At 55.4% G+C, this 52,406-nt stretch carries 48 protein-coding genes, 1 rRNA gene, 1 pseudogene and 2 riboswitches; of the genes and pseudogenes, 4 read left to right on the forward strand and 46 right to left on the reverse strand.

Features of this window, described 5'->3' with window-relative positions; translation table 11 throughout:
* The 5 genes from GT003_RS30455 to GT003_RS30475 form a co-directional block, all read right to left on the reverse strand.
* Positions 1 to 1,875: polysaccharide biosynthesis protein (locus GT003_RS30455; RefSeq protein WP_161705156.1), on the reverse strand; the 1,875-nt coding region annotated here is incomplete at its 3' end.
* A gap of 151 nt (positions 1,876 to 2,026) precedes the next feature.
* Positions 2,027 to 2,569 (reverse strand): stage V sporulation protein T, encoded by a 543-nt coding sequence (gene spoVT / locus GT003_RS30460; RefSeq protein ID WP_161705158.1) that lies wholly within the window; start codon positions 2,567 to 2,569, stop codon positions 2,027 to 2,029.
* Positions 2,570 to 2,860: 291 nt separating this feature from the next.
* Complete coding sequence (locus GT003_RS30465; protein ID WP_161705160.1) at positions 2,861 to 3,901, reverse strand: glycoside hydrolase family 18 protein; 1,041 nt, start codon at positions 3,899 to 3,901, stop codon at positions 2,861 to 2,863.
* A 26-nt stretch (positions 3,902 to 3,927) separates the two neighbouring features.
* Positions 3,928 to 6,555, reverse strand: coding sequence for a transglutaminase domain-containing protein (locus GT003_RS30470; RefSeq protein ID WP_161705162.1), 2,628 nt, complete (start codon positions 6,553 to 6,555; stop codon positions 3,928 to 3,930).
* Entirely contained in the window at positions 6,552 to 7,586 is a 1,035-nt protein-coding gene (locus tag GT003_RS30475; protein WP_161705164.1) for a carbohydrate-binding family 9-like protein, read from the reverse strand. Before GT003_RS30475 ends, GT003_RS30470 begins: the two co-directional genes overlap by 4 nt.
* A 70-nt stretch (positions 7,587 to 7,656) precedes the next feature.
* Between GT003_RS30475 and GT003_RS30480 the strand changes: the two genes are divergently transcribed.
* Entirely contained in the window at positions 7,657 to 9,990 is a 2,334-nt protein-coding gene (locus GT003_RS30480; RefSeq protein ID WP_239566169.1) for a helix-turn-helix domain-containing protein, read from the forward strand.
* 208 nt (positions 9,991 to 10,198) lie between these two features.
* Here the strand turns inward: GT003_RS30480 and GT003_RS30485 are convergent, their stop codons facing one another.
* The 16 genes from GT003_RS30485 to pth all read right to left on the reverse strand — a co-directional run bounded on the left by GT003_RS30485 (position 10,199) and on the right by pth (position 30,193).
* Positions 10,199 to 11,833, reverse strand: coding sequence for a type 2 periplasmic-binding domain-containing protein (locus tag GT003_RS30485; RefSeq protein WP_161705166.1), 1,635 nt, complete (start codon positions 11,831 to 11,833; stop codon positions 10,199 to 10,201).
* 48 nt (positions 11,834 to 11,881) lie between these two features.
* On the reverse strand, positions 11,882 to 12,790 hold the full coding sequence (locus GT003_RS30490) for a carbohydrate ABC transporter permease (protein ID WP_161705167.1): 909 nt from the start codon (positions 12,788 to 12,790) through the stop codon (positions 11,882 to 11,884).
* A 16-nt stretch (positions 12,791 to 12,806) separates the two neighbouring features.
* Positions 12,807 to 13,778, reverse strand: coding sequence for an ABC transporter permease (locus tag GT003_RS30495; protein ID WP_161705169.1), 972 nt, complete (start codon positions 13,776 to 13,778; stop codon positions 12,807 to 12,809).
* Between the two features lie 706 nt (positions 13,779 to 14,484).
* A complete protein-coding gene (locus GT003_RS30500; protein ID WP_161705171.1) occupies positions 14,485 to 15,318 on the reverse strand; it encodes an ABC transporter ATP-binding protein in 834 nt (277 codons plus the stop codon).
* Positions 15,319 to 15,394: 76 nt separating this feature from the next.
* Complete coding sequence (locus tag GT003_RS30505; RefSeq protein WP_161705173.1) at positions 15,395 to 16,195, reverse strand: ABC transporter permease; 801 nt, start codon at positions 16,193 to 16,195, stop codon at positions 15,395 to 15,397.
* Positions 16,196 to 16,201: 6 nt separating this feature from the next.
* Entirely contained in the window at positions 16,202 to 17,203 is a 1,002-nt protein-coding gene (locus GT003_RS30510) for an ABC transporter substrate-binding protein (RefSeq protein ID WP_239566170.1), read from the reverse strand.
* A gap of 111 nt (positions 17,204 to 17,314) precedes the next feature.
* Positions 17,315 to 17,440: riboswitch (guanidine-I (ykkC/yxkD leader) on the reverse strand.
* Positions 17,441 to 17,573: 133 nt separating this feature from the next.
* Entirely contained in the window at positions 17,574 to 18,269 is a 696-nt protein-coding gene (urtE, locus tag GT003_RS30515) for an urea ABC transporter ATP-binding subunit UrtE (RefSeq protein WP_161705177.1), read from the reverse strand.
* The gene (gene urtD / locus GT003_RS30520) at positions 18,247 to 19,038 is read right to left on the reverse strand and encodes an urea ABC transporter ATP-binding protein UrtD (protein ID WP_239566171.1); all 792 of its coding nucleotides are present in this window, start codon (positions 19,036 to 19,038) and stop codon (positions 18,247 to 18,249) included. Before urtD ends, urtE begins: the two co-directional genes overlap by 23 nt.
* Positions 19,001 to 20,089 carry an urea ABC transporter permease subunit UrtC gene (urtC, locus tag GT003_RS30525; RefSeq protein WP_161705179.1) on the reverse strand — a complete coding sequence of 363 codons (1,089 nt, stop codon included), beginning with the start codon at positions 20,087 to 20,089 and terminating at the stop codon, positions 19,001 to 19,003. Before urtC ends, urtD begins: the two co-directional genes overlap by 38 nt.
* Positions 20,090 to 20,128: 39 nt before the next feature.
* Complete coding sequence (gene urtB / locus GT003_RS30530) at positions 20,129 to 21,034, reverse strand: urea ABC transporter permease subunit UrtB (RefSeq protein ID WP_161705181.1); 906 nt, start codon at positions 21,032 to 21,034, stop codon at positions 20,129 to 20,131.
* A gap of 415 nt (positions 21,035 to 21,449) precedes the next feature.
* A complete protein-coding gene (gene urtA, locus GT003_RS30535; RefSeq protein WP_161705183.1) occupies positions 21,450 to 22,730 on the reverse strand; it encodes an urea ABC transporter substrate-binding protein in 1,281 nt (426 codons plus the stop codon).
* A gap of 363 nt (positions 22,731 to 23,093) precedes the next feature.
* Positions 23,094 to 24,134, reverse strand: coding sequence for a lactonase family protein (locus tag GT003_RS30540; RefSeq protein WP_161705185.1), 1,041 nt, complete (start codon positions 24,132 to 24,134; stop codon positions 23,094 to 23,096).
* Between the two features lie 99 nt (positions 24,135 to 24,233).
* Complete coding sequence (locus GT003_RS30545) at positions 24,234 to 25,361, reverse strand: peptidylprolyl isomerase (RefSeq protein ID WP_161705187.1); 1,128 nt, start codon at positions 25,359 to 25,361, stop codon at positions 24,234 to 24,236.
* The gene (gene mfd, locus GT003_RS30550; RefSeq protein WP_161705189.1) at positions 25,348 to 28,875 is read right to left on the reverse strand and encodes a transcription-repair coupling factor; all 3,528 of its coding nucleotides are present in this window, start codon (positions 28,873 to 28,875) and stop codon (positions 25,348 to 25,350) included. Before mfd ends, GT003_RS30545 begins: the two co-directional genes overlap by 14 nt.
* Positions 28,876 to 29,088: 213 nt before the next feature.
* Positions 29,089 to 29,319, reverse strand: coding sequence for an anti-sigma-F factor Fin (fin, locus tag GT003_RS30555; RefSeq protein WP_161705191.1), 231 nt, complete (start codon positions 29,317 to 29,319; stop codon positions 29,089 to 29,091).
* 313 nt (positions 29,320 to 29,632) lie between these two features.
* A complete protein-coding gene (gene pth / locus GT003_RS30560) occupies positions 29,633 to 30,193 on the reverse strand; it encodes an aminoacyl-tRNA hydrolase (protein WP_161705193.1) in 561 nt (186 codons plus the stop codon).
* A gap of 131 nt (positions 30,194 to 30,324) precedes the next feature.
* On the opposite strand from pth, the gene GT003_RS30565 reads away from it, so the two are divergent.
* Positions 30,325 to 30,525, forward strand: a complete 201-nt coding sequence (locus GT003_RS30565) for a hypothetical protein (protein WP_161705195.1) — start codon at positions 30,325 to 30,327, stop codon at positions 30,523 to 30,525.
* A 44-nt stretch (positions 30,526 to 30,569) separates the two neighbouring features.
* Here the strand turns inward: GT003_RS30565 and GT003_RS30570 are convergent, their stop codons facing one another.
* From GT003_RS30570 to GT003_RS30635, 14 genes and pseudogenes are all read right to left on the reverse strand, one after another.
* On the reverse strand, positions 30,570 to 31,220 hold the full coding sequence (locus GT003_RS30570; RefSeq protein WP_161705197.1) for a 50S ribosomal protein L25: 651 nt from the start codon (positions 31,218 to 31,220) through the stop codon (positions 30,570 to 30,572).
* Between the two features lie 211 nt (positions 31,221 to 31,431).
* Complete coding sequence (gene glmU / locus GT003_RS30575) at positions 31,432 to 32,835, reverse strand: bifunctional UDP-N-acetylglucosamine diphosphorylase/glucosamine-1-phosphate N-acetyltransferase GlmU (RefSeq protein ID WP_161705199.1); 1,404 nt, start codon at positions 32,833 to 32,835, stop codon at positions 31,432 to 31,434.
* Positions 32,836 to 33,067: 232 nt separating this feature from the next.
* Positions 33,068 to 33,352, reverse strand: coding sequence for a septation regulator SpoVG (gene spoVG, locus GT003_RS30580; protein ID WP_018759486.1), 285 nt, complete (start codon positions 33,350 to 33,352; stop codon positions 33,068 to 33,070).
* 138 nt (positions 33,353 to 33,490) lie between these two features.
* Positions 33,491 to 33,874: a RidA family protein gene (locus GT003_RS30585; protein WP_161705201.1), complete on the reverse strand. Its 384-nt coding sequence runs from the start codon at positions 33,872 to 33,874 to the stop codon at positions 33,491 to 33,493.
* A gap of 48 nt (positions 33,875 to 33,922) precedes the next feature.
* Positions 33,923 to 34,750 (reverse strand): pur operon repressor, encoded by an 828-nt coding sequence (purR, locus tag GT003_RS30590; protein ID WP_161705203.1) that lies wholly within the window; start codon positions 34,748 to 34,750, stop codon positions 33,923 to 33,925.
* An 83-nt stretch (positions 34,751 to 34,833) separates the two neighbouring features.
* Positions 34,834 to 35,688, reverse strand: a complete 855-nt coding sequence (ispE, locus tag GT003_RS30595; protein WP_161705205.1) for a 4-(cytidine 5'-diphospho)-2-C-methyl-D-erythritol kinase — start codon at positions 35,686 to 35,688, stop codon at positions 34,834 to 34,836.
* Between the two features lie 358 nt (positions 35,689 to 36,046).
* A pseudogene (locus GT003_RS30600) lies at positions 36,047 to 36,223 on the reverse strand (small, acid-soluble spore protein, alpha/beta type); the annotation flags it as partial.
* A 183-nt stretch (positions 36,224 to 36,406) separates the two neighbouring features.
* A complete protein-coding gene (veg, locus tag GT003_RS30605) occupies positions 36,407 to 36,679 on the reverse strand; it encodes a biofilm formation stimulator Veg (protein ID WP_090648920.1) in 273 nt (90 codons plus the stop codon).
* A gap of 152 nt (positions 36,680 to 36,831) precedes the next feature.
* Complete coding sequence (yabG, locus tag GT003_RS30610; RefSeq protein WP_161705207.1) at positions 36,832 to 37,707, reverse strand: sporulation peptidase YabG; 876 nt, start codon at positions 37,705 to 37,707, stop codon at positions 36,832 to 36,834.
* Between the two features lie 81 nt (positions 37,708 to 37,788).
* The gene (gene rsmA / locus GT003_RS30615) at positions 37,789 to 38,685 is read right to left on the reverse strand and encodes a 16S rRNA (adenine(1518)-N(6)/adenine(1519)-N(6))-dimethyltransferase RsmA (protein ID WP_161705209.1); all 897 of its coding nucleotides are present in this window, start codon (positions 38,683 to 38,685) and stop codon (positions 37,789 to 37,791) included.
* 5 nt (positions 38,686 to 38,690) lie between these two features.
* A complete protein-coding gene (gene rnmV, locus GT003_RS30620) occupies positions 38,691 to 39,245 on the reverse strand; it encodes a ribonuclease M5 (RefSeq protein ID WP_161705212.1) in 555 nt (184 codons plus the stop codon).
* Positions 39,246 to 39,450: 205 nt separating this feature from the next.
* A complete protein-coding gene (locus tag GT003_RS30625) occupies positions 39,451 to 40,473 on the reverse strand; it encodes a resuscitation-promoting factor (protein WP_420831491.1) in 1,023 nt (340 codons plus the stop codon).
* Positions 40,474 to 40,828: 355 nt separating this feature from the next.
* Positions 40,829 to 41,037: riboswitch (cyclic di-AMP (ydaO/yuaA leader) on the reverse strand.
* Positions 41,038 to 41,222: 185 nt separating this feature from the next.
* Complete coding sequence (locus GT003_RS30630; RefSeq protein ID WP_161705214.1) at positions 41,223 to 41,993, reverse strand: TatD family hydrolase; 771 nt, start codon at positions 41,991 to 41,993, stop codon at positions 41,223 to 41,225.
* A gap of 18 nt (positions 41,994 to 42,011) precedes the next feature.
* Positions 42,012 to 43,328 (reverse strand): HD domain-containing protein, encoded by a 1,317-nt coding sequence (locus GT003_RS30635; RefSeq protein WP_161705216.1) that lies wholly within the window; start codon positions 43,326 to 43,328, stop codon positions 42,012 to 42,014.
* Positions 43,329 to 43,600: 272 nt separating this feature from the next.
* Here GT003_RS30635 and GT003_RS30640 point away from each other — a divergent pair, with 272 nt between their 5' ends.
* Positions 43,601 to 43,855: an AbrB/MazE/SpoVT family DNA-binding domain-containing protein gene (locus tag GT003_RS30640; RefSeq protein ID WP_161705218.1), complete on the forward strand. Its 255-nt coding sequence runs from the start codon at positions 43,601 to 43,603 to the stop codon at positions 43,853 to 43,855.
* Between the two features lie 110 nt (positions 43,856 to 43,965).
* Here GT003_RS30640 and rsmI read toward each other — a convergent pair whose 3' ends face one another.
* The 10 genes from rsmI to GT003_RS30690 form a co-directional block, all read right to left on the reverse strand.
* Positions 43,966 to 44,856 carry a 16S rRNA (cytidine(1402)-2'-O)-methyltransferase gene (rsmI, locus tag GT003_RS30645; protein ID WP_161705221.1) on the reverse strand — a complete coding sequence of 297 codons (891 nt, stop codon included), beginning with the start codon at positions 44,854 to 44,856 and terminating at the stop codon, positions 43,966 to 43,968.
* Complete coding sequence (locus tag GT003_RS30650) at positions 44,853 to 45,635, reverse strand: tRNA1(Val) (adenine(37)-N6)-methyltransferase (RefSeq protein WP_338046042.1); 783 nt, start codon at positions 45,633 to 45,635, stop codon at positions 44,853 to 44,855. Before GT003_RS30650 ends, rsmI begins: the two co-directional genes overlap by 4 nt.
* Before the next feature lie 107 nt (positions 45,636 to 45,742).
* Positions 45,743 to 46,093 (reverse strand): initiation-control protein YabA, encoded by a 351-nt coding sequence (locus tag GT003_RS30655; RefSeq protein WP_161705246.1) that lies wholly within the window; start codon positions 46,091 to 46,093, stop codon positions 45,743 to 45,745.
* Between the two features lie 95 nt (positions 46,094 to 46,188).
* Positions 46,189 to 46,992 carry a PSP1 domain-containing protein gene (locus GT003_RS30660; protein WP_161705223.1) on the reverse strand — a complete coding sequence of 268 codons (804 nt, stop codon included), beginning with the start codon at positions 46,990 to 46,992 and terminating at the stop codon, positions 46,189 to 46,191.
* A 4-nt stretch (positions 46,993 to 46,996) separates the two neighbouring features.
* Entirely contained in the window at positions 46,997 to 47,974 is a 978-nt protein-coding gene (holB, locus tag GT003_RS30665) for a DNA polymerase III subunit delta' (RefSeq protein WP_161705225.1), read from the reverse strand.
* Between the two features lie 21 nt (positions 47,975 to 47,995).
* Positions 47,996 to 48,439, reverse strand: a complete 444-nt coding sequence (locus tag GT003_RS30670; protein WP_161705226.1) for a YaaR family protein — start codon at positions 48,437 to 48,439, stop codon at positions 47,996 to 47,998.
* Positions 48,440 to 48,456: 17 nt separating this feature from the next.
* Entirely contained in the window at positions 48,457 to 48,786 is a 330-nt protein-coding gene (locus GT003_RS30675; protein ID WP_161705228.1) for a cyclic-di-AMP receptor, read from the reverse strand.
* A gap of 98 nt (positions 48,787 to 48,884) precedes the next feature.
* Positions 48,885 to 49,511: a dTMP kinase gene (gene tmk / locus GT003_RS30680; RefSeq protein ID WP_161705230.1), complete on the reverse strand. Its 627-nt coding sequence runs from the start codon at positions 49,509 to 49,511 to the stop codon at positions 48,885 to 48,887.
* 68 nt (positions 49,512 to 49,579) lie between these two features.
* Positions 49,580 to 51,082 carry an aminotransferase class I/II-fold pyridoxal phosphate-dependent enzyme gene (locus tag GT003_RS30685; protein WP_161705232.1) on the reverse strand — a complete coding sequence of 501 codons (1,503 nt, stop codon included), beginning with the start codon at positions 51,080 to 51,082 and terminating at the stop codon, positions 49,580 to 49,582.
* 165 nt (positions 51,083 to 51,247) lie between these two features.
* Positions 51,248 to 51,436 (reverse strand): sigma factor G inhibitor Gin, encoded by a 189-nt coding sequence (locus GT003_RS30690; protein WP_161705234.1) that lies wholly within the window; start codon positions 51,434 to 51,436, stop codon positions 51,248 to 51,250.
* Between the two features lie 203 nt (positions 51,437 to 51,639).
* On the opposite strand from GT003_RS30690, the gene GT003_RS30695 reads away from it, so the two are divergent.
* The gene (locus tag GT003_RS30695; protein ID WP_161705236.1) at positions 51,640 to 52,191 is read left to right on the forward strand and encodes a transposase; all 552 of its coding nucleotides are present in this window, start codon (positions 51,640 to 51,642) and stop codon (positions 52,189 to 52,191) included.
* Between the two features lie 106 nt (positions 52,192 to 52,297).
* Here the strand turns inward: GT003_RS30695 and rrf are convergent.
* Positions 52,298 to 52,406 (reverse strand): 5S ribosomal RNA (gene rrf, locus GT003_RS30700); the annotation flags it as partial.

A 52,406-nucleotide genomic window follows, 5' to 3' on the forward strand; every position in this document is an offset into this window, starting at 1 on the left:
GGCCGCCGAGCCCAGCAGGGCGGCCGCCGTGAGCGCAGCGATGCCGGCGCAGGCGGCGCCGGCCGTGCCGAACGCCGGCACGAGGGCGGCATTGAGCGCCGCCTTCAACCCCGCCGCGGCCAGCATGAGCAGGGCGGGGGTGCGGACCGCCCCCAGCCCCTGGAGCACGGCCGCCGCGAGCGCGCTGACGGTGCCCGCAAGCGCCGTGCACCCGACAAGGGCGAACGTGCGCGTGCCGGCGGCGTCCGCGTACAGCATGATATCGATGGGCTCGGCCAGCAGCACGAGCCCCAAGACCGCGGCTGCGCCGACGCCCCACGCGGCGCGCAGGATGAGGCCCCCCTGCTGCCGGACGGCGGCCGCGTCCCCGCTCGCGCGGGAGCGTGCCAGCGCGGGGACGAACGCCCCGCCTACGGCGCCGGCAATCATGACGACCAGCTGAACGAGCGGCTGGCCCCGGCTGTACAGGCCGAAGAGCGTCATCGCCTCGTCCTGGCCAAGGCCGGTTCCATGCAGCAGCCGCGGAACGGTGAACGCATCCACGACATTCAGCGCCGGTACCGCAAGAGCGCCCAGCGTTACGGGCACGGCCAGCCGCGCCAGCCGACGCATCAACGCGAGCAGGCTTGGTCGTTCGACATCCGGCTGCACGGAATAGCGTTCTGTCGTTTCAAGAACGCGGTTATCCCGTATCGCCTTCGACTGTCCCGAGGTGCCTTCGCCAGCTTCATGCTTACCCGCCGCTTCAACTCGAACGAGGCTCCCCTTTATCGGCGCCTGCCGCTCCTGATTCCGTCTATGCTCACCAGCCGGCACGCCGTTAATCCGTATCGCCGGGTCATGCGCCCAAGCCGGTCTTTCCTCTTCCGCGATCGCCCCTGCTTGGTCCCCAGCATGTCCGGGCCCGTCCGCAGCCATTCGACCTTGCCCCGAAGCCTGTCCACGTTCTGGTGAAAGGACGCGTCCGGTTCCGCCTGCTGCTCCCGAGGTCCTCCTCTCTTCCCGCAGCCAATAGCCAGCAATGACGGCTAGGCCCGCCGTCCCGCCGATGGCCGAGCCCGCCGTCGCACCGGCGGCGAGCCGATCATCCGCCCAGCCGTAATACCAGCCGAGCAGGAGGAGCGCCAGCATCCCGGCGACCCGTACCGTCTGCTCGGAGAGCTGCGATACGGCCGACGGCAGCATGCGGCCGCGCCCTTGGTAATACCCGCGGAACGCCGCCATGGCGGGGGCGACCCAGAACGCAAGCGCCGATGCCCGCACCGCGGGCGCCGCCGCGCTGTCGCCCAGCCAGCCGGCCACTTGGCTCGATCCGGTCCACAGCAGCAGAAATCCGGCAATGCCGCCCGCTGTCAGGAGCCAGACGCTTGCCCGCAGCACGCGCGCCGAGCCTTCTTGATCGCCGGCGGTGTCCCGCTCCGCGACAAGCAGCGACACGGCAACCGGAAAGCCTGCCGTCACCATGACGAGCAGCAGCTGGTAGATCGGATAGACGGCGTTATAAATCCCGAAGACGCGATCGCCGGCGATATTCTGAAGCGGTATCTTCTGCAGCGTGCCGAGCGTCTTGCTGACCGCCATGGCAGCCCCCATCAATGCGGCGCCTTTCATAAACCGCGGCCCATCGCCGCTCTGTCCCCCGCCTCGCCGCTTCGCGAACGGCCGTCCCGCAGCGGCCTCGCCGTCCGGCACCGTATAGCCGCGGTCCGGCTGTGCTTCACCGGCTTCCGACCCATGGGCTTCCGCCAATTCCGCCCGTGCACCGCTCATAGCCGCGTACGATTCGCCCGTTGCCAGCGCATCCGCCTCCCCGCGGAATGTCGTACGCCCGGCACCCTTGCCGGCAACGGCGCGCTCCTGTTGCTTTTGCTTCAACTTCTGCACCTGCCCGTCTCTTCTCCTGCCCCCATTATACCCTAAACGCAGGCGGGATGAGTCCGAACGAAGGCCCAAGTCGACCGAAGACGGCAAAAAAGCTCCCCTGAAGGCTTGTCCTTCAAGGAAGCTTAGCTGGGGCCGCAGCGGATTACTGCTCCATTTGTTTGGCTAGAAAACCCGCTGCGGTCTCCGCCATCTTCGTTTCCATCTGCGCCATCTTGACCGCTTCGTCCTTGCTCAGCAGGACAACCGTGCCGATCGGATCGCCGCCCGCCACGATCGGCGCCGCCACGAAGGAGCTGAACGTCTCCCCGATATCCTTCACGACTTCGAACGACCCGCCTCCGGCTTCCACGAGCGTCTTCCGGTTCTCCATGCAGCTCTCCAGCATGGCCCCGATCTGTTTCTCCAGATATTCTTTCTTCGGCGCGCCCGCTACGGCGATGATATTATCGCGATCCGTAATAAGCGTAATATGACTCGTGCTCTCCGATAAGGATTCCGCATACTCCTTCGCAAAATCGCCGAGCTCGCCGATGGGGGAATACTTCTTAAGAATGACTTCGCCGTCGCGATCAACGAATATTTCCAGCGGGTCGCCCTCGCGTATACGCAGTGTACGACGGATCTCCTTAGGGATGACGACCCGTCCGAGATCATCGATGCGGCGGACAATTCCAGTTGCTTTCATGTTCTAGTTGCCCCACTTTCCTTGGAAGGTTTTGAATTTGACTGGACACGTTTGGAAGCTGGTGCTGCTTTATTATTCAAGAGGAGAGAATCCTTGAAAGAGGTGTTTAGCGAACTGACCATAGTATTCATCCCCTCCCATTTTCTTATGCATTGCGCGGGACGCCGGAATCCATCATCTGGCGCCTCGGCAAGCCTCGCCTGCAAAAGGCGAAGGCGGTAGATGTTGCCATTCGGAAAATCACGTAAAAAAGCCATCCCTTCAGTTAGGAATGGCCGATGCAGACGATGTTTATGATTCGCCCGAGAGACCTTGATCGATGGCCTCCAGCAGCCGGTGCGTCTTATCGCAGCCGTACTCCCAGAACATGATGCCCGCGAGGCCTTGATCCTTCACGTACGCGCACTTGCGCGCGATGGACTGCTCGTCTTCATAAGAGATGAAGCTCGATCCGTTAAACAGGTACGGCGCGCAAGCCTCTTCATCCCAATAGCGGACATAGCCCGACTGACCGATATAATGAGCGGCCAGCTCCGTAAAAGAAGGTCCGTATCCCCCCGTAGTGCCTGCCATCTGGTGGAGGCCTTGATTATGGTCCGGAACCTGGTTCCATTGTCTGGAGTAGAAAGCCGCGCCAATGACGATCTTCTCCTTGGGCACGCCGGCGCCGACGAAGATGCGGACGGAAGCGTCCGTGCTGATCCGGAACAAGTCCCCGGCAGGCGTATATAAATTCGTATGATGACCGGTAAGCACCTGGAATCCGCCGCGCATGTCGTACGTCATCAGCTGCACGTAATCCAGATAGCGCTGCGCTTGGTCCATCTCCGTGCCGTCGACGTAATACTGGTCCGCGCCCGCCGCAATGGTGAGCAAATAGTGGCGCTTATCGCGCGAGCCGAGCGCGTCCAGTTCTTCGCGAATCGTTCGGAGCAGCAGCGTGAAGTTCTCTTTGTCCGCAGGATTCGACGCGATCCCTGCCTCGGCGTAGCACGGATATTCCCAATCCAGATCGATTCCGTCAAAAGGCCGCGTCGTCAGCACGCGAACGGCCGAGTCCGCCATCTTCCTCCTGCCCGACTCGGTCGAGGCCGCTTCCGAGAACCCCCCGGCGCTCCAGCCGCCAACGGACAAGAGCACCTTCAATTCCGGATGCGCTTGCTTCCATTCATGGATCACCTCCGCATGCTTCAGATGGTCCGTTACGATCTCGTCCTCGCGAACGTGGCCGAACGCAACGTTGATGTGGGTAAGCTTCAGCAGATCCTCCCGCGTCATCTCCGGCATCGCCTCGTCGACGACATAGCCCACCTTGATATGCTTGTTGGACATTCGCAGTTCACTCCACTCTCGATTGATCAGGCTAGGCCCGTTATGATTTGCATCGCTTCTCGTCCCATGCCGATCTTGTACCCGGAGGCGGCGTACCGAATCCGGTCTTGGCTGTCCGCGACGAATAGATGCGGGAATCCCGCTTCTCTCGCCGCTGATTGAATAAGCCTGTCCGGCAGGGGAACGCCGCTGGTTTCCAGCATGAACACCGTCCGGAGCGGCAGCTTCGGATAATGGGCGGGATCGAAGGAAGCCGTCCGCTCCGAATCGCCGATCAGCAAAACGATCGGAATCCCCAGCCCGTCAAACGGTTCGGACAGCTCGCTCAATTCCCGGAGCAGATGTTTGCTCGGCTCCCGCTCCGGTTCGATCCAAGCCACGATAGCGCCTCGTCTATCCGCTTCAAGAAGGTCCTCCCATGCGGCGCCCTCACCGTCCAGCCGCGCGATCGGCCTGCTGCGGTCGAAAGCGCCAAGATCCGGAATGTCGACCGCCGTCTCGCGGAAGGTCAGGGTTACGTCCGTCGTCTCCCCCGCTTGAACGGTAAAGTACGCAAGCCGCACCTTGACCGTGCCGTCCTTCATACGGATACCGGACGTTAACCGGTATGGCCCGGGTTCGACTTCGAACGGCTCTTCGTAAACCTCTTTCATCCCGTGCGGATATACCAGCGTCTTGTAGCTGCCTCGTTCCAAGCGGGCAAAGGTGAAATTCTCGGCATAGGAAGCGGCCGGCGCATCCGGTGAAGCCGCATCTCTATGCAGCCGAAGCCTGCCGACTGTCCGACGCTCCCGATCGCCGGAAGAAGTATCGTTCAATACGGCGTCCAGCCAGCTACCTTGCTCCATATACTGCGGCTTCTGCTCGCTCGGGTGCAGGCGCGCCGGGATGCCAAGGCTCCGGCAGACGGCCACGAACAGGATATCCAGCGACAACGGGTCGCCTTTCTTCAACTTGTACGTTCCCGCCGGGTTCCCTCTCCCCGATAAGTTCGGTATGTCCTGCCATATGCCGAAGTTATCCTGCAGATTCCGAACCAACTCGGATGGATCGGACCGGAATGCCGCGATTGCCTCCGTAGTGAACGCCTCCCGAAAGAGCCGCCGATAAGGAACGAGCATCTCGTGCAGCACCCGCGGGCAAAGCACGTAGCGGACGAATTCTTCCTCGCCGATCCCAGCGCGCATCTCGGCGCGCATCGCCAGCGCGCCGATTAGATGATCCTCCAGTACCGGACGGAACGTGTCCGTCAGATCCTTGTCATGCAGCGATTCCAGCAGACGCAGCGGCCACTCCCCGTATTCGCCCGAGCGTTCCCGCAGGAACGCGGCGATCTCCGCGCCGTTGCCGCGGGCCGTACGAAGCACGTTCCATACGCGGTCCGGCGGCAGTCCAACGGCCGCTGCGAGACGAAATGCTGCCTCTTTCCCTTGGAAGGTGCACTCATAGTCGGTCCGAATCTTCGTGCCTTCCTCCAGACGGCCGTTATGCCGCTCGATCTGCGCCGCGGTTAGCGGCTCCGCGGCTTCTCCTTCGCGTTCGGGAGGCGGCACCATATCGAATTCCGCGATGCCGGACGGCTGCTCGGACGCATCCAATACCATATCGACCGAGGCGCAGTCCTTCACCGAAATTTTGACTTCGCCCCACTTGCCGTCCTTCACGGCGCGAATGACCAGGTCGCCGAGCCCGGTCTTGAATGCGGCCATGCCCTGATCGTTCGTCGGCACGGAGGCGATCGGGAACAATTCAGCCATGTTGTACAGTTCGAAATGAACTTCAGCCCCGGCGACAGGCTCGCCGCGCCCGTTCGTCACGACCACCTGAATGTCGCGCGTCGGCGCGTATAGATCCAACAGATTGATCTCCGTAAACCATTCGTCGGCCAGGGTAATCGCCTCGGGGCCCGGATAATCCGCGTACACTCGCGTATTCACCAGCATGGCCCGCCGTGCCGGAGGCGTGAACCAGCCCTGGTTGAGCCTCGCTTCCGGCTCGCACGCTCCGATGTAATGCCACTGCCCGTCCGCCCAGGCTTCCACCCAGGCATGATTATCGTCGCAATGGGCCCAGCGGGGCGTGTACACCTGGCGGGCGGGAATGCCGATGCTACGGAGCGCGGCCACGGCCAGCGTCGATTCTTCGCCGCAGCGTCCGCGCGCGTTCCGGATCATGGAGCGCGGCGACAGCGTTCTCAGATCGCTGCCCACGTAAGTTGCTTTCTCATGGCACCAATAGTTGGTCTCCAAGATGGCATCCTTCATCGACAAATGCGCCGTGCGGCCCGCCAGTTGATCATGCAGCTCCCCGCGGGAATCTTCGATATTCTCCGTATTCACCCGATAAGGCAGCACGAAATGCAAGAACAGATGATCCGGCACCCGATCGCCCCAAGGCGCCGTTCTGCGGATATCCAGCGTACATCGGACATGGCTTAAGAACAGCGAGCCATCATAATCCGCCATGTCGTTCACGGGCATATACGCGAATAAGTACTTTAATGCCCAAATTTCCTCTTCGGTCAGCGCTTCTTGGAAGACAGCGAAGAGCTCCTGCCTGCGGGCCTCCGCGAGCACTTCCTTCTCGCGGAATTTCCGCTCGATTCGCGCCATCTCGCATTGATCCAGCGAGAATACGGATGTCTGTTCGTTCACTCGGCTTGCTCCTTCCACAGCTTCCCGTCCTCCCGGATGCATATCACGGATTGTCCGTCCGCGGACGGTGCGTTAATTTGGAACAGACTGCGCGTCGTCTCGATGGCGGGTTCGATCGTCCAAGAATCTCCGTCCATAAGCAGCTTCGCGTCTTGGGTGAACTCCCCGTGCGCCTCGAAATAATTGCGTTCGCGGTAATACAGCCTGCGCAGCTCCCACTTGATCCGCTCGTCCGCCGGCAGCACGAACGACGAAGGTTTTCCGTCTCCATCGGCGAAGACGACGTAGCCCCACAGCTCCGGATAATGCATGTTCACGATGCCCATCGGGGACCACACCCAATTGTCTTCGGGAAACGGCTTGCCCGTCTCCGGGTTGATCGCTTTGCGGTATTCGCTGCCTCGCGCCTCGGCCTGCCATTCGACGCGCGAGAAATTAACGCGCCAGAATTCGCCGGCGCTCGGCGGCCGGCCACCAGTCGCGCATTCCCGCAGGCTCGTCCAAGGCATCGCGACCTCGACGCTCCACTTTCGATTAACCGCGGAAGGGTCGTTAAGCTTGCCGTCGATGTGCACGGCGGTCCTCAAGCCGTTAATATCCCAGCCGTTCACCGGCGGGCCTCCGTCCCGGTAAGGCTTCACCAGCAGCAAATCCCAAACCGTGTTCAAGGCGTTGATCTCGAATTCGTAATACTGATGGGAATCTCCGTCGGGATCGATAAAGATTTCAAAATCATTGTCATAGAAAATGACCGCGTCGCGCTCCGTCAACGTCGCCCAGATCTGGTCCTCGACCAACTCGGCCGCGAAGTAAAAGAACTCGTCGTCCCACAGCATTTTCGCCCGGGTTCGCTTCGCGGGCATAGGCTTGAGATCGCCCTCGATATCGACGAAATCCTCGGTCCATTCCGCCGCCGCCCAGAACGGCTTGTCGATACGGCCGTCCAGCTCCAGCGGCCCTTGCGCGCGCCGGCATACGTATCGTTCGGGAGCGTATGCGATCTTCGGCTCCGGCACTCCGCTTCGGTTCATGTCCATTCCCCCGTTTCGATTCGTTCTATGTGCAAAAAAATAAATTGTTGGTATGATGGGATGCATAGTAATGACGGCAGTACGGGGGGCAGCTTGTTTGAAGAAGAATTACTTTAAATCCAGGCTTTTTTTGAAATACATCTGGTCGTACTTGTTCATCCTGCTTATTCCGCTGGTACTCATGACGATTTTCATTTATCAAAACGCCGTCTCCAATCTGCGAACCGAAATCGAACAGTCCCGGCTGAATCAGCTGACGCAGGCCAAGGTAGTCGTCGACGGCCGGGTCAAGGAGCTGAGCGAGATCGCCTCGCGCGTCTCCTACGACAAGCGGTTGACGCCCTACCGGGTCCATGACCCGATCTTCAGCGGCGAAGCGATTCAGGCGTTGGATCAATACAAGTCGACGAGCTCGATCATCGACGAGATCTACCTCTTCTTCCACAAGGACGGGAAGATCTACTCGAGCAAAGGCCTGTACAATCTGGACGTCTTCGGCAACACCTTCAGCTTCAAGAGCTGGCCGACGGACAAGCTGTTCGAGGATTTGAACGCGGTCAAATACCCGACGATGCGGCCGGCCGATACGGTGACGAAGTCTTCGAACATGGCGGAACGCTTGCTGGCCTATCTCATTCCCATTACGCCGAACAATCCGGTTCCGCACGGAACGGTGATGTACCTGATCCGGGAATCCGAGCTTTCCAGCCTGATCGATACCGTGCTCGGCAGCTATCGGGGACTGACCTACATCTTGGATAACGAAGGACGCGTTCTTGTCGACAACCGGCAGGACGAGGCCTTATCCGCCTCTGCCGCGGCTTCCCTGATCGACCTTGCGCCGGGGATTCACGACCGCACGATCAACGGCCAGCCGCATTCGATCGTCTCCGTCAAATCGGAAACGAACGGCTGGACTTACGTGACGGCGATGCCGAGCTCGCAGTTCTTCAGCACCGTGCTGCACGTGCGCAGCTTCATCATCCTGCTGTTCTCGATCATCGTCCTGGCTGGAGCGGCGATCGCGCTCTTGCTGGCCCGCATGCAGTATCAGCCGATATCGATGCTGGTGGAATTCGCGGCCTCGAAGTCGAACGCGAAGCGTCCGCATGGCAGCCCCGACGCCGCCGCGCCCGTCAACGAGCTCGACCGGATACGTTCCGCGCTGCAGGAATACAGCTCGCGCGTCGACCTTCAGGAGCCCTTCGCGCGCAATCATTTTCTATCGATGCTGCTGAAGTACGGCAATGCGCAGAGCCTGTCTCCCGAGCTGCAGCAGTCCTTCGGCCTTCGCTTCGATCGTTCGCATCACTTCGTTGCCGTCATCGGATCCGGCGAGCCCGGCGATTCTCCGAACGACAGGCAGGAGCGTCAGGCAATCATCCAGCTGCTGAACCAGATCGAGCTCCCTGAACTGCAGGCGTCCGGATACGGCGTCGAACTGCCGCAGCTCGACCAGCTGGGATTGATTATCAGCTTCGATCTGGACGCCGGGGCAGAGACATTCGGCCGCGTCCGCCGGATCGTCGAGGCGGTCCAGGGCCGATTGGCCGACATTGCCGGCACCGTGCCGATCATCGGCGTCGGCAACTGCTACGAAAGCCCGGATCAGCTGAACCAATCCTTCATCGAGGCCTGTTCGGCATTCGAGCTGCGGTCCTCGGCCGGCTTCGGAACCGTGACCTATTTCGAGCTGTTGTCGGATGCGCCGGATCGGGCGGACTGGATTCCGAACCATACGCTGATGAAGCTCTCGCAAAGCTTGAAGCAGGGCAGCTACGATGTCGCCGCCCAAATCATCGGCTCGGCGATCCAGAGCCTGCACGCCACTTCCGCTTCCGCCCTGCTCACGCGCTGCGTCTGCTTCGATCTGCTCAATACGATGCTCAAGACCGCCTCCGAGCTCGGCATTCACAGCGTCGTTCAGGATATGTCGCCGGCGGCGATCTTCGGCAATTCGCTCGACGAGCTGGAACGCAGCTTCCTAAGCCTCGCCTCCGGAATCTGCAGCCATGTGGAGCAGAACGCGTTGAAAGAAGAACAGTCGCTCATGGACCGTATCGCGGCCTACATCGATGAGCGCTATGCCGATCATTCGCTCAGCCTCGAGAGCGTCGCCTTCACGTTCGGCGTCTCGCCGTCGCATGTCAGCCGCTCCTTCAAGGAGAAGATCGGGGTTAATTTCCTCCAGTATGTATGGCAGAAGCGGCTTGAAGAGGTCCGCCTCCAGCTGCGTACGACGGGCAATCCGCTCAAGGACATCATTCAGCGCGTGGGCTACCAGGATACGCCCAACTTCACGCGGAAATTCAAGAAGGAAACCGGCTATACGCCGGGGCAGTACCGCAAGCTGTTTGCCGAGAACGGCGAAGCCCGGCAGCTGCCGGAGGGCGATGATGAATAGGAGCCGAACACGCCCGGAACAGCAATAAAATAAGAGAATAGCCAACCCCCGTCTACCGGGCAAGGTTGGCTATTTGCTTTTTCCAGGCTTGCTATAGCTTGCTTTCGGCTCGCGTCGGCTTGCTTCGGCATGCTTTCTGCCCTGCTTTGGCTTGCTTTGGCATGCCTGTTCGCTAGCTTTTCGCTATAGGCTTGCTGCTCGCTCGCATCTAGCGATCGTACGCGCTTTGGTACAGCTCGACGATCCGGTCGCTGCCCATCTTCTTCAGCTGCGCCGCATACTTGTCCCAGTTGGACAGAGGCTCTTGCCCGGTTACGAATTTGGCTTCCATCTGCTGCACGTACGTGCTCAGATCGGCCAGCAGCGTCGTCGCTTCCGTCTGTTCTTCATTCGTCAGATAGACGTTCGGGAACGGCGATTTCGCGATCGGCGTCAGCTTGTCCGCGTTTTCCTTGTCCAGCCAGCGGTCGAAATCGCTCTTCAGCCCTTTCGTCAGCTCTGCCGAGCTCATGCCCGGATTCACGATGCCGAAGTTCGGCGTAAGCGTCCCGCGTACCTCTTCGCGGTCTTTGCCTCCCTCGACCGGAAGCCATTCTTTCTCGTGCGTCTCTTTATTCTTATATTTCCACAGCAAGTTCTCCGGCCCCTGCGAGAACAGCGTCGCGCCCTCGTAGCCGTATTGGTAGTCGATCCAGCGCATCGACGCTTCCGGCGACGGGTTCGAGCTGGAGATGGCAAAGGTGCCGTTGGTCGAAATGCCCGGATGCTTGCCGTAAACCGGGGATCCCGCCACTTCGCTCTTCACCGGCGTCATCAGGGGATTGTCGCCGCTAGGCTCGCCGCCCAGCGTGAAGTACGGGAACCAGTCGTTGAACAGGGCGACTTGGTTGTTCGTCCCTTTGGCTTTCTTCTGCTCCGGCGTCTGCGAGAAGGTTTCGTGGTCCAGCAGATCGTCCTTCCATAGACGGTTCAAGAACGTCAGATAGCCTTTATAGCCCTCTTCCTGCGGCGTGTAATGGACTTTTCCGTCCTTGTCGGCGTAATACACCTCGTTATAAATGCCCCAGAAGCCGAGGAAGTACATCCGCAGATCGTCCAGCTTGACGGAAGTGAGCGGCACCTCGTCCTGCTTGCCGTTGCCGTTCGGATCCTCGTTCTTCACGCGCTTCAGGAACGCATACAGCTCGTCGGTCGTCTTCGGCAGCTCCGTCACGTTCAGCGCTTTGAGCATCTTGCCGTTGTACCACATCGGGCCGCGGTACCAGACGGCGGACAGATCGATGTTCGGCAGGGAATAGATATGACCATCCGGCGTCGTGAACGACTTGCGGATTTCGGGGTACTGGTCGAAGATGCTCTTGATATTCGGCGCGTAGCCGCCATCGATATACTTCTCCAGCGGCACCAGCACGCCCTGCGTACCGTACGTGACTTGCTCCGCGGGGGTCAGATCGGCCGCATAGAAGATGTCCGGCAAATCGCCGCTCGCGAAGATGAGGTTCTTCTTCGTCGCGAAGCTGTCGATCGGCGAAAGCTGATAGTCCATATGGATGCCCGAGAGCTTCTCCATCTCTTGCATGACCGGCATTTTGTTCCAATCGGCGACGCCCGCGTCCTGCGACATCAGCTTGAGCGTAAGCGGCTCGCCCACGATCGGGAAGCCTTCTTTCTTTACGCCTCCCTCAGCGGCATTCGCATTGGATCCGGCGTTGGATCCGGCATTGGTTCCGGCGTTCGCTTCGCCGTTATTGCCGCCGTTCGAGTTCGAACCGCAGGCTTGAAGCAGCAGTGCGGATGCCGTGAGGCTGAGGAGGATCAATGATGCCTTGCGAACCTTTTTCATGACAACAACTCCCTATATGTTCTTGGTGCACGCTATCGCAAGATCAGGTCAGCCCTTCACTGAACCGATCATAACACCCTGTACGAAATACCGCTGCAAAAACGGATAAATGGCAATGACGGGTACCGTCGCTACGATGATGACGGCATATTTGACGAGCGCGGCGATCTCCGCCTTGCTGTTGAGCGCGGATGCCGTGGATGCATCCATCGCGCCCCCGCCCTGCGCCGCCATCTCCTGCAGGACGAGAATTTGGCGCAGCACCAGCTGCAGCGGATATTTGGACTGCTCGTTTAAATAAATCATCGCCGAGAAGTAGCTGTTCCAATTGCCGACGCCGTAGAAGAGCGCCATGACCGCAATGATCGGCATCGACAGCGGCAGGATGATCTTCAAGAACAAACGCATGTTGGTGCAGCCGTCGATCTGGGCCGCTTCCTGCAGCTCTCTGGGCAGCGTGCTCTGGAAGAAGGTGCGGGCGACGATGATATTCCAGATCGAAGCGGCCGAAGGAAGCACGATCGCTCCGATCGTGTTAATGAGGTGCAGCTTCTTGATAAGCAGATAGGTCGGTACCAGCCCGCCGCCGAAGAACATCGTGACCATGAACAAGCCCATGAACAGATTGCGGCCGACAAAGTCCTTTCGGCTTAAGGCATACGCCGCGGGCAGCGTGACCGCCAGGTTAATCAGCGTCCCGATGACGGTATAGACGATCGTATTCTTGTACCCGACCCAAATGTTCGTATTCTCGAACACCCGCCTGTATCCGTCGAACGTAATGCCGCGCGGCCACAGCCACATCTCGCCCGAGCCGACCAGCTTCGGATCGCTGATGGAGGCGCTGACCATGTAGACCAGCGGATAAAACACGATCAGGAAGGCCAGAAACACATAGATATAATTGCAAATGAGAAATATTTTGTCCCGTCCGCTTTCTTTCACGCCTGTTAGCATGCAAACGGCCTCCTCTCTACCACAAACTGTTCTCGCTCGTACGGCGGACGACCTGATTGACGACGATGAGCAGCACCGCATTAATGACGGAGTTGAATAAGCCGATCGCCGTCGAGAAGCTGTACTGGGCGCTCACCAGACCCGAGCGGTAGACGAAGGTCGAGATGACGTCCGACGAAGTCATGTTAAGCGGGTTCTGGAGCAGCAAGATTTTCTCGAAGCCGACGCCCAGCAAGCTGCCCATGCTTAGAATGAGGAGGATGGTCATCGTCGGCATCAGGGTCGGGATATTGATATGACGGACGCGCTGCATCCGCGTCGCGCCGTCGATGATGGCGGCTTCATGAAGCCCGGGATCGACGCCGGAGAGCGCCGCCAAATAGATGATCGTGCCCCAGCCGGCGCTCTGCCACACGTCCGAGAGGACGTACATCGTCTTGAACCAGCGCGGATCGGTGAGGAAAGCCGGCGATTGAAAGCCGAGTCCTTCGATGATATGCGTGATGACGCCGGTCGACGGAGAGATGAAGGTAATGATCATCCCGGCCATGACGACCATCGAGATAAAGTGAGGCGCGTACGTGACCGTCTGGGCCATTTTCTTGAAGAAGCCGTTCCGCACCTCGTTGAAGGCGAGCGCCAGTATGATCGGAATCGGAAAGCCGACGGCGAGCGAGTACAAGCTGATGCTTAAGGTGTTCCACAGCAAATCCCAGAAGTAATAGGAATGAAAGAAGCGCACGAAATGGTCGAAGCCGACCCACGGGCTCCCCGTAATCCCTTTTGTCGGAATGAAGTTCTTGAATGCGATTTGAATGCCGTACATCGGTCCGTAACAGAAGATAAGGAAGTAGATGAGCGCCGGCGCAACGAAGACATACAACTCCCAATTCTGAAGGATTCGCTTCCATGTGCGCCTCGAGCGTCCCGTCGACCGTCCCGTTCTCAATGCCGAACCGCCCGCAATAGCCGTTCTTGTATCCTGCATAGGATCACCCCTTCCTGATTTCATGGTCATGATGTCGTTTTGATGATTTCGTTTTCATGATGTCGTTTTGATGATTTCGTTTTCAAGCTCTGCCATTCGCTGCGGCGAACCCTATGTGTCAGCGTTTGCATCCTTACGGTAGCCGATCGTCCGATTCTTCGTAAATATGTCGTTTTCCGCTTCCTATGAAAGCGCATAACGCTAGGCTTTACGATACTTTTACAAACGCTGCTGACAAGTGGGCGATGTGTCGTTTTTGTCCGGCCGCACCGTGTTGACTGACCAAGGTCAAATTCGGCCAAGCGGTGTCGGAAGGTCAAACGCAGGGTGACGGAAGGGCGGTAGAGAGGGCCTATTGATGCAGTGGAAATGCAGTGGAAATACAGTAGAAACACAGTAGAGATAAAGCAGAGATATAGTAGAAAAAAGATAACCGCTGCCCTCTCCAAGCTGAATCCATTCCGTCTGCAGCCGAAAGATCCCCATCAACTCCATATGGAGCTGACGGGGATCCTGTCGGATCTTATTCAGTCTCGCCGAGCATAAAAAAAAACCGCTCATGAACGAGCGGCAGGGTGACGAAAGAACATCAGCGTAACCACGAAACCAAGCACGGCCAATACGCGGGCCTGCCATTGCCTTGCATTGCCTTCTCGTCTCATACGATCACGCCTCCATGTATCGAATTCGAAATCAACTCGTGCAATCAGTGCTTCAGCAGCTGTCCCAGCTCGCGCCGCAATGCAAGGAATGCGGGCATTTCCCGTACTTCCGGCGTTCGCTGCGCGGGCAGCTTGACGTCGAACGTCTTCAGGATCCGTCCCGGATTCGCGCCCATCACGACGATCCGCTGCGAGAGGAAGATCGCTTCTTCGATATCATGGGTGATGAAGAGCACCGTCGTCTTCTCTTTCTCCCATACTTCGAGCAGCATTTCCTGCATATCCAGCTTCGTCTGCGCGTCGAGCGCGCCGAACGGCTCATCCATGAGCAGCACCTTCGGGCGGTTGGCAAGCGCCCGGGCGATCGCAACCCGCTGCTTCATGCCCCCGGAGAGCTGCTTCGGATACGCGGCCGCGAACGACTCCAGCTTGATGACCTTCAGAAAATAATTGCTGATCGCCCGGCGCTCCAGCGTCGAGATGCCCTGCAGCTTCGGTCCGTACTCGATATTCTCGCGCACCGTCAGCCAGGGGAATAACGTATAGCCTTGGAACACCATGCCGCGTTCCGCTCCGGGACCGATAACCTCGTTACCGTCCAACGTGACGGAGCCATCCGTCTGCTCATCCAATCCCGCCACGATTCGCAGCAGGGTCGATTTGCCGCAGCCCGACGGGCCGACGACCGTCACGAACTCATTGGATCCGATGCTCAGGTCGATATCGGACAAGGCCGCGAAGCGGCTTTTCTTCGATTCGTACACTTTCCCGAGGCCCGCGATGACAATCTCGCCGCGCTGCCCTGCGGCACGCGTGCTGCCGGATGTCGGGACAACGGGCTCTTCGCGCGCTTGGATCTGCTGCTTGACTGCTTCCATGACATTCACTCCCGTTTCTTCTCCCTTGGCGGGAGTTGCTTGCGACGCCTGTTCCTTGAGCAGCCTAAGCCTGGACCTAGGCCCATGGGAACAATCTGCGGTTCAAGAAGGCGAAGATCCGATCGCTGATCAAGCCGAGCAGGCCGATGACGATGATGCCGACGAAGATTTGATCCGTATTCAGGAAACGCTGCGCCTTCATGATGGCATAGCCGAGACCGCTGTTGGCGGCGACGAGTTCGGCCACGACAAGGTAGGTCCACGCCCAGCCGAGAATCAGGCGGAGCGTATTCATCAGCTGCGGTTGGATGGCGGGAATGAGAACCGTCTCGATCGCCTTCCAACGCCCGGCGCCGAGCGTGAACGAAGCTTGCAGCAGGTCCGCGGAGACGCGGCGCGTATTATCGGCGACCATCAGCACGAGTTGGAAGAAACAGCCGATGAAGATCAGCAGGATTTTGGCCCACTCGCCGATCCCTGCCCATACCATAATGAGCGGAATGAAGGCGACCGCCGGCATGTAACGAATAAATTCCATGGGCGGCTCGACGAGCGCTTCCGCGTATTTGAACGTGCCGGCGAAGATGCCGAGCGGGATGCCGACGATGCAGGCCAGGACGAAACCGGCCGATACCCGGAAGACGCTGATTCCGATAAAATTCCAATACTCGCCTGAACTAAGCTGCTTCGTCATCTCTGCCATAACCTGACTCGGCGTTGGCAGAAAGACGGGATTGACCGCCTTCGTGTAGCTCAGCACGGCCCACAAGGCCAGCATCAGCACGAAGGACAGTCCTGCGGTGAAGGCGAACGGCCTCCCGCCGATCTCCTTGAAGATTTGAAAACGATGGGGCTTGCGGCGTCTAGGCGCGTTCATGGCTCATCACTCCTTAGCGGCTTTTTCTACGAATCTGGCGTCGAACAAGGCGTCGTAGTCTTTGATTTCATCCACCATATCGAGCTTCTTCAGAAATTCGTTCGTCGTTTTGGCGGTATAAGCCAGCGAGGTGTAGTCGTCGCGTTTGCCGAAGGCGTTCACGTTGTCCTGCGGCGTGAAGAGCTTGATGCTCGCAAGGCCGAGCTTGAAGTCTTCGGGCGTCGTCTCCGCATGCTTCGCCATCAGTTCGATCGCTTCGTCCTCATGGTCCTTGAAATAATTCAGGGCATCGAACCAGGCATCGACGATATGCTGGATATCGTCCGGACGCTTCTCCACGACGCTGTCGCGGAAGACGAGCAGATCCGGGATGAGGCCCGGCGTATCTTTGGAAGAGAAAAGCACCTTGCCTTTGCCTTCTTTGACCGCCGTCGTCTGGAACGGCTCCCATAGGACGGAAGCGTCCGTTTTGCCCGATATAAAGGCAGGGCCCGCATCGTTCACGGTCATGTTGACATACTTGACATCCTTCTCGTCCATGCCGTTCTGAGCCAGCGCCGTCAGGAGCAGCAGATGATCGACCGTTCCGAGCTCCGTCGCGACGGTTTTGCCCTTGAGATCCTTGATGGAGTCGATACCCGTCTTGCTGACGATCGCATCGCCGCCGAAGGAGTTGTCGTTGACGAGGACGGCCTTCAGGCCAATCCCCTTGGATGCCGGCGCGAGCGTATCGCTGAGCGTTTGGCTGTTCGCGTCCACCTTGCCGGTCGAGAGCGCCTGCAGGGAGTCGCTGTACACGGGGAACCATTTCAGCTCGACGTTTACGCCATGCTTCTCGAAGAACCCTTTCTCGTCGACCAGGTACCAGAAGAACCAGCCCGGCCAAGCGCTGAGCGCAATCGTGATCGGATCATCCGAAGAACCGGAGGACGTTTCCTTGGAATCTCCGCAGCCGGCAAGCACCGTGAGCATGGCAACCAACATAAGCAGCACAACCGATCGTTTCATCACTTTCATGTTCTCCCTACTCCCATCTCTTTGTAGAAGACGAAACGGACTCCGCGCATCGGCGAACAGCCGTTTCAGATCTTGCCGAAAAAAGAAAAAGCCTAAGGAGAGATCTCCCAGGCTTTTGTCCTTCCGTGTTATATGGCCGCATCCGCAGCTACGCGGAACGTCGGACCATACGCCGCCTCTTGGACCAGTCTGACCGAAATCGGTCACGGAACCCTAGACAGCATGGCGTTCCCAAGTGATGCAGCAAGCCGGGAACCAATATGCGATTGTTAGATAACCTTACATTTGTCTCTATTGTAAGAGCGAGGCACATGATGTGTCAACATGCATGTTAGGTTTTATTACATTACGACCGATTTATTTAAACCGTGAGGTAGTGCCGGATCACTTCGTCATTCAAATCGCCTAAGCTGCCTTCCCAAGCAACGGCGCCCTTCTCCAGAATATAAAAGTAGTCGCCGACGCTCTTCACGAATTCCAAACTCTGTTCGACGAGCAGGATCGCCGTCTTCCCGTCTGCCTTAATGGAACGGATGACATCCCGGATATCGTCGACGATGGACGGCTGGATGCCTTCGCAAGGCTCGTCGAGCAGCAGCAGATCGGGTTCGGACGCCAGCGCCCGCGCAAATGCAAGCTGCTGTTGCTGTCCTCCGCTGAGGTCTCCGCCCCTGCGGCCGTACATCGCCTGGAGCACCGGGAATTTCGCGATGGCCGATTCCGGAATCGTCTTGCGTTTTGCCGTCGATGCTTCGAGACCGAGCAGCACGTTCTCGAACACGGTCAGCTGCGCGAATACCTCCCGCCCTTGCGGCACGTAGCCGATCCCTTTTTTCGCCCGCTGTCCCGGTGCGCGCTTGGTGAGATCGCTGCCCTTGTACGCCACCGTCCCCTTGCGCGCCTTGATTACGCCCATGATGCTCTTCATCAGCGTCGTCTTGCCGACGCCGTTGCGCCCGAGCAGGCAGACGACCTGCCCCGGTCTTACCTGCAGCGTGACCCCGCGCAGGATCACGCTTTCTCCATAACCGGCTTCAAGCTGTTGAACGGCTAGCATCGACATCCCGCCTTTTCCCCAAGTACACTTCCGCCACCCGATCATCGCGCTGGACGTCCTCCATCGATCCTTCCTTCAGGAGCTTGCCCTCGTGCATCACGGTGACGAAGCTCGCGAAATTCCGAACGAACTCCATGTCATGCTCCACCACGATGACCGACTGCGTCTTGCGAATCTCCTCCAGGAGCTCGCCGGTCTTCTCGGTCTCGTTATCGGTCATCCCCGCCACGGGCTCATCGAGCAATAGAATCTCCGGCTCCTGCAGCAGCATCATGCCGATCTCGAGCCACTGCTTCTCGCCGTGCGACAGCCCGCCCGCGCGCCACTGCGACTTCTCCGCGAGTCCAACCATTTCCAGCTGGGCCGCGATGCGCTCGCCGTCTTCCTTGCGAAGCTTCGCGCGCATGGCCGCGAACACGCCCCGGTTCTGCTTCATGGCGATTTCGAAGTTCTCGTGCACGGTGAGCGATGCGAAGATGGACGGCGTTTGGAATTTACGTCCGATGCCGAGCTCCGCGATCTGGTGCTCTTTCCTCCGCGTAATATCGATGCCGCCGCTTTTCCCGAAGAGCACCTTGCCTGCCGCCGGCTTCGTCTTGCCGCAGATGACGTCGAGCATCGTCGTCTTGCCCGCGCCGTTCGGCCCGATCAGGAATCGAAGCTCCCCTTTCACCAGCGTCAGATTCATGCCCTGTACCGCTTTAAACCCGTCAAAATCGACAGTCACGTCGTCACACTGCAGGATAACGGACTCCATCTGCTCCTTCATTGGACGCCCTCCTCCTTCTAAGTCGTTTCAATTGGCCAAACAGACCTGCCGCTCCCTTCGGAAGGAAAACGACGACGACGACGAACAGCGCGCCCATGAAGACGATCCAAATATTCGGGTACGATTCACTAAAGGTACTCTTGGCGTAATTGAGCAGGACCGCTCCGAGCACGGCTCCGACCAGCGTGCCTCTGCCGCCGATTGCGACCCATAGCACCATTTCAATCGAAGGGACGATGCCCATCATGGACGGAGAGATGATGCCGACATGCAGGACGAACAGCATGCCCGCCAGACCGGCGAGCGCAGCCGAGAAAGCGAAGGCGACCATTTGATAAATGGCCGGATTGTAGCCGATAAAGCGAACGCGGTTTTCCCCGTCGCGGATCGCCCGCAGCACTTTGCCGAAGCGGCTCTTCACGAGGACCCGGCAGAGCAGGTAGGCGCCAATCAACGCGGCCACCGTTACCCAGTACAGCCAGCGCTTCGTCTCCGGCGATCCGAGGGAGTAGCCGAACAGCTTGCTGTAGCCCGTAAGCCCGTTGGTACCGCCCGTATACGCCTGCTGCCCGATGAATAGCGTGGTCGTAATGATGACGAGCGCCTGCGTCAGAATCGTGAAGTAGACGCCCCGAATGCGATTGCGGAACGTAAAATAACCGAGAATAAGCGCAAGAATCGCGGGCAATAGGATGCCCGCCGCGATGGCGAACGGCAGGAATTCAAACGGCTTCCAGAACCACGGCAGCTTCGTCAGCCCGCTCCAATCCATGAAGTCCGGCAGCTTGCCGCCGCTGGCCTGCATCTTCAGGTACATCGCCATCGCATAGCCGCCGAGTCCGAAGAACACGCCGTGCCCCAAGCTGAGAATGCCGGTATAGCCCCATATCAGATCAAGCCCGAGCGCCACGATGGCGTAAGCCAGAAATTTCGCAAGCAGGTTAAGGCGAAAATCGCTCAACACGAGCGGCGCGCAGAACAGCACGGCCGCCGCGGCTACATACGCGGCGAGCAGCCATAGGCGCTGAGCCGATAATTTTCGGATTGGCATGATGTCCTCCACCTTTCCAGGGCGCTGTTGCCCCGGATCTCAATTGTCCAAGGATCGCGAGCGCATGGCCACGAACCCGCTGGGCTTCCACTGCAGAAATGCGACGATGCACAGAAACACCAGTACCTTGCCCAGCGAAGCCGTCGTCCAATATTCGAACAGCGTGTTGGAGATACCGATCCCGAGAGCGCCGAACACGGTACCGACCAGCTTGCCGACGCCGCCGAGCACGACGACCATGAACGCATCGACGATGTAGTACGTCCCGATGGCAGGTCCGATCGGCCCGATGAGCGTGAGCGCGCAGCCCGCAATGCCGGCAATGCCGGAACCGATCGCGAACGTTACGGCGTCCACCCTGCGTGTCGATATGCCGAGGCAGGCGGCCATTTCGCGGTTTTGCATGACCGCCCGCATGCGGCGGCCGGGATGGCTGCGGTAAATATACAGATACATCACGAACAGGCAGACGAGCACGAGCCCGATAATGAACAGCCTCTTATAAGGGAAAACATTGTCGCCAACCGTCAATCCCCCATCGAGCCACGCCGGACTCTTAACCCCGACGTTCGGCGCGCCGAATACGCTCCTCGCCAGCTGTTGAAGCATGAGGCCGACGCCCCATGTCGCGAGCAGACTGTCGAGCGGGCGGCCGTAGAGAAACCGAATCAACCCCATCTCGAGCACGAGCCCGAAGATGAACGCCACGATAAAGCTGACCGGAATGGCAATCGCGAAGTACCAGCCGAACATGGAGGCCGGCATATAGTCGGCAAATAGATTCTGTACGACGTAGGCCGTGTAAGCCCCGATCATGATGAGCTCGCCATGCGCCATATTGATGACTTTCATCAGACCGAACGTGATCGACAACCCAAGCGCGATCAGCAGCAGGATCGAGCTCACGCTAATGCCGTTGAACAGCTGCAGGATAATAACGTCCATGATTTCACCCCTAAAGGAGACCTGTGTGACTAAGCAAGCATTCTGCCTGTAATGAATGGTTGGAATGGAACGTCCAATGTAACATAGGACTCGACGCCGCTTCGGCCGACGCCAATAGGGGAAGCACTCGAAGCCATCTGCCTGCGAATGCTTCCCCTGCCGAATGCCAGCTTCCACGATATGATTAAGAGGTTTGAAGAACGTTGAAGATAGTTAAAAAAGTTGAAGAGGGTATTTAAGCTACGTGCTCATGAGTCCGCGCTGTGCATGGTTTCTCTCGCTTCTCTCCCTATAGTCTCCGATACTATAGTTTCCCCTGTCGTCTCTATTCTATTTCTCTCTCTGTTCTCTCTATTCTCTCTATTATATTTCTTGCTTTGTTGCTTCTTTTAGTAAGGTCTTATGCGCTTACCGCTTATTTGCCTTCGCTCAGGCTCTTCGCCCAATCGTAGCCTTTCAGGAACGGATCCGGCTTAACCGGCGACCCGGAATTCCAAACTTCCTTGAACTGGCCGTCTGTCTGCACTTCGCCGATCCGCACGGTCTTATAGAGATGCTGCGTTTCGCCGTCGATCTTGACCTTGCCTTCCGGCGCGTCCCACTCCAGCTCCTTGGCCGCATCCTTGACTTTGTCGACTTCCGTGGAACCGGCCTTCTCGACCGCAGCCGCCCAGAGATACACGGCGTCGTAGCCCGCTTCGATCGGATCCGCCGTTACGCGGTCTTCGCCGTATTTCTTCTTGTAGTTCTCGACGAAGGTCTTGTTCGCCGGCGTATCCGTCGTCTCATAGTAGTTCCAGGCCGCGAACGTCCCAGCCAGCACGTCTGCGCCAATGCCGCGGATTTCTTCTTCGGCTACGGATACGGACAGCGTCGTCAGATCCTTGGACGAGATGCCGGCATCCTTCAGCTGTTTGAAGAAGGCTACGTTGCTGTCGCCGTTCAGCGTGTTGAACACGACATCCGGCTTGGCTTCCTTGATCTTGGAAATAATCGTCGTGTAGTCGGTGTGGCCAAGCGGCGTGTACTCTTCACCGGTCAACTGGCCGCCCTCTACCTTCAATTGCTCCTTGATGATCTTGTTCGCCGTGCGCGGGAACACGTAATCGGAGCCGAGCAGGAAGAACTTCTTTCCCTTATTCTCCAGCAGCCACGATACCGCAGGCACGATCTGCTGATTGGTCGTTGCGCCCGTGTACATGATGTTCGGGGATTGTTCAAGACCCTCGTATTGAACCGGGTACCAGAGGAGACCGTTCAATTCCTCGAATACCGGCAGCATCGCTTTCCGGCTGGAGGACGTCCATCCGCCGAATACCGTCGCGACTTTATCTTCGGAGATCAGCTTCCGTGCTTTCTCCGCGAACGTCGGCCAATCCGAGGCGCCATCCTCGACGACCGGCACGATCTTCTTGCCCATGACCCCGCCCTTTGCATTGATCTCGTCAATGGCCATCATTTCCGAATCCTTCACCGATACTTCGGAGATCGCCATCGTACCGCTTAGAGAATGAAGAATGCCGACTTTAATTTCCCCGCCGCTGCTGGTTCCGCTGCTGCTTCCACTGTCGTCCGTTTTGGCGCTATCCGCATTTGTCGTTGTTGAAGCCGCGTTATCATTCTTACCGCAGCCGGCCAGCACCATCATCAGTGCCAATAATACAAATACCCCGCTTTTCCAAAACTTTCTCTTCATTCTCCCACTCCCCATCCATTTTCTTGTCTCTTTTCCGAACATTCAATTGGATATGATTTCCATTGTTCGTGGGTTTATTATAAAATCATGTTAGGTTGTATGTCAACAAAGTTTACACAAGTTTTTAGAATGAATCATAAAATGAATATTTACGTCAAATATCTCATAAAAAATGATCAATATATTCAAATATATATCGGGGAATTTGGTTGTATGTTACTTTATGTAACATAACCAAAGAAAACCGATTCCCCATTAATGGAGAATCGGTTTTCATCTTAATAGATAAGCTTCATGTTACCTGTAGAACCAAATAAAAAATATTGAACGATAAGTCAATTAAAAGATCAATCTAAAAATCCCCTATTGAAACACAACACAAACCGGCTTCACCGACTCAAACGCCTCTCCTGTATCCGTCAAACGCCCCGTTTCCCGATCAATGCGGAATACGACGATCCGGTCGCTCTCCTGATTCGCCGCGAGCAAATAGCCGCCGTCCGGCGAGATCGCGAAATTTCGGGGCGTCCTTCCGCCGCTCGGGACGATGTCGATCAGCTCAAGCTGTCCGTCCGGCATAACACGATATGCGGCAAGGCTGTCATGACCCCGATTGGAAGCATACAGAAACCGGCCGTCCGGCGTGAGATGGATGTCCGCGCAGGTATTCTCGCCCTCGAACGCCTCCGGCAAGGTGGAGAGCGACTGCAGCAGCGTCAGCTCGGACGTCTCGGGCGCGTAGCGATAGGCAACAACCGTGCAATCCAGCTCGTTGACCACATAGAGCACATCCCCGCTAGCATTGAACGTCATATGGCGAGGTCCCGCTCCGGCGGCAGATGGGGTCGTGCGATGTCGGACAAGCTTTTGCGCCTCATGGTCAATCCGGTAATGCACGATCTCGTCGGTACCCAGATCTGCAACTAAGATATAACGGTTCGCTTTGTCCGGCATGGATGAGTGAGGATGCGGCGCCTCCTGCCTGTCATCTCGAGGTCCCCGCCCCTCATGGGCGATATGATCGGCCAGCATCAGCGAGCCATCCTCCCGAACGGCATACAGGCTAATCGTACCGCCTGAATAATTCGTCACCGCGAGGAGCCGTTCAGTCGCATCGAGCGCAAGGTGACAGGGCGATCCGCCTAAAGTAGAGCTTTCATTAATAAGCGTAAACGCATCTTTATCTTCACGAGTCGCATAGCTGTATACGCTCCCCGCCTCCGCGCCCGTTTCGCTGACGACGTAAAGCCGCGTGCCTGCCTGATTGATCGCGATAAATGAAGGATGATAAATGCCCGCAAGCCCGGACTGCTCCGTCAGCCGGCCGTCCTGCAGCCGCATTGCCTTCACGCCCTCCTGCTCCTTCGCGCCGTAAGATCCCGTGTAAAAAAGCTGCTGTTCCATGGATTTTTCCTCCTCTATAAGAATAAAACAAAACCCAGCCATTGCGGGCTGGGCTTGTCCATGCGGCAATGCTGCCCTTACCCGACGGTCCCCGATTGCTTACTTGCTCTCGGTTTTGTTATCGTTCGTGGCTGCATCGTCTTTCTTATCCGTGCCGGCGTTCGTCGCACCGTTCTTGTTCGTGTCCGTATTCGTACCGGAATTCGTGCCTGTACCTGCATTGGAACCGCCCGCCGGCGCAGCTGCTTGCGGCAGGTCGATCTTCGTGATCAGCTTCGGCAGATCGGTTGTCATGAAGGCTTGCAGTTTAGCGGAAGCCGCCTCCTGCTTAAGTCCCGATTTGTCCGCCTCCGTCAGCTTCTCGAACGGCGTCGGCGTACGTTTCTCGACTTTCATGACATGGTAGCCGAACTGCGACTGCACAGGATCGCCGACTTTGCCGATCTCCTGTTTGTTGGCTGCATCCTTGAACTCTTGCACCCAGCCTTTAGCCTGCTGATTCTCGTAGAGGCCGCCATTGTCCTTGGAGCCCTCGTCTTCGGAGTACTGCTTCGCGAGCTCTTTCCAGTCGCCGCCGGCATCCAGCTTCGCTTTGACTTCCTTCGCGATTTTGAGCGCATCCTCGTCTTTGCGTTTCTCGGCGCCCGTCGTCGGATCGACCGTCGAAATCAGAATGTGGCGAACGCTGATCATGTTGTAATCATCTTTGGTCGTGTCGAATTGCTTCTTCACGTCCGCGTCCGTTACTTTGCTTTCTTCGTCCTTCATGATGCTGGTGATCATGCCATAAAAGTAACGGATGTCCGCTTCTTTCAAACCGGCGTCATCCACTTTCTTCTTCAGCGTCGCGTCGGCGTCGATTTGGGACTTCACTTGCGTGTAGAAGCTATCGATGTTCTTCTGCTCCTCGTCGCTCAGCTTCTTGTCCGCCAGGGGCTTGTACAATACTTTATAGCCAATATATTCGCGGAGGAACTGCTCTTGCAGCTGCGGGATGCTCAGATACATCTCCGTCTGCGGCTGAACGATGCCGAAGAACGTGGAGTACTTCTTGAACTCACCCTCCGTGACGGTGCCGTCTTTGTAGGTCGCGACCGTTTTGCCGCCGCCCGCTCCGGGTGCCGAAGACTCCTCCTTCTTCTTGCCGCAGCCCGCCGCAAGCACGACGACGAGAACAGCCGCAAGCGCAAGCAGGATCATTCTTCTTGCCTGTTTAGTGCGTAACATCCTGTAGTTCCCCTTTCGATTGAATGGTGTCTTTATAATGCGTCAAAAACCGTTCCAACAGTTCAAGCTTCTGTTCCATGGACAACCCTTTGCCGCGCAACTGCACGAGCGGCCCTGTCTCTTGTCCCGCCGTACGCGCGAAGCGATTCTCCAGTTGGAGGCAGAGTCGGTCCACTTTCTTGATATCAAACCGTTTCTTCTCGCGCTCCGCAAACCTCAAGGTGATGTCTTCGCCTTTGCCGCCGATCTGCTCGATGCCGCAAACAGCGCCGAATACTTTGAGTCGGGCTACGGAGAGCAGGTTGTCTACCGACTGCGGCAGATCGCCAAAGCGGTCGACAAGCTCGTCGCGCAGGTCGTCTCCCTCTTCGAAGGTGCGCACCGCGGCGACTTTCTTATAAATCTCTATCTTCTGTATGCTATCGTAAATATAGGAAGACGGCAAGTAGGCATCAATGCTCATATCGATGACCGTGCTCACTTCCTTGACCGGCTCTTCGACGGCGCCGCCCATTTCCGCCTTCCGCTTGGCGATCTCGTCGGCCAGCATCTGCGAATAGAGGTCGAAGCCGACGGACGCGATGAAGCCATGCTGCTCCGCTCCGAGCAGATTGCCCGCTCCCCGGATGGACAAGTCGCGCATCGCGATCTTGAAGCCGGAGCCCAGCTCCGTGAATTCCTTGATCGACTGAAGCCGTTTCTCGGCTACCTCCGTCAGCACTTTGTCCCGCTGATAGGTAAAATACGCATAGGCGATCCGGTTGGACCGGCCGACGCGGCCGCGCAGCTGATACAGCTGGGACAAGCCCATTTTATCCGCATCATGCACGATCAGTGTATTGACGTTCGGAATATCGACCCCGGTCTCGATGATGCTAGTGCTCACCAAGACGTCGGATTCGCCGTCGAGGAAGTCGAGAATCGTCTTCTCCAGCTCCTGCTCGGACATTTGGCCGTGACCGACGGCTACCTTCGCATCCGGCACCAGCGCGTTGATCTGCTCCGCCATCTGGTAGATCCCCTGTACGCGGTTGAACAAATAGTACACCTGGCCGCCGCGTGCCAGCTCGCGCTCGATCGACTCGCGGACGAGCGACGGACTGTATTCCACGACGTACGTCTGCACCGGGAACCGGTTCTCCGGCGGCGTCTCGATAACCGACAAGTCGCGCACGCCGAGCATGGACATATGAAGCGTCCGCGGAATCGGGGTCGCCGTCAGCGTCAGCACGTCGACATTCGTCTTCAGCCGCTTCAGCTTCTCCTTATGCGACACGCCGAAACGCTGCTCTTCGTCTACGATAAGCAGTCCGAGATCCTTGAAAATCACGTCTTGGGACAGTATCCGGTGCGTGCCGATGACGACATCCACCGTACCGGCCTTGAGGCCTTTCATCGTAGCGGTCTGATCCTTCTTGTTCCGGAAACGGCTCAGCACCTGTACATTGAACGGGAAACCCGAGAACCGCTCGCGGAAGGTCTCGTAATGCTGCTGTGCCAGAATCGTCGTCGGTACCAAGATGGCCACCTGCTTGCCTTCGATAGCTGCCTTGAACGCTGCGCGCACGGCCACCTCGGTCTTGCCGTAACCGACGTCGCCGCACAACAGACGGTCCATCGGACGAGGGGTCTGCATATCCTTCTTGATTTCCGATATCGCCCGCAGTTGGTCGACGGTCTCGTCATAAGGGAACATCGCTTCGAATTCCTGCTGATACGAGGTATCCGCCCCGAAGCCGAAGCCGGTCGTCGCCTGCCGTTCGGCATACAGCTTAATAAGCTCGTCGGCAATATCCTTGACCGATGACTGCGCCTTGCTCTTCACGCGCGTCCATTCGCTGCCGCCAAGCTTGTAAACCTTCGGTTCCTTATCTTCGTTGCCCACGTACTTCTGAATAAGATCAATCTGCTCGATCGGTACGGACAGCTTATCGCCGCCCGCGTACATGATATGCATGTAGTCCTTATGAATACCGGCGATTTCCAGCGTACCGATGCCCATATATTTGCCGATGCCATGATTCTGATGCACGACATAGTCGCCGACCTTCAGCTCGGTATAGCTCTTGATCCGCTCCGCATTGTCCATCTTCTTATCGAGGCGGCGTGCCTTGCGCTGCTTCTGCGAAAACATCTCGCCTTCGGTAATGACGATGAGATGCACGGACGGCAGTTCAAAGCCGCTCTGCAGATTGCCTTCGATCAGCATCGGCGGCTCGATGCCGTAGTCCTGCAGCACCCGGCGCATCCGATCCATCCGTTCCGCGCTGCCGGCCAGCATCATAACGGTCGCGCCCGCTTTGCGCCAACGCTCCATTTCCGTTTTCAGCACGTTCATTTGACCGTGGAAATTTTGCATCGCGCGGCTGACGACATTCAGAATATTCTGCGGCTGCGTATGCGGGATCTGCCGGAGGAAGAGCGATAGGAACAGCGTCGGAAACGGACGGTGAAACAACACGTCGTCCGATGGGCGCGCCAAAGTCAGCGAAGGCAGCGCCTTGCCGTTGGTCATCAGGTGCGTCGACCATTCCGCCTCGTCCCGCTCCAGCTGGCGGCCGGTTTCGATGAGACGGGTCGGCTCGTCGTAGATCAGCAGCGTGTCCTGCGGTACGTAATCGAATAAGGTCTGACGTTCAGGGTAGAGCAGCGAAATGTATTTATAGATCTCCGGGAAATACTGATGCTCCCGCAGCTTGTCGATCTCCGAGCCGATCTCCGCGCGCAGCCGGTCCTTGGCCGTACGGTCGGTCATCTTCTGCAGCTGCTGCTCGAGCAGCTCCGATGCGTGCTGGGCCGCGTTCTCGAACCGGCGTCTGTCCGCCGTCAGCTCTTGGCAAGGCGGAACGCTGAACGAATCCAGCTTCTCGATCGAGCGCTGGTCGGAGGAGTCGAAGGTGCGAATGGAGTCGACTTCGTCGTCAAACCATTCCACCCGGTACGGATGCGGCGAAGTGAGCGGGAAAAAGTCGACAATGCCGCCCCGGACGCTCATTTCCCCTTTGCCCTCTACTTTATCGACGCGCTCGTAGCCGAGCTCTACCATTTGCCGTAAAAACGCTTCCAATGCTAGCGTCTCGCCGACCTTCAGCGCAATGCGCGCATTCGCCATGACGCTGCTCAGCGGCAGAAACCGGCGCACGCCGGAGAATGGAACGACAACAATCCCGCGAAAGCCTTGCGACAGACGGATAAGCACATCCATCCGCTGCGCCAGCGTTTCCGGGCTCGATATGGCCGCTTCGGCAGCGACAAGCTCATTGGCGGGATAGAGCAGCACCTCGCCGGGCGACAATAGCTCCACCAGGTCTTCTGCAATCTTCTGCGCTGCAAACATGTTGTGGGTCACCACGAGCACAGGGCGGTCGAGCTCCTGCTTCAGGGCGGCGATCATGACCTGACGCGATGAGCCGGCCAGCCCCGATATGAGCTGCTCGCGCATCCCTTTCTTGATTCCGGATACGACCGAGACAAAGTCCGTATCCGCGGCATAAGCTTCCAGTAATGCTTTCAAGTTAGCGGCACCTCGTTTCTTTCCAAACCGATCCGTTCCGTACTCCTAGGCGGCGTTGCCGGATGAAATAGCCAGCGCCGCCCTGTAGGGGCGGTGCGCGTTTCATCCGTCATTTTATAGCGTCAGCACACCTGGCATTCATAAATTGCTGCTAATCAAAAAAGAAGCCTCAGCCACGCGCCAAGGCTCTTGTATCGCTCTGCCGGCCAGCTGTCATTGCAGCGGATTCGCCACGAGCAGCAGCTCCGGATTGCTCTCTATCGCTTCGCGACAATAATCACAGACGACGTTAACCGTAACGTCTCCGTTCGAGTTATACGCTATTATATCGCTGCGCTCTTCGGGGGTCAAGAAATGGAAACCGAGCTGCGTCTCCGAGATGTGGGCGTTATCGATGGAGCCCATGGGCGTTTTGCAATGCCGGCAAACATAATTCACAGCCATATTTATGCCTCCTGAGTGGTCGTTATACCCTGGTCGCGAACTTTCGACTGATCCGTGAGGTTCTCTCACTGTTCAGTCGTACATGCCAGTTCGCTGCTCGGGTCTGCATCCTACCCTGGTCGCGAACTTTCGACTGATCCGTGAGGTTCTCTCACTGTTCAGTCGTACATGCCAGTTCGCTGCTCGGGTCTGCATCCTACCCCGGTCGCGAACTTTCGACTGATCCGTGAGGTTCTTTCACTGTTCAGTCGTACGTCCTAGTTCGCTGCCCAGGTATGCATCCTACACTCAGTATGCCCGCGGCCGCTCATATTTAACGGTTGAATTTGGCCATCGTGCGCTCGAATGAATTCGCAAGCGCGAACTCCGCCGCGTCGCAGCTCTCTTCCACCATCGCTTTCAACAGCTCTCCCTCGCTCTTCGGAAAATTCGAGAGCACGTAATCCGAGATGATCATCCCGTTCGTCGGCCGCGAGATGCCGACCCGGATGCGGTTGAATGTCTGCGTGCCCGTATGCTGGATAATGGATTTGATGCCGTTATGGCCGCCTGCGCTGCCTTGATAGCGGAGCCGGATTCGGCCCGTTTCCGTATCCATGTCGTCGTAGACGATAATGGCATCCTCCAGGTCGGCCTTAAAATAGTCCATGAACCCGCGCACGGTTTCGCCAGACAAGTTCATATACGTCATCGGCTTGATCAGCGCCACCTTCGTTCCGGCGACATTCCCTATGCCGATCAGCGCTTTGCATTTGTTTTGCGTCACCGGGATGCTCCACCGTTTAGCGAGCATATCGACGACCATGAACCCGACATTATGCCGCGTTCCTTGATAAGCGGTACCGGGGTTGCCGAGACCTACGATCCATTTCATGCTGTTGTCGTCAACTCCTGTTCGATATTCGAAAAATTCTTTTTGCCCATGCAACGAATCTTCATTCCAAAAGGTCATATGTATAGAGGCGGCGGACTGCCGAACTTCGTATGCAAAGGGGCGTTTGATCGATGTATATGAACGGTCAACTGATTTTCGACGATTTCCATTTCCAGGATCATCATGAATGCCATGTCCCCGTGCAGGTCTATTGGGGCCTTCAGCATCATGATATCGGCTTTGTCGAACAATTCAGTCCATCGTACATCAAGCTCAATAATATTTTCTACAGCCGGAAGCAATTTACCTTCGTGTCCAGGCCGGGATACTAAAAAAAAGTAAAGGGGCTGCATCGGCAGCCCCGCTTTCGTCATCGTTATTCCGATGTATGAACTTCCATCTTCGCTTCATGCGACCGCTCTGCGGCAGCTTCCGCGTCCTCTGCAGCCTCTTCCGCTTCTTCCGCCGTGAGATCCTTCTGCGGCAGCAGGATCGTGACTACGACATGATCCGGTTCCACCCGGGTCGTTACGCCTTCCGGCAGCTTCAGATCGGCAACCAGCAGGTTCTCCCCGATACCGAGTCCCGTCACATCGACCTCGATCGCTTCCGGAATCCGATTCGGCAAGCAGTGAATCTCCAACTCGTGGAGCATCGCTTGCAGAATGCCGCCTTCGCGTACGCCGGAGGAGTCGCCAACCATTTCGATGCGCACCATGGTCTTGATCTCTTGATTCATATTGACTTGATGGAAGTCAACATGCAGCACATTGCGAGAGAGAGGCTCGCGTTGTACCTCCGTGAGCATGACAGGCTGTTTGCCCGCGCCTGGGATATCGAGCTCCAGCAAAGCATGCGGATGGGACCGAAGCAGCGCCGTCAGTTCCTTCTCATTCACCGCCACGCTCAGCGGCGTGCTGAGCTTTGAACCATATACGACGCCGGGAACGCTTCCCCGCAGCCTCATTTTCCGTAAGTCGCCTTGCGTACCTGTTTTCCGTTCTTCGGCTTGAAATGGGATTGCCATTGTGGAAACCTCCTTGTACAATTCGATTTCCATATATTCATACCCATTCCGGCTCGTAATTAAACGATTCTTTCGCCGTGCAAGCACGCGCATCGGCGTGGTGAAGGCTCGCTGCACGCAAGAAAAAGACCCCGTCGACGTCTGCAACGTCGCTTTAGGAGTCCTCTTGTCAAGATGTCAGGATACGATTCATGAATGAAAACAAAGCAAATTAATCTTTTTTGGATTTTGCTTCTTTCTTCGCTTTGGCGCGTCCGCGCAGCTTCTCGGCGTAACCCGGTTTATTCTCCTGGCGCGCACGGGCAATGGCCAGGTCGTTTGCCGGCACGTCATGCGTAATGGTCGATCCCGCCACGACATAGGCGCCGTCGCCGACTTTAACGGGGGCAATCAGATTCACGTTGCTTCCGACAAATGCATTGTCGCCGATTTCCGTGAGCGACTTGTTATAGCCGTCGTAATTGACCGTAATCGCGCCGCAGCCGATGTTCACGTCCTTGCCGACCTTCGCATCGCCTACGTAGCTCAGATGCGAAACCTTGGAGCCGTCGCCCAGCTCGGCGTTCTTCAGCTCGACGAAATCGCCGATCTTGCAGCCGACGCCCAGCTTGGAGCCGGGACGAAGGTTCGCGTAAGGGCCAACCGCGCTTTCATCGCCGATCGACGATTCCGCGATCACGGAATGTTTCACCGTCACGCCGCTGCCGATCGTCGTATCGGCAATGTCGGCATGAGGACCGATGACGCAGTCTTCGCCGATCATGGTCCTGCCGCGCAGCACCGTTCCTGGATAAATGACCGTATCGGACCCGATAACAACGTCTGCCTCGATATAGGTCGCGGCCGGGTCGATCACCGTAACGCCCCCGATTTGGTGCTTGCGCACGATGCGCGCGCGCATGAGCGCTTCTGCTTCGCCTAGTCCGACGCGGTCATTGACGCCAACGCCTTCCGCATAGTCCGGCGTGCAATAGGCACCGACGATCTCGCCTTCGTTCTTCAAGATCTCCATCACATCCGTTAGGTAATACTCGCCCTGCGCGTTGTGATTGGTCACTTTGGCGAGCGCCTGGAACAGCTTCTTATTATCGAAGCAGTACATGCCCGTATTGATCTCGCTGATTGCCGCCTGCTCCGGCGTGCAGTCTTTCTGCTCCACGATACGCATCACGTTGCCCGCTTCGTCGCGAATAATACGGCCCAGTCCCTGCGGATTCGGCACGACCGCCGTCAGCACCGTTGCCGCGGATCCGATTTCCGTATGGTAGCGAAGCAGCGCGCCGATCGTTTCCGACGTCACAAGCGGCGTATCGCCGTACAGGATAACCGTCGTACCTTCTTCCGCGCCGAGCAGCTGCTCTGCCTGCTGGACCGCATGGCCCGTGCCGAGCTGCCGTTCTTGGAGCGAGAATTCCACTTCATCCCCCAAGAACGAGCGAACCGTCTCCGCGCCATGGCCGACGACGACGACCGTACGCTCGCAAGCGGCATCCTTCACCGTTTGGAGCACATGCGCCACCATAGGCTTGCCGCACACGGGATGCAAGACTTTATATAGTTTGGATTTCATGCGTTTTCCTTGACCTGCTGCAAGGATGATAGCCATTACTTTCACGGAATGTCCCTCCAACCTGAGTCGCCGATGGACTCATATCTCAAATGCTCTACTGAATATAGCGTATCCCAAGGCAAAAGAAAAGAGAGCCTCGCGGCTCTCCTCCTTGAAGATCCAATAGTTGTATGGTCTCATTAAGATACCGCACTTGGATTTCTCCGGAATGAAATGTGCCCTGCCGCCAGAAAGACGGCGATCGCCATTCCACCAAAACTACCCCAATATTCCCAAATTAAGCGCCTTCTTCAATGACTTCTTCTTCCGTGGCCGCACGCTCGTACTCAGCGAGTACGGCAGCTTGAATCTTCTCCCGTGTCGTCGAAGAGATCGGATGTGCAATATCGCGGAACTCTCCATCCGGCGTACGCTTGCTTGGCATAGCCACGAACATCCCATTGTTGCCGTCTATCACGCGAATATCGTGAACGACAAACTCATTGTCAATGGTAATGGAGGCGATCGCCTTCATGCGACCTTCGGAATTTACTCGGCGGAGTCTAACATCGGTAATTTGCATCTGTGTTCACCACCTTTGCCTATAGAAGACTTGGTGTATACTTCCACATTTTGATGCGAAATCCTTCATGTTTGCGGGAATTTATTGGTTAATTTTGAAAATTTTTTTCGTCGTAAAGATTATTCTTTTTTATTCGACTTATATCGATACGATAAGCTCGATTTCGACAAGAACATCCTTCGGAAGCCGCGCCACTTCTACGGTTGAGCGCGCAGGCTTGTGGTTGCCGAAGTAGGAAGCGTAGATCGTATTGAGCGCTGCGAACTGATTCATGTCTTTGATGAAAACGGTTGCTTTAACCGTGTCGGACAAGGTTGCGCCTGCCTCAGCCAAAACCGCTTCCAAATTACGAAACACCTGGTGCGCTTGTTCCTCGATCCCGCCCTCCACGAGGACGCCGTCCGAATTCAGCGGTATTTGTCCCGACGTAAAAAGCAGGTTGCCAAGCTTCATCGCTTGGGAGTAGGGTCCGATCGCGGCAGGCGCCTTGTCGGTCGAGATGATCTGTGGTTGTACTTTCATTTTGCAATCCTCCGTTTTCTTGTAGGTATACCGCTAACATAGGCGTGCCTATAAGTTGAAATAGTTGCCCGGGATGACTGTCGTCTGCTTCGTCTTCATATCTACGGCCGTCAATCTGGCCAGGGAAACATAATCTTCCAGCAGCCGCTCCTCGGTATCGAGCTCGCCGGATTCCACGAATACGCCAACGCCCGCGACCTTCGCATTAAATTCATAGAGCAGGTCCATCATGCCCTGGATCGTACCGCCGGCTTTCATGAAATCGTCTACGATGAGTACCCGTGCGTCCTCTTTGAGCGCGCGGCGTGCCAGCGACATCGTTTGGATTCGTTTGTTGGAGCCGGAGACGTAATTAATGCTCACGGCAGAGCCTTCCGTAACTTTGTTGTCCCGGCGCACGATGACGACGGGCAAATTCATACATGCAGCCGTAGCATAAGCGAGCGGAATCCCCTTCGTCTCCACGGTCATGATGACATCGATATCCGCATCGGCGAAAGCAGTCGCGAACATGCGTCCGACATCAGCCAGCAATCCTGGCTGTCCCAGCATATCCGTCATATATAAATATCCGCCGGCCAGCACGCGCTCCGGCTGTTCTAATTGGCGGCAAATACCGTTCATAATGCTCAGCGCTTCCGAAGAGCCCATTTTCGGCGTGTATTTAACGCCGCCAGCCGCGCCTGCGAGCGTATGAAGCTCGCCGAGCCCTTCTTCTTCGAAAACTTCCTTAATAATGGCCAAATCCTCGCTGATGGATGACTTGGCAGATTGATAGCGGTCCGCGAATGCTGTTAGAGAAATTAACGTATGGGGGCGCGTAAGTAAGTATTGCGTCATCTCAACTAACCTTGCACTTCGTTTTAACTTCTTCAAATGGTTACACCCCCGGCTAAATCCGAATAATATAAAGACAATATACCATTTTCATACGGATTTAATCAAGGTTTACGTAGGCTTTATGTCAGCATTCTTACCACATAAACTTCTTTGCAAAATCCGCGCAGTCCATTATAGATTCTCGAGACCTTCGCTTCCTTGCTGACCAAACCGAATACGGTTGGCCCGCTGCCGGACATCAGAACGCCATCCGCACCGAGCCGCTGCATGCTTTCCTTCAATTGAAGCACTTCGGGATACAGCGGCAGGGTAACGGTTTCCAGTACATTGCCGAGATTCGCGCATACGTCCGTAAACGATCCATTTGCAATCGCTTCCACCATGTTTTTGGTCGAGGGGTGCTTCTTCAACTCGGATGCTCGCAGTTTACCGTACACGTCCGCCGTCGACACATTGATCGGCGGCTTCGCCAGCACGACCCAGCATTGCGGCGGATTCGCGATCGGCTCCAGTTTCTCGCCGCGTCCGCGCGCGATGGCGGTGCCGCCAGTCACGCAGAACGGAACGTCCGAGCCCAGCTCGGCGCCCAGCGTACAGAGCTCGTCCTCCGAGATGCCAAGCTGCCAGAGGCGATTCAATCCGCGCAGCGTCGCCGCCGCATCGCTGCTCCCGCCAGCCAGTCCAGCCGCAACCGGAATATTTTTGTCCAAATGGATATATACGCCCTTGCGTACGTTATATCGGTCCTTGATCAGCCTTGCCGCTTGAAAGGCCAAGTTTTTCTCGTCCAGGGGAATATAGCCCGCCTGGCTGGATATAAAAATGGAATCGCTCGGCAATTCCTCCATCTCCAGCCGGTCAGCCAAATCGACCATGGTCATAATCATTTCGACTTCGTGGAAACCGTCCTCGCGTTTGCGCATTACATCCAAGAGCAGGTTAATCTTGGCCGGCGCCTTCTCATAGATCTTCATGTTCGATTCACCCGTCCATTATCGTTAAACTTCACATATTATAACAAAAGGTCATAAGAAAAGCTAAGATGGAGGCGAGTCTGCTGCTGCGCCGCTTCATCTTAGCTCGTTTAGCCTCTTCTTATTGATACATGACGGGCGATTGCTGCTGGGCTCCTGCCATGGCTTGCTGCATATACGGAGGTACGCTTGCCACTGGCGATCCTGCTGGCTTCGTATGCGAGACGGCGGTATTGGTGTGCGCGCCTCTATAATTGGACGTTTGATAGCTCTGGGTTGGCATCTGCGCCCGCGTATTCGGCTGTGCCTGCATTTGCGTATGCGGTCGTGCCTGCGGTTGCGCGGCTTGCTGTGCCTGATATTGCTTCGCAGCAGCCTGCTCCGCCATCTGAATGGCTCGTTTAACCATGTTGCCGGCATCCTTCGCTTTAATGCTGCCCCAGCCTTCCCGCTGAACCGTGTCATAGAAACCAAGATCCTTGGCCAGCTCGTTCTTCAGCTGTTCGCTCATCGTACTGCGTCTTCGGGACATCAGGTGCATCCTCCTTATAAGTTCGCGTCTTACCGTTAGTATGGTTGTTTTCCGCATTCTCATTCCTGGGAGGAAGTCGTCCCAACCGGCTGCGGCGCACAAAAAAAATGCAAGCAACCCAAACGCTTCGCGTCTGCCGTTGCCTGCATCATGTAAGGAATCCAAAGCATACATTCCGTTTGTTTATTACTGTATATAGGTAATGCGTACCTGACCGTCATCGCTGTCAACCATCACTTCAACGGATTCCGTCAAAATATCGGCGTAGCTGTAAGACACGCGTTTGAACGCATGCTGTTCCTGATCAAGTCTGACAATGAATACAGAAGGGTAGATTTCTTCTAATACACCGGTCCGTTCAATAGTCTTTCGACGACCACCGTTTGCACGAAGACGTATTTTGGATCCGACATGGGTTTCCAAACTGCGTTTAATCTCCAATAGCGCATTTTTAGCCATTGTGCACTACCACCTCTTTCCTTGTCCATTATAACCAAGGTGAGGTGATTTGTCAAAAAAATTTAATTATAACAGTGGGCTAAATATATTGTCAATATAAAAAATCTTTATTTTTTCGACTTCATGTATATTTTGTCCTGCCTGCAAACGACCTATACGGTCGCCTTCACGCCGGTCAGCGTGCGGGGTTTCGGAAGGCCTACCCGATGCTTGCCAAGCGTTTCAATCCCGCCCACGCCGTCGATGCCGCTGATGGTGCCATGGATGACGTCCGTCAGATTAATGGTCTCCCGGATCGGCGTATAACTGGCTTTGATCGCGATGTAGACAGGATCCAGCGCATGGATGAGTACTCTGCCGGGCGAACTGGCAAAATTCGAGCCCGACTGCAGCAGCGCTTCATAATGCGACTGGCAGGCACCTGCTACGATGATCAAACTGTCCCGGTTTTTCTCGTACTCGCGGGCGATACGAACGGCATCCACGAAATTTTGCGAATTTTTATAGGACGCCAGATTGCTCAAATCATTCTGTTCCCGGTTCTTCAGGACGCCATCATGCCCGGTAATGACGATAATATCTGGCTTGATCTGGGGAAGCAGCCGATATACGGCATCGGCCATCTGCGACTCATGCACGAATAAGCCATGAGCTGGAACGCGCATCTGCGTATACAGCTGCATGCTCTTCTTCATATAATTACTGTCCCCGTCCAGATGGAGCACCCTGCCGGGCACTTCGAAATAAGGCTGGGTCTGATTCTGTACGCGGAGCAGCTCCCGTTGAATAATTTGCTGCTGGCGCTCCTCCTGCATCCGCTGCGTCGATTCTCCCGCCCGCAAACGCGCCTGCCGGATCGCAACCGGCAAATCGCCATCCTTGACGACCGATAAATCGACTATGGGTGCGTCTGCAAGCAGACGGTAGTCCGTGCCCTTCAAAATGGCTGATTGTTGATCAATTGTCGCAACACGAAAAAGGACGTCCCCGCCGTAGGATTTGCGGACGACCAGGTCCCCTTGCATCATGGGCAAATCACCTCTTCGTCTATCCTATGGGGAGACGCCCCTGATGGTGCGCTTCTTTGCGATGTTTTGCGGCCCCTGCCGTTAGGCGGGCAAGCCCGCTTTCAGCAGGGCATGGCTAAGCGATGCGAACTCCGCCAGCGACAGCGTCTCACCGCGGCGCGACGGATCAATGCCGATGCCTTCCAGCAGCGGTCCTAACAGCTCGCGATTCGGCTTACCGACATAAGCGGTCAAATTATTCGCAATCGTCTTGCGTCGCTGCGCGAAGCAGGCCTGCACGGTCCGGAAGAAGAACGCCTCATCCTCCACTTCGACCGCGGGCTTGTCCCTCAGCGATAATTTGATAACCGCGGAATCGACGTTCGGTTGGGGAATAAATACCGTGTGCGGCACGATGCAGACCAGCTCCGGCTGGCAATAGTACTGCACAGCCACGCTGAGACTGCCGTACTCCTTGCCACCCGGCTTGGCCGCCATACGCTGTGCGACTTCCTTCTGAATCATAACCACGATATGTTCCAGCGGCAGCTTCTCTTCCAGCAGCTTCATCAGAATCGGCGTCGTCACGTAATACGGCAGGTTCGCCACGACACTAACGCCGGATAGGCCGGCAAACTGCTTCTCCATCAGGCCGGGCAGATCCAGCTTAAGCACGTCGCCATGCTCGACATGCACATTCGGCGTATCCGACAGCACGTCCTTTAGAATGGGAATCAACCGGTTATCGATCTCGACTGCGGTGACTCGCCCTGCCGTTTGCGCCAGCCGCTGCGTCAGCGCGCCGATGCCAGGACCGATTTCCAGCGCGCCTTTCGTTTCGTCGAGCTCCGCCGCGCTTACGATTTTGTTCAATATATTTTGATCGATCAGGAAATTCTGTCCGAGGCTTTTCTTGAACGTAAAGCCGTATTTCGCGATGATGTCCTTCGTGCGCTTCGGCGAGCCGACTTCCGCGGTCGCTTTGAAACCTTCTGTCATGCCGATTAGTCTCCTTCGCTCTCCATCGCCTGCAGGGCACGCCGGAATTCTTCCCGCGTAATCCGGAACGTGGAGCATCGTTTATAGAACTGCTTGCCGTTTGCATACCCGATTCCAAGCAGATTGCCCATCTTGAGTCTTCGCTCCGACGCCTGCGGATGAACGAGCAAGCCGGCCTGCATAAGATCGTCCATCGTAATCTCCGCGAGTCCGCCGTCCCCTTCCGCCGCTTCCGTCCGCAAATTGCTTAACGCATGCCGGATAGCCTCCGGGGACGCGTTCTCAACGCCGATATCGCCTTTGTATAGCGCGTCCGCCTGCGGCAGGAACGCATGCTTGCAGCCTGGAACTCGCTGCGCAACGATTTTGCGGATGCGCTCGCCTGCGTGATCCGGATCCGTGAATATAATGACGCCTCGGCGCTCCTGCGCCAGCTCGATGCGACGCAGCACGGATTCTCCAATGGCGGAGCCACCCGTTTCGATCGTCTCGGCTTCAACGGCACGCTTGATCGCTACCGTATCATCCTTGCCTTCGACGACAATGATTTCTTTCATCATAGGAACTTTATTCCTGCCTTTCAAGCAATCTTACCTGGTAGACAAACAAGCAAAAAGAAGAGGCGTAGCCTCTTCTTATCATGGCATATTTAAGCACAAATTACGAATATGAATGAAGTAGAGCAGCGACCGCGCTTGTAAGCAAACAAGGGATCTGTTCCGCTTCGTTCCATATTCAAATGATAGCCGTAAGCTAACCCGGTGTCTACAGCGACTCCGGCTTTTTCGGTCCCAGGACGTAAACCGTGAAGCCCCGCTTCCGTCCAAAACGGTCTGCGTACGACTCGCTATCGAAGTAAACGTCGATCTTGTTCCCTTTGATCGCGCTGCCGGTGTCTTCCGCACGGCGGAAACCGATTCCTTCAATATAGACCCAATAGCCGATTGGAATCACCCTCGGATCTACCGCAATCGTACGACCTTCCTGAACTCGGGCACCGGATGCCGTTATGCCGTACTCCGGATGGCCCTTGGTCTTGCCCGTAGAGGCCAGACCGGCTGAATATGCCGTCAGGGTGACGTTCTTGATTATTTTCTTCGCGTTGAAGGTTACGCCATGCTTCGTCACGGTCGAAGCTGTCTTGGCGGACAATACCGCTACTTTCGGCTCGGGCTTCTTGGTCCCGACCGATACCACTTGATTGACCGTTGCTTGCGGCGTCAGCTTCTCGACGAGCGATTGCGATACGAGTACGCCGTCAGCGAATACCGTCTCGTAACGTTTAACGACCTTGCCCTGCTTGCCCGACCGGACAAGCTTTTGTTTCCCGAGCGCTAGCTTCGGATCTTCCTGCTTCACCACCGTGAAGGGAACATCGTACGTGCTCTCGGAGTATTTCTTATCGATCCGGGTGACCGTGATGGTCATATTCGGTTCCAGTGCAGCCGTCACGGAAGGGGATACCTTATCCTGACTGCGAACCGTTATATCAGCCTGATCGATCGCCGCCTGTACAGTTTTCTCTGTCGTGTACAACGTTCTTGCTTTGCCGTCAGCCTTTACAATAAGCGGGACCGCCTGATCGATTACGATCCGGTCGCCGTCGTTTATTCCGCCATCGAGCGGCATCGACACTTTGTCATGAGTGCCGATTGTAATGGCTTGTTCATCCAGTAGGCGTTGAAGGACCCATTGTTTCGTGGATACAATGGTTTCTCGTCCGTTCAATACTACGGAGACATGCTTGTCAGCCGTTCCGTACAACAACACCAAAAACATGAAAGTCATAGCGATTGAGATCATGGCGCTCAGTACAATTAAACGCACATTCTCATGCTTCCATCGCAATGCGAAAGACATGCTGGATGATCGTTTCCCATGGGTGTCCTTAAGCTGGAGTTCTCCCACTTCATCGGTCCTCCTTACATAGCCCCGCCGCCTTGTTACGCATGATACTTAGACGCGACTATTGAGTATTTGCGTGCAAGCACGCATTTTCGGCAATTCGCCCCGGCTCCTCCTCACGATATACACCCTATGTCGTCAGTTTACGCAATATTCAAACAAAAAGAAGCCGACGACAGAGGATCTGTTTCGTGGCTTCCCATTGAATAATGGCAGCTAGAGTTGCATGCACGAGGTTGATCTCTCTTATGGACGCTTGCGAGGTTAGCTGTCGGATTCGGGCGTGAGAGTCGCCCTATTCGCTCGCGACGCTTGATACCCCAGCGCCCTTCTGCGAAATTCACCCCAAGAAGAATTTCAATGTCTCCGCTGTCCGAAATGATACAAACAGTTTCAACAATTGGTTCCCCCGCTCTCCGGTTACCGGAGATTAAGCGATTATTTTGGAAATGGAATACATGTTTTGTTGCTCTGAGATGAATCATACAGTCTAGCGCTGCACATTGTAAAGAACTGATTAATGACGATTTTAGTGAATTTCAAGGAAAATTACGAGAAAATCACGTGATTTTTGGATCAAAAATCACTTTTTTCACCGGATTTCATCCAAATGCTTACTATTTGCCTTGATTTCATGAGATTCCAAAACATTTCATCGCGTTTTCCGTTGTAATCTTCCCAATTTCTTCTACAGATTTACCTAAAATCTCCGCCATCGTATTTGCTACAAGACGGACGAAAGCAGACTCGTTTCGCTTTCCGCGATAGGGGTGAGGAGCCAAATACGGAGCATCCGTTTCGATCAATAATCGGTCTAACGGCACCTTGGCCATTACCTCTTTCGGGACCCGTGCATTTTGAAATGTAAGCGGTCCACCGAACGAAATATAGAAGTTCATGTCCAGGCATTGCTTGGCCGTTTCCCAGCTGCCGGAATAGCAGTGCATGACGCCTCCGACCTCGCTCGCTTTTTCCTCGCGCAGAATACGGACCACGTCCTCGTGCGCGTCCCGATTATGGATCACGATCGGCTTGCGCTTCTCTTTGGCGAGTGCGATTTGCTGCCGGAACACGCGTTGTTGAACGTCTTTCGGCGAGGTATCCCAATGGTAATCCAGCCCGATTTCCCCAATGGCTACCACCTTCGGATGATCGCATAGCGAGGCGATCCATTCCAAATCCTCCGGCTTCATATCAATACTGTCCACGGGATGCCAGCCGACGGCGGCATAGATGAAGGCGTACTGCTCGGCAAGTGCCATTGTGCTCGGAATGGTCTCCCGGTTAAATCCGATGTTGATCAGCTTATGGATTCCTTCCTCTTGTGCCCGTTTGATGACCTCGGCGCGGTCTTCGTCGAATTTATGCGAGTCCAAATGCGTATGCGTGTCGATTAATAACATCTTTTTCGTAACCCCTTTCTACATTAAAGCAAATAATTCGCGTATATTCGCGGACAGCCGATGGGCTGATTCACGAAGCGGCTCCTCCGGGTAATACAGGTGATACTTCCCTTGGTGAATACCTGTAATGGAACGGACAATGTCGGAACGTCCGGAGATTTCCGACAGCTGGTCCTCGCCCGACAACAGCAGGATCGGCGGTTTTTCCTCTTTTTCCGCCTTTGCGGATGAACCTGGACGATACACATGGTAGGGCATGTCATAAGGAAAGTCAATTTCCAGGTGATACTCGGGATGAAGGCCCACCGCGCTAAACTGACTGCGAATTTCCTGCCACAATTTTTCGTCGGCTTGATCCATGGTTATATACTTGTACAGCCTGCGATTCAAGAAGCGGCGGCACAGATCGGAAAGCACGGCATCGGGTTCGCCGGCCCATGCGGAGAAGGCGGTTTGCACGAGCGCTTCGTCCAGTGCGACATAGTCCTCGATATCGATAGTCCCCGAGATTAACTTCTCGAGCGGCGACATCATCCAGGTGAACGCATAGCCCGCTCCATGAAGTTCCTTCGCCCTGCGGAAAATTTGCTTTAGGATGATCTCGGAGCTTCGCGTCACGGGATGAAAATACACCTGCCAATACATCTGGTAGCGGGACATGAGATAATCCTCGACGGCGTGCATGCCGCTTTCCTTGACGACGATTTGTCCCTGATACGGTCGCAGAACACGCAGGATCCGCTCCAAATCGAAAGTCCCGTAATTGACGCCCGTATAATAGGCATCGCGAAGCAAATAATCCATTCGGTCTGCGTCCATTTGACTGGATACCAGCGACACCACGATCGGTTCATGATAGGATTTGCAAATGACCGCAGCAACCCGCTCCGGATAAGAAGCATCATATTCGCGCAGCACCTGGTTGATTTCGGTATCCTCCAGAAGAATGCGGCATGTCCAAGCTTCATGATGCGTGTCGAACACGTCTTCTATGGAGTGCGAGAACGGCCCGTGACCGACATCATGAAGCAGGGCGGCGCATAAAGCTACGAGCTTCTCCTCCTTCGGCCAGCCGGGATATCCGCTTCGCTCGAATTGGGAGATGATTTTGCGCGTAATTTCATAGACACCCAGAGAATGCGAGAATCGACTGTGTTCCGCGCCATGGAAAGTCAAATACGAAGTTCCCAGCTGACGAATGCGGCGCAAGCGTTGAAATTCGCGCGTATTGATCAAATTCCAGATCAATTCATCTTGTACATAGATGTACTTATGGACCGGGTCTTTAAAAACCTTCTCCTCGGGAAGACGATCCTTTGCACGACTAACTGTCATTTCTACACGCTCCCATCGTTCGGTATTTCGACATAATTGTCGAACTATTGTCGAATTCTGTCACAATACTATTTCCAATATGTACGTGGTTGTTGTACTATATAAAGTAATGACAAATGCCTTATTCTAAAGAAATAGTGGTTACATAAGCCCTTGATCGCCATGGAGGGCATGTTGACTATTTTGGTAATCGTTGGTATTATTAAGACATTCATTGATAGAATTTTGTCGAATATTGGCGACTTAATACTATGAAAGGGGAATGAATAGTTATGATGAAATCCACTGGTATCGTTCGTAAAGTTGATGAACTCGGCCGTGTAGTGATTCCGATTGAATTGCGCCGTACGCTCGGCATTGGGGAGAAGGACGCCCTGGAAATTTACGTGGACGGCGAGCGGATCATGCTCAAGAAATATGAGCCTGCTTGCATCTTCTGCGGCAATGCCGAGAACGTAGCCTATTTCAAAGGAAAAATCGTCTGCAATGTTTGTTTGACGGAAATGCCAACTCCTATTACAAAATAAGAGACAAATCCAGAATTATAGGTTATAATGAAATTATCCAATTTGTTAATTCTAACCTTTTTCATACTCCTTGATGCCTTCCTGTGCCATCCGGCCAGGGAGGTCTTTTTTTATTTTTTCATCACTTCATTATATACGTCCCGCTTCTGCAGCCCCCGGTCCGAAGCCACGCGTTTGATGGACTCTTTTCGATCGCCGTTTTGCGCTTCATAGTACGCTACGTGATCCTCGATGCTAAGCGGAATCCACCACGATGCCTCCTCCTGCTGCGCAGCCGCTGCTTCCTCACCGCTTATTCCCGCAATGACAAGGCAGTATTCCCCGATAGGCGGGTGCTCTTCCAGCCAAGCGATGCATTCCGAGATCGTGCCGCGCACGATTTCTTCATGCCGCTTGGTCAGTTCCCGAACCATCGCGATTCTTCGATCTCCCCATTGCTCCAGTATGACCGGCAGCGTTTTTGCTATGCGATGCGGAGACTCGTAACAGATCAACGTTTCTTCCTGGCGCTGCAGCTGATTCAGCCAGTTCACAAGCGGCTTACGGTCCCGCGGCGGAAAACCCGCAAATTGAAATCGATCCGTCGGCAATCCGGAGACGATCAGCGCCGACAATGCCGCATTCGCACCAGGAACCGGTACGACTTTCAGTCCGCGTTCAGCCGCAGCCGCAGCCAGATCCGCTCCTGGATCCGAGATGGCCGGCATGCCTGCATCGCTCACGAGCGCAATGGATTGCCCCGCTTCCAATAAGCGAATCAACTCAGGACCGCTGGCCTCTTTATTATGTTCATGATAGCTGACCAGCCTGGCACCGATCTCGAAATGAGCAAGCAGCTTGCGCGTCTGCCTCGTGTCTTCAGCGGCGATCAGATCGACTTCCTTGAGAATGCGGATCGCCCGAAACGTCATGTCTTCCAAATTGCCGATCGGCGTACCGACCAGATACAGCGTGCCTTGCGCTTCTCCGTCTCCGTCCTTAAAGCTGCGTTGTACGATCATTGTCCGTCTCCCTCCGTTCCCGCGGGTTTACCCGTGCGATCCCCATAGTAGATCTGCATTAATTCTTCATTATATACGCGCTGTTCATTGTACACGATAAGAGGCGGCAGCATCCGCAGCTCCGGCTTGCCATCTCGGGCTGCTTCGATTAACACCATGTTGGCCTCCGAATCGCTGCTTGGATGAACGAAGCGCATTCGTTTCGGTTCCAGCTTCCATTTACGCATCGTTTCCAGAATTTCGACCAGCCTGGAAGGGCGGTGAACCATGGCGACGCGCCCGCCCGTTCGGACGAGCCTTGCACAAGCGGCTACAATATCGTTCAGCGTGCCGTTGCGTTCATGGCGAGCCATCGCAAAATGCTCGTTCTCGTTCTGATCGCCCGTTCCAGCCGGCATATAAGGCGGATTAACCGTAACGACATCGTAGATGCCTTGCCCGATCTTTTTATGAAAATCCCGCAAATCGCCCTCATACACCGCTATACGATCCTCTAGTTCGTTCGCCGCTATGCTGCGCCGTGCCATATCCGCCAAACGCGGCTGGATCTCGACCGCATCGATCGCCGCCTTCGTCCTCGTTGTCAGCAGCAGTGGTATCACCCCATTGCCGCTGCATAGATCCAGGATTTTGCCGCGGGGCGGCACAGCCGCGAATCGAGCCAGCAATACGGCGTCCATCGAGAAGCTGAACACGTCCCGGCTTTGAATGATATGTAGTTGATGGGTCAATAAATCGTCGAGCCTCTCGCCCGGGTTCAATGCCACTTCTTTAACCACGTCTTCATGCTCCTTAGTCTGTTCGTTCTATTATATGCAAACAAGACCCTGTGTTAGAGGGTCTTGTAAACTAACCGCGCCATTCGTCGGCAGCGTAGATGTTCGTATTAATCTTTATTGAGAAACGAGAGGCAGAACAAACAGTCGCCTTCCGTGCGCAAATGCCCATAATACAAATTACAAATATGAAATCCTTCATGATACAGCCGTGCTAAATTGTCGTAGCCCTGTCCAACTGCCGACGAATCTCCCGTCACTACCGGTTCATCGTTCGTTCCGGCATCTTCGGCCGCTGCATCTTCCACGATCACGGGTTCCGTCTTCGGCGTATACGCCGCGGTTTCCCGCTTTAATACTTTGCGCAGCTGTCCATTTTCTATGCTAAGCCGGTTATTCTCTTCAAGCAGCGCTTTAATCTTCTGCTTCATCGAGCCCAGCTCCGTATACAAACTGCCCATATGCGCTTCCAAATTGCTGATTTCGCTAAAAATGTCTTTTTTCAAGTTTCCACCCCAAGGCTATACAGCTTCGGATTTCACGTGGCCTGCTGGCCTTATTTGATGACGACGTCATCCATCGGTAATTCCTTCGGTTTGCCGCCGACCTCGAACAATTGAACATAGACCGATTTGGTACCGGCATTGATACCCGTTACTTTGCCTTCGCCATAGGAGGTGACGACGATCTTGCCTATTGCGGGAAGCTCTTCACGGATGCTTTCGTAATTGTCGTGCTCGTACTTAAGGCAGCACATCAGACGTCCGCACAACCCGGATATCTTCGTTGGGTTCAGCGACAAGTTCTGATCCTTGGCCATCTTGATCGATACGGGTTCAAAGTCACCCAGCCAGGTCGAGCAGCAGAGCACGCGTCCGCAAGGGCCGATCCCGCCCAGCATCTTCGCTTCGTCGCGAACGCCGATTTGGCGAAGTTCAATCCGTGTGCGGAATACGCTCGCCAAGTCCTTCACCAGCTCGCGGAAATCGACCCGTCCCTCGGCCGTAAAGTAGAAAATGATTTTATTGCGGTCAAACGTGAATTCGACATCGACCAGTTTCATCTTCAACTGATGATCCCGAATCTTCTCCAAACAGGTTGCAAACGCGTTGCGTGCCGCCGATTTGTTCTCTTCGACGATCTTCGCATCGTTGTCACCCGCAATCCGAATGACTCTCTTTAGCGGAAGGACCACATCCGATTCACCGACTTGTTTGGGTCCTACGACTACTTTTCCGTACTCGATCCCTCTTGCGGTTTCCACGATGACGTACTGTTCCTTTTCCACCTGGAAATCGACGGGATCAAAGTAATAAATCTTGCCCGCCTTCTTGAAGCGGACACCCACGACGGTATACAATTATTCACCCCTCCTGTACGCGGATCAGCAGCTGTTCGAGCGCTAATTGCGCCGACACGTGCGCGCGGATGCGCTTGCCTGCTTCCAGCGTGTACTCCATACATGCCACCCAGCCCTCTGCCGGGCGTGAATAGGCATGCTTGCCAATCCAATCAAGCTGATCTATAAAAACGAGCGACTCATGTCTTCCTGCTTGAAAATGAATCATATCTTTGTACCACAGCGTCAACAAAGACAAAAGAAGCTGCGGCTGTTCACCAAGCTCCGTCTTCATGATTTGCTGCTGCAAGGACATCATTGCCGCGGTGAACCGGCTTAGACTGTCCTTTCCCAATTGTATCACTACGTTTCTCATTTCTGCAAACCCATTCTGCTGGATAAGCGCCCGGCATGCGTCCAGTCCCGAGGCCAAATGAACGGCGGCGCGCGCAGGCAATTGGGGAAGGCCCTCATCGACGAGCGTTTGCAGCATCTCATTCGGTGCCAGCGGCATGAAGGGCACGAGCTGCGTGCGCGACCGAATGGTGGGGAGCATCGCTTGTCCATTCTCGGTAAGCAGAATCGCCACGACCGGCGATTGGGGCTCCTCGAGAAACTTCAGCAGGCTGTTGGCAGCTTGCAGCGTCATGCTCTCCGCCCGCTGCATGATGTATATTTTTCGGGCCGTATTTAGGTTTCGATAAGCGAGCTCGCGCTGGAGCTCGCGAATTTGATCGATTTTAATCGAATTGCCGTCCGGTTCGACGATATGCAGATCCGGCTGATTGCCGTGCTCGAACTTCCGGCATTCCAAGCAGTGGCCGCAGGCATCGTCACCGCCTTCCGTGCAGAACAGCGCCTTCGCGAAAGCCATGGCCATTTTCGTGCGCCCGCTCCCCGGAGGTCCGCTGAATAAGTAGGCATGCGACACCTTGCCGCTGCTCAGCGCAAATTGCAGGATGCGTTTCGCCTTCGATTGTCCGGCAACTTGTGCGATGCTCATAGATCAGGAATCCCTTCTTTATCAAAAAAACAAATTAATCAGCATGCCGCGAATATCGCCTACCGACTGCAGCAGCTTAAGACGCCCGTCTTCGCTCTCCAGCAGCTCCTCGCCCATCAGGACGAGCGAGGCATCGATTTCCTCCAGCAGCTTGTAGCGCTTCGTACGGCCCCGCCTGTCGAAGCCTCGGGTTTCTTTCATGCCTACGCCGCGGCGAACCGTGTCTTCAAGAAACTGCTTCACCATTTGGCGGTACAGCTTCAGCTCTCTGACCGTCATCGAACGCGCCAGTCGTTCGCCTTGATTATGAATATCCTTCAGCTTTTCCTGCAGCTGCTCGATCGTCCGCTGTTCGTCCTGCACGTTCATCACGTCGGAAAAACTTTTCATGACGACAGGTCGTGCGCCGGAATCCGGCCGCGATCGATCGGCACCTAGAGGACGCCATCCGGGATTGATTTTCATTGCTCATTCACGCCCATTCAGAAATGTTCAAAACGCTCGACAGGAACGACGAATACTGCCGCGCCGCCAACCTGAACCTCTACCGGGAATGGAATATAGGAATCGGTCGTGCTGCCCATTGGGGATACAGGAGAAACAAGCTGGTCACGGACCTTGCAGTTCGAACGGATGACGTTCAGCACTTCGTGAACCCGCTCGTCTTCGATCCCGATTATGAATGTCGTATTGCCAGCACGCAGAAATCCGCCGGTACTTGCAAGCTTCGTTGCCCGGAAACCTTCTCTTACGAGTGCGTTCGACAGTCGATTGCTGTCCTTATCTTGAACAATCGCAATAACTAATTTCATCCTAATCCCTCCCATATTCCTTCAAGAAACCACAGGTCATGCGGTTTCATTGAAAATCGACTCTTCTTAATTATTTGACGCGGAATGCGATTAATCCTTTAAATTCGCGCATTTAAGATCGTAACGACGTCCCTCAGAACATACTCTGGCGCTTGTTCCGCATCAATCCGCTTGATCCGTTCAGGCTCTTTCGTCATCAGCTGCCTATAGCCTTCTCTTACCGCCCCATGGAACGAGAGCCCCTCCAAGTCCAACCGGTTGATTTCTCTGCCCTCGCCTGCGTGAATGCGTGCCAAACCGGCCTCCGGCGATATATCAAGCCAGAACGTGAGCGTCGGCATATGTCCGCTAATCGCGAATTCATTAATGGATTGGACTTCCGCAATGCCAAGGCCGCGTGCATACCCCTGATAAGCCAAGCTGCTGTCGATGAAACGATCGCAGATGACGATCTCCCCTCTTGCGAGAGCAGGCAGCACCTTCTCTACTAAATGCTGGCGTCGCGCAGCTGCGTAAAGCAGCGCTTCCGTACGGGCATCCATCTCTGTATTTTCCTTATCGAGCACAATCCCGCGAATTTGTTCCGCAATCGGAATGCCGCCCGGTTCTCTTGTCGTAAGTACTTGCCTGCCTTGATTGCGAAGGGTCTTGGCGAGCTGCTCGATCAACGTTGTTTTCCCTGCGCCTTCTCCGCCTTCAATCGTCAGAAACCATCCTTTTTCCACTGCCGTACTCCTTTTGTCCTGTCTGTTAATACCCTTATCATATCAAAGCCAACCATAGGCGTAAATCGCTACCGATCGGCGGAAACCGCTATTGTTCGCATGGAGGGATCAACCGCCCCTTGGCATCTGGCTCCGTCTGCAACCAGCTGTGTAATCATGGTTATGGCATGAGCGGATATTCGTTCTCCTTCATAGAGCAGAGGAATACCCGGCGGGTAAGGAATGACGGTCTCGGCCGCGTATCGTCCTTCTGCATCATTCAGTGGAATACGCTCCGTTCCGCTAGGATTGAGACGGTTGGCACCGATGCGATTGAATTTTACCGGCTCGGATAGGCTGCCTTGCAATGAAACAGGTTTATATTCCATGCGAGTACCATTTGCACAATCGTTCGACTCCACTTCCACCATAATCAAGCTTAAGGCTTGTTGAAGCCGCTCCACTTCTTCTATAGAAGCGCCGATACCCAAGAGAAGCACCACATAACGGGAATCAGCCATTTCTGCGTAAATACCGAACGTTTCCAGCCTTCTCTGCAGTTCAAATCCCGTCAAACTACCCGTACGGTCATAAATCAGCACGCGTAGCGGATCCAACTGTGTACCATATGTCGTCTTCCTTATTAGGCCGATCGAACCCTGCTCAGAGACCCACTGTTGAAAAGCCATTGAGGCTGCTAATCCACGTTCAAACATATCGCTGCCATACCCGTCTATCATTGCCCGGGTAATATCAAGCGAAGCCATAATGGGGTAGGACGGGCTCGAGCTCTGGATCATGCGCAGCGCATCTGCGATAGCGTCTTGGTTTATCCGTTCACCTTGGATATGAAGCATAGCCCCCATTGTAAGGGCTAGTAAGGTCTTATGGGTAGACTGGACGACGGCATCCGCGCCAGCCTGAAGAGCCGATTGCGGAAACGCCGAATGAAGTCCATAATGTGCGCCGTGAGCCTCGTCTACGAGCAGCATTTTACCGTATCGGTGTACGAGGTCTGCATATGGAGCTAGATTTACGCTCAGGCCATAATAGCTTGGGTTAGTCAGGAATAGCGCTTTGGCCTCCGGATACTGCTGAAGTGCCCGTTCCACTACCGCGAGTGACGGAACCGCGTCAAGACCATAATCGGAGTCCCGTTCCGGCATGAGGAACACCGCCCTGGCTCCCGATAGCTTCAGTCCATTAAGGACCGATTTATGCGTATTCCTCTGGACAAGGATTAAGTCATCGGGTTCGCAGGCCGCTAGAATCATCGCCAGGTTCCCCGCCGTGCTGCCGCCCACCAGGAAGAATGTCCGTTCTGCTCCAAACGTGGCTGCAGCCAGATGCTGCGCTTCTTCAATAATGCCGGATGGTGCGTGAAGATCATCGGTCATGGATAGCTCTGTTACATCCATCTCCATAACGGTTCTGAATGAGTGTAAAGCATGATCCGGCAAGCCAGGTACACTCGCCAGAGACTTCCCGTATTTATGACCCGGCACATGATAACTATCGGGATGAGAGGCATATAAGGCGTATAGGGAATCAAATAGTGGCGCGTACCACGTTGGTTTCTTATGTTCGGTCATAACGGGCTCCTCCGGCTTCCATCTCGTCTATCCTACCATCATAATGGATTCCGGGGGCGACATAAACCTTGCCGCGCTTAGAAACAAAATAATCCTAAACTTCCTCGCTTGCGAATCAACGAGAAAATCAAGGATCATAAGCGCAGCTGCAATCTAGTGTGAGAATTATGCATTATTCTGGAGCCAAATCCGTCTAAGCTGATGAATGAAAAAGGGATACTTCGCATCCTGTACTTCCGTATGAACCATTTCAAGCTCGCAGGTATCGCAAATAAAACCATCGATAATTCGAATACCTTCCTGTTTCTCATGACCGCAAATGATACATAGACCATTTGATGTTTCTTCCGTCATTTCGCTTCACCTCACCCAGCAAAAATAGGTCATTTCCTCTAGTATGCCACAAAGTCTAGCAAGCTATACGGCTTTCATAGCCCATTTCAAATAGTAATACAGTTTATGTCGAAACGCCTAGATTGGTGAAGGATAGCTTGCACTTCTTTTCGAACGGAAGTCTACACATTCCAACGGCGAAATCCGATATTTGGTGTAGAACAATGAAAGGCGCTGACGAAATGATTAGGGGCACGCTCGCCGAACAAGATAAAGTAACGATCTATCAATATCAGCTAAAGCTAAAAATACTCGTTCGAGATGAACTGTATCGCAGTTATCTCTGTGCGATTGCGATTCTCGCGATCTTCCTGCTGCTTATGTATCGTCTAGATGGCGTCAAAGCGCTCGGAATCGGGATTCTCTGCAGTCAGTTTATTCATTTCCTTATCATTCGGCTGACGCTCATACGCGTGGATGAGCCGGATTATCGACGGTGGGGCTGGCGGGTCCTCGGGGTATGGATCGGATACATTCCCGTTGCTTATATGGAATTAGGACTCTTCCGCAGAGTGCACCGACATTTATTTTGGCTCGGGCTATGCGCAATCGGTTTATTATACCCCTGGGCTAACGAAGCAACCATGATCAGCCTTACCATGAGTCATATATGGTTCTTGGCTCCGCGCTTCATCATGATCAGAAGGCTGCGCAAATCAAGGCGAGATGGGATTCTCAAAATCACTGCAACTGAAGTCAGCTACTATCATCGATAAATGCACAAAACGTGCAGATGACTGTAGCTGGTTTTTTTATGGAATGACAAGAACAAATAAGTCAATGCAACAAAAAACCGACTGCAAGTTGCAGTCGGTTCATCGTGCTTGGCAACGTCCTACTCTCCCAGGACCCTGCGGTCCAAGTACCATCGGCGCTGGAGGGCTTAACGGTCGTGTTCGGGATGGGTACGCGTGGTTCCCCTCCGCCATCG

The sequence above is a fragment of the Paenibacillus sacheonensis genome (assembly GCF_009909195.1).
GTDB lineage: Bacteria > Bacillota > Bacilli > Paenibacillales > Paenibacillaceae > Paenibacillus_Z > Paenibacillus_Z sacheonensis.

Coding starts and splice junctions, on each gene's coding strand:
- spoVT (WP_161705158.1), bottom strand. CDS start 2,569: ATGAAAGCAACTGGAATTGTCCGCCGCATCGATGATCTCGGACGGGTC.
- GT003_RS30465 (WP_161705160.1), bottom strand. CDS start 3,901: ATGTCCAACAAGCATATCAAGGTGGGCTATGTCGTCGACGAGGCGATG.
- GT003_RS30475 (WP_161705164.1), bottom strand. CDS start 7,586: ATGAACCGAAGCGGAGTGCCGGAGCCGAAGATCGCATACGCTCCCGAA.
- GT003_RS30480 (WP_239566169.1), top strand. CDS start 7,657: ATGACGGCAGTACGGGGGGCAGCTTGTTTGAAGAAGAATTACTTTAAA.
- GT003_RS30485 (WP_161705166.1), bottom strand. CDS start 11,833: ATGAAAAAGGTTCGCAAGGCATCATTGATCCTCCTCAGCCTCACGGCA.
- GT003_RS30490 (WP_161705167.1), bottom strand. CDS start 12,790: ATGCTAACAGGCGTGAAAGAAAGCGGACGGGACAAAATATTTCTCATT.
- GT003_RS30495 (WP_161705169.1), bottom strand. CDS start 13,778: ATGCAGGATACAAGAACGGCTATTGCGGGCGGTTCGGCATTGAGAACG.
- GT003_RS30500 (WP_161705171.1), bottom strand. CDS start 15,318: ATGGAAGCAGTCAAGCAGCAGATCCAAGCGCGCGAAGAGCCCGTTGTC.
- GT003_RS30505 (WP_161705173.1), bottom strand. CDS start 16,195: ATGAACGCGCCTAGACGCCGCAAGCCCCATCGTTTTCAAATCTTCAAG.
- GT003_RS30510 (WP_239566170.1), bottom strand. CDS start 17,203: ATGAAACGATCGGTTGTGCTGCTTATGTTGGTTGCCATGCTCACGGTG.
- urtE (WP_161705177.1), bottom strand. CDS start 18,269: ATGCTAGCCGTTCAACAGCTTGAAGCCGGTTATGGAGAAAGCGTGATC.
- urtD (WP_239566171.1), bottom strand. CDS start 19,038: ATGAAGGAGCAGATGGAGTCCGTTATCCTGCAGTGTGACGACGTGACT.
- urtC (WP_161705179.1), bottom strand. CDS start 20,089: ATGCCAATCCGAAAATTATCGGCTCAGCGCCTATGGCTGCTCGCCGCG.
- urtB (WP_161705181.1), bottom strand. CDS start 21,034: ATGGACGTTATTATCCTGCAGCTGTTCAACGGCATTAGCGTGAGCTCG.
- urtA (WP_161705183.1), bottom strand. CDS start 22,730: ATGAAGAGAAAGTTTTGGAAAAGCGGGGTATTTGTATTATTGGCACTG.
- GT003_RS30540 (WP_161705185.1), bottom strand. CDS start 24,134: ATGGAACAGCAGCTTTTTTACACGGGATCTTACGGCGCGAAGGAGCAG.
- GT003_RS30545 (WP_161705187.1), bottom strand. CDS start 25,361: ATGTTACGCACTAAACAGGCAAGAAGAATGATCCTGCTTGCGCTTGCG.
- fin (WP_161705191.1), bottom strand. CDS start 29,319: ATGGCTGTGAATTATGTTTGCCGGCATTGCAAAACGCCCATGGGCTCC.
- pth (WP_161705193.1), bottom strand. CDS start 30,193: ATGAAATGGATCGTAGGTCTCGGCAACCCCGGTACCGCTTATCAAGGA.
- GT003_RS30565 (WP_161705195.1), top strand. CDS start 30,325: ATGTATATGAACGGTCAACTGATTTTCGACGATTTCCATTTCCAGGAT.
- GT003_RS30570 (WP_161705197.1), bottom strand. CDS start 31,220: ATGGCAATCCCATTTCAAGCCGAAGAACGGAAAACAGGTACGCAAGGC.
- spoVG (WP_018759486.1), bottom strand. CDS start 33,352: ATGCAAATTACCGATGTTAGACTCCGCCGAGTAAATTCCGAAGGTCGC.
- GT003_RS30585 (WP_161705201.1), bottom strand. CDS start 33,874: ATGAAAGTACAACCACAGATCATCTCGACCGACAAGGCGCCTGCCGCG.
- ispE (WP_161705205.1), bottom strand. CDS start 35,688: ATGAAGATCTATGAGAAGGCGCCGGCCAAGATTAACCTGCTCTTGGAT.
- veg (WP_090648920.1), bottom strand. CDS start 36,679: ATGGCTAAAAATGCGCTATTGGAGATTAAACGCAGTTTGGAAACCCAT.
- yabG (WP_161705207.1), bottom strand. CDS start 37,707: ATGATGCAAGGGGACCTGGTCGTCCGCAAATCCTACGGCGGGGACGTC.
- rsmA (WP_161705209.1), bottom strand. CDS start 38,685: ATGACAGAAGGTTTCAAAGCGACCGCGGAAGTCGGCTCGCCGAAGCGC.
- rnmV (WP_161705212.1), bottom strand. CDS start 39,245: ATGATGAAAGAAATCATTGTCGTCGAAGGCAAGGATGATACGGTAGCG.
- GT003_RS30625 (WP_420831491.1), bottom strand. CDS start 40,473: ATGACTTTCATGTTTTTGGTGTTGTTGTACGGAACGGCTGACAAGCAT.
- GT003_RS30630 (WP_161705214.1), bottom strand. CDS start 41,993: ATGTTATTAATCGACACGCATACGCATTTGGACTCGCATAAATTCGAC.
- GT003_RS30635 (WP_161705216.1), bottom strand. CDS start 43,328: ATGACAGTTAGTCGTGCAAAGGATCGTCTTCCCGAGGAGAAGGTTTTT.
- GT003_RS30640 (WP_161705218.1), top strand. CDS start 43,601: ATGATGAAATCCACTGGTATCGTTCGTAAAGTTGATGAACTCGGCCGT.
- rsmI (WP_161705221.1), bottom strand. CDS start 44,856: ATGATCGTACAACGCAGCTTTAAGGACGGAGACGGAGAAGCGCAAGGC.
- GT003_RS30655 (WP_161705246.1), bottom strand. CDS start 46,093: ATGGGCAGTTTGTATACGGAGCTGGGCTCGATGAAGCAGAAGATTAAA.
- holB (WP_161705225.1), bottom strand. CDS start 47,974: ATGAGCATCGCACAAGTTGCCGGACAATCGAAGGCGAAACGCATCCTG.
- GT003_RS30670 (WP_161705226.1), bottom strand. CDS start 48,439: ATGAAAATCAATCCCGGATGGCGTCCTCTAGGTGCCGATCGATCGCGG.
- GT003_RS30675 (WP_161705228.1), bottom strand. CDS start 48,786: ATGAAATTAGTTATTGCGATTGTTCAAGATAAGGACAGCAATCGACTG.
- GT003_RS30685 (WP_161705232.1), bottom strand. CDS start 51,082: ATGACCGAACATAAGAAACCAACGTGGTACGCGCCACTATTTGATTCC.
- GT003_RS30690 (WP_161705234.1), bottom strand. CDS start 51,436: ATGACGGAAGAAACATCAAATGGTCTATGTATCATTTGCGGTCATGAG.
- GT003_RS30695 (WP_161705236.1), top strand. CDS start 51,640: ATGAAAGGCGCTGACGAAATGATTAGGGGCACGCTCGCCGAACAAGAT.